This is a genomic window from Cellulomonas endophytica, assembly GCF_004123805.1.
GTDB lineage: Bacteria > Actinomycetota > Actinomycetes > Actinomycetales > Cellulomonadaceae > Cellulomonas > Cellulomonas endophytica.
The window spans coordinates 1-49,110 of the sequence record NZ_RWJX01000029.1 but is presented as its reverse complement, the minus strand read 5'-3'; the positions used below and the strand labels follow the sequence as shown (position 1 = coordinate 49,110).

General features: G+C 77.8%; 37 protein-coding genes. 14 read left to right on the top strand and 23 right to left on the bottom strand.

What is annotated here, in order from left to right; translation table 11 throughout:
• The coding region (locus tag EJA20_RS10425; RefSeq protein WP_276319530.1) for a methyl-accepting chemotaxis protein at positions 1-248 on the top strand (248 nt) is incomplete at its 5' end.
• An 11-nt stretch (positions 249-259) separates the two neighbouring features.
• Here EJA20_RS10425 and EJA20_RS19115 read toward each other — a convergent pair.
• From EJA20_RS19115 to serS, 5 genes are all read right to left on the bottom strand, one after another.
• A complete protein-coding gene (locus EJA20_RS19115; RefSeq protein WP_205687450.1) occupies positions 260-1,006 on the bottom strand; it encodes a class F sortase in 747 nt (248 codons plus the stop codon).
• Complete coding sequence (locus EJA20_RS19110; protein WP_205687449.1) at positions 1,003-1,770, bottom strand: CHRD domain-containing protein; 768 nt, start codon at positions 1,768-1,770, stop codon at positions 1,003-1,005. Before EJA20_RS19110 ends, EJA20_RS19115 begins: the two co-directional genes overlap by 4 nt.
• Before the next feature lie 109 nt (positions 1,771-1,879).
• Positions 1,880-2,794 carry an EamA family transporter gene (locus tag EJA20_RS10415; protein ID WP_129338089.1) on the bottom strand — a complete coding sequence of 305 codons (915 nt, stop codon included), beginning with the start codon at positions 2,792-2,794 and terminating at the stop codon, positions 1,880-1,882.
• A 34-nt stretch (positions 2,795-2,828) separates the two neighbouring features.
• Positions 2,829-3,623, bottom strand: coding sequence for an HAD family hydrolase (locus EJA20_RS10410; protein WP_129338088.1), 795 nt, complete (start codon positions 3,621-3,623; stop codon positions 2,829-2,831).
• The gene (serS, locus tag EJA20_RS10405) at positions 3,620-4,945 is read right to left on the bottom strand and encodes a serine--tRNA ligase (RefSeq protein ID WP_129338087.1); all 1,326 of its coding nucleotides are present in this window, start codon (positions 4,943-4,945) and stop codon (positions 3,620-3,622) included. The genes EJA20_RS10410 and serS overlap by 4 nt, the downstream gene beginning before the upstream one ends.
• 112 nt (positions 4,946-5,057) lie before the next feature.
• Here serS and EJA20_RS10400 point away from each other — a divergent pair, with 112 nt between their 5' ends.
• From EJA20_RS10400 to EJA20_RS10385, 4 genes are all read left to right on the top strand, one after another.
• Positions 5,058-7,190 (top strand): putative bifunctional diguanylate cyclase/phosphodiesterase, encoded by a 2,133-nt coding sequence (locus EJA20_RS10400; protein WP_129338086.1) that lies wholly within the window; start codon positions 5,058-5,060, stop codon positions 7,188-7,190.
• Between the two features lie 61 nt (positions 7,191-7,251).
• Entirely contained in the window at positions 7,252-8,562 is a 1,311-nt protein-coding gene (locus EJA20_RS10395; protein ID WP_129338085.1) for a diacylglycerol/lipid kinase family protein, read from the top strand.
• Positions 8,563-8,648: 86 nt separating this feature from the next.
• The gene (locus tag EJA20_RS10390) at positions 8,649-9,413 is read left to right on the top strand and encodes a phosphatase PAP2 family protein (RefSeq protein WP_240675338.1); all 765 of its coding nucleotides are present in this window, start codon (positions 8,649-8,651) and stop codon (positions 9,411-9,413) included.
• Positions 9,414-9,475: 62 nt separating this feature from the next.
• Positions 9,476-9,910 (top strand): helix-turn-helix domain-containing protein, encoded by a 435-nt coding sequence (locus tag EJA20_RS10385; RefSeq protein ID WP_129338084.1) that lies wholly within the window; start codon positions 9,476-9,478, stop codon positions 9,908-9,910.
• A gap of 52 nt (positions 9,911-9,962) precedes the next feature.
• On the opposite strand, the gene EJA20_RS10380 is transcribed toward EJA20_RS10385, so the two are convergent.
• The 3 genes from EJA20_RS10380 to EJA20_RS10370 all read right to left on the bottom strand — a co-directional run bounded on the left by EJA20_RS10380 (position 9,963) and on the right by EJA20_RS10370 (position 20,699).
• Positions 9,963-10,580 (bottom strand): ClpP family protease, encoded by a 618-nt coding sequence (locus tag EJA20_RS10380; protein WP_129338083.1) that lies wholly within the window; start codon positions 10,578-10,580, stop codon positions 9,963-9,965.
• Positions 10,577-11,212 (bottom strand): ClpP family protease, encoded by a 636-nt coding sequence (locus EJA20_RS10375; protein WP_129338082.1) that lies wholly within the window; start codon positions 11,210-11,212, stop codon positions 10,577-10,579. Before EJA20_RS10375 ends, EJA20_RS10380 begins: the two co-directional genes overlap by 4 nt.
• A 205-nt stretch (positions 11,213-11,417) precedes the next feature.
• A complete protein-coding gene (locus EJA20_RS10370; RefSeq protein WP_164983931.1) occupies positions 11,418-20,699 on the bottom strand; it encodes a pectinesterase family protein in 9,282 nt (3,093 codons plus the stop codon).
• Positions 20,700-21,035: 336 nt separating this feature from the next.
• On the opposite strand from EJA20_RS10370, the gene EJA20_RS10365 reads away from it, so the two are divergent.
• Complete coding sequence (locus EJA20_RS10365) at positions 21,036-21,551, top strand: GNAT family N-acetyltransferase (protein WP_129338080.1); 516 nt, start codon at positions 21,036-21,038, stop codon at positions 21,549-21,551.
• On the opposite strand, the gene gdhA is transcribed toward EJA20_RS10365, so the two are convergent.
• Positions 21,544-22,881, bottom strand: coding sequence for an NADP-specific glutamate dehydrogenase (gene gdhA, locus EJA20_RS10360; protein WP_129338079.1), 1,338 nt, complete (start codon positions 22,879-22,881; stop codon positions 21,544-21,546). The two genes, EJA20_RS10365 and gdhA, sit on opposite strands and share 8 nt — an antisense overlap.
• A gap of 102 nt (positions 22,882-22,983) precedes the next feature.
• On the bottom strand, positions 22,984-23,370 hold the full coding sequence (locus EJA20_RS10355; RefSeq protein WP_129338078.1) for a hypothetical protein: 387 nt from the start codon (positions 23,368-23,370) through the stop codon (positions 22,984-22,986).
• A 250-nt stretch (positions 23,371-23,620) separates the two neighbouring features.
• Here EJA20_RS10355 and EJA20_RS10350 point away from each other — a divergent pair, with 250 nt between their 5' ends.
• Complete coding sequence (locus EJA20_RS10350; RefSeq protein WP_129338077.1) at positions 23,621-25,912, top strand: putative bifunctional diguanylate cyclase/phosphodiesterase; 2,292 nt, start codon at positions 23,621-23,623, stop codon at positions 25,910-25,912.
• Between the two features lie 22 nt (positions 25,913-25,934).
• Here EJA20_RS10350 and EJA20_RS10345 read toward each other — a convergent pair whose 3' ends face one another.
• Positions 25,935-27,179 carry a hypothetical protein gene (locus tag EJA20_RS10345; RefSeq protein ID WP_129338076.1) on the bottom strand — a complete coding sequence of 415 codons (1,245 nt, stop codon included), beginning with the start codon at positions 27,177-27,179 and terminating at the stop codon, positions 25,935-25,937.
• A 137-nt stretch (positions 27,180-27,316) separates the two neighbouring features.
• A complete protein-coding gene (pheA, locus tag EJA20_RS10340) occupies positions 27,317-28,288 on the bottom strand; it encodes a prephenate dehydratase (RefSeq protein WP_129338075.1) in 972 nt (323 codons plus the stop codon).
• A 300-nt stretch (positions 28,289-28,588) separates the two neighbouring features.
• On the opposite strand from pheA, the gene EJA20_RS10335 reads away from it, so the two are divergent.
• A complete protein-coding gene (locus tag EJA20_RS10335) occupies positions 28,589-31,027 on the top strand; it encodes a hypothetical protein (RefSeq protein ID WP_129338074.1) in 2,439 nt (812 codons plus the stop codon).
• Positions 31,028-31,035: 8 nt separating this feature from the next.
• Here the strand turns inward: EJA20_RS10335 and EJA20_RS10330 are convergent, their stop codons facing one another.
• Together EJA20_RS10330 and EJA20_RS10325 are read right to left on the bottom strand one after the other, a co-directional pair.
• On the bottom strand, positions 31,036-31,833 hold the full coding sequence (locus EJA20_RS10330) for a glycosyltransferase family 2 protein (RefSeq protein WP_240675340.1): 798 nt from the start codon (positions 31,831-31,833) through the stop codon (positions 31,036-31,038).
• A 218-nt stretch (positions 31,834-32,051) separates the two neighbouring features.
• Entirely contained in the window at positions 32,052-32,876 is an 825-nt protein-coding gene (locus tag EJA20_RS10325) for a DUF5926 family protein (RefSeq protein ID WP_129338073.1), read from the bottom strand.
• Positions 32,877-32,928: 52 nt separating this feature from the next.
• Between EJA20_RS10325 and pgm the strand changes: the two genes are divergently transcribed.
• Complete coding sequence (gene pgm / locus EJA20_RS10320; protein WP_129338072.1) at positions 32,929-34,608, top strand: phosphoglucomutase (alpha-D-glucose-1,6-bisphosphate-dependent); 1,680 nt, start codon at positions 32,929-32,931, stop codon at positions 34,606-34,608.
• Between the two features lie 45 nt (positions 34,609-34,653).
• Positions 34,654-35,892, top strand: a complete 1,239-nt coding sequence (locus tag EJA20_RS10315) for an MFS transporter (RefSeq protein ID WP_420836424.1) — start codon at positions 34,654-34,656, stop codon at positions 35,890-35,892.
• A gap of 20 nt (positions 35,893-35,912) precedes the next feature.
• On the opposite strand, the gene EJA20_RS10310 is transcribed toward EJA20_RS10315, so the two are convergent.
• The 6 genes from EJA20_RS10310 to EJA20_RS10285 all read right to left on the bottom strand — a co-directional run bounded on the left by EJA20_RS10310 (position 35,913) and on the right by EJA20_RS10285 (position 41,699).
• Positions 35,913-36,704 carry a hypothetical protein gene (locus EJA20_RS10310; RefSeq protein WP_129338070.1) on the bottom strand — a complete coding sequence of 264 codons (792 nt, stop codon included), beginning with the start codon at positions 36,702-36,704 and terminating at the stop codon, positions 35,913-35,915.
• A complete protein-coding gene (locus EJA20_RS10305; RefSeq protein WP_164983930.1) occupies positions 36,701-38,179 on the bottom strand; it encodes a hypothetical protein in 1,479 nt (492 codons plus the stop codon). The genes EJA20_RS10310 and EJA20_RS10305 overlap by 4 nt, the downstream gene beginning before the upstream one ends.
• Positions 38,176-38,472, bottom strand: coding sequence for a hypothetical protein (locus EJA20_RS10300; protein WP_129338068.1), 297 nt, complete (start codon positions 38,470-38,472; stop codon positions 38,176-38,178). Before EJA20_RS10300 ends, EJA20_RS10305 begins: the two co-directional genes overlap by 4 nt.
• A 288-nt stretch (positions 38,473-38,760) precedes the next feature.
• The gene (locus EJA20_RS10295) at positions 38,761-39,168 is read right to left on the bottom strand and encodes a YtxH domain-containing protein (RefSeq protein ID WP_129338067.1); all 408 of its coding nucleotides are present in this window, start codon (positions 39,166-39,168) and stop codon (positions 38,761-38,763) included.
• A 110-nt stretch (positions 39,169-39,278) separates the two neighbouring features.
• A complete protein-coding gene (locus EJA20_RS10290; protein WP_129338091.1) occupies positions 39,279-40,487 on the bottom strand; it encodes a VIT1/CCC1 transporter family protein in 1,209 nt (402 codons plus the stop codon).
• 225 nt (positions 40,488-40,712) lie between these two features.
• On the bottom strand, positions 40,713-41,699 hold the full coding sequence (locus EJA20_RS10285) for a TIGR03557 family F420-dependent LLM class oxidoreductase (protein WP_129338066.1): 987 nt from the start codon (positions 41,697-41,699) through the stop codon (positions 40,713-40,715).
• Positions 41,700-41,802: 103 nt separating this feature from the next.
• Between EJA20_RS10285 and EJA20_RS10280 the strand changes: the two genes are divergently transcribed.
• Positions 41,803-43,713 (top strand): diguanylate cyclase domain-containing protein, encoded by a 1,911-nt coding sequence (locus EJA20_RS10280; protein ID WP_129338065.1) that lies wholly within the window; start codon positions 41,803-41,805, stop codon positions 43,711-43,713.
• Positions 43,714-43,814: 101 nt separating this feature from the next.
• The gene (locus tag EJA20_RS10275) at positions 43,815-44,828 is read left to right on the top strand and encodes an LLM class flavin-dependent oxidoreductase (RefSeq protein WP_240675335.1); all 1,014 of its coding nucleotides are present in this window, start codon (positions 43,815-43,817) and stop codon (positions 44,826-44,828) included.
• Here the strand turns inward: EJA20_RS10275 and EJA20_RS10270 are convergent.
• Together EJA20_RS10270 and EJA20_RS10265 are read right to left on the bottom strand one after the other, a co-directional pair.
• The gene (locus tag EJA20_RS10270; protein ID WP_129338063.1) at positions 44,825-45,166 is read right to left on the bottom strand and encodes a hypothetical protein; all 342 of its coding nucleotides are present in this window, start codon (positions 45,164-45,166) and stop codon (positions 44,825-44,827) included. The two genes, EJA20_RS10275 and EJA20_RS10270, sit on opposite strands and share 4 nt — an antisense overlap.
• A gap of 123 nt (positions 45,167-45,289) precedes the next feature.
• A complete protein-coding gene (locus EJA20_RS10265; protein WP_129338062.1) occupies positions 45,290-45,859 on the bottom strand; it encodes a CGNR zinc finger domain-containing protein in 570 nt (189 codons plus the stop codon).
• A 149-nt stretch (positions 45,860-46,008) separates the two neighbouring features.
• Here EJA20_RS10265 and EJA20_RS10260 point away from each other — a divergent pair, with 149 nt between their 5' ends.
• On the top strand, positions 46,009-46,914 hold the full coding sequence (locus EJA20_RS10260; protein WP_164983929.1) for an alpha/beta fold hydrolase: 906 nt from the start codon (positions 46,009-46,011) through the stop codon (positions 46,912-46,914).
• A gap of 79 nt (positions 46,915-46,993) precedes the next feature.
• On the opposite strand, the gene EJA20_RS10255 is transcribed toward EJA20_RS10260, so the two are convergent.
• The gene (locus EJA20_RS10255; RefSeq protein WP_129338060.1) at positions 46,994-48,100 is read right to left on the bottom strand and encodes a Gfo/Idh/MocA family protein; all 1,107 of its coding nucleotides are present in this window, start codon (positions 48,098-48,100) and stop codon (positions 46,994-46,996) included.
• Between the two features lie 98 nt (positions 48,101-48,198).
• Between EJA20_RS10255 and EJA20_RS10250 the strand changes: the two genes are divergently transcribed.
• A partial coding sequence (locus EJA20_RS10250) for a PP2C family protein-serine/threonine phosphatase (RefSeq protein ID WP_240675333.1) occupies positions 48,199-49,110 on the top strand: 912 nt, incomplete at its 3' end.

The window sequence follows — 49,110 nt, the reverse complement described above, 5'->3', positions numbered from 1 at the left end:
CGCGCGCCGGCGAGGTGGGCCGGGGCTTCGCCGTCGTCGCGAACGAGGTCAAGGAGCTGGCCGGGGAGACGGCCGCCGCCACGCAGCGCGTCGCCGACCAGATCGCCGGCATCCAGTCCAGCAGCAGGTCGGTGGCCGCGGGGATCCACGCGACGAGCGAGATCGTCGGGCAGCTCGACGCCGTGCAGCAGCGCATCGGCGACGTGCTGGAGCAGCAGGCCGCGATGGCGGCGCGCTTCGAGGGCTGACGGGCCGCCGGCTACACGAGGTGCGCGAAGACGACGATGTTGTCGACGTAGTGGCCCGTCGTGCGGTCGAACGCGCCGCCGCAGGTGATGAGGCGCAGCTCCGCGCGGTCCGTGGTGTTGCCGTAGACCCTCGAGGTGGGGAAGTCGGCCTTCGCGTAGCGCTCGACGGCGTCGACGACGAAGGTCGCGACCGTGCCGTCGTCGCGGGGGACCTCCACGACCGCCCCCGGCTCGAGCTCGCCGAGGCGGTAGAAGACGGCGGGGCCGTCGGGGCCGTCGACGTGCCCGGCGATCACCGACGGGCCGAGGCCCCCGGGGTGCGGCCCCCCGGTGTACCAGCCGGGCAGGTCGTACCGCTCGGGCGCCGGCAGGACGCCCTGCGCGTCGAGCGCCAGCGGGACGAGCTCGCCGGCGTCGACGCCGATGGACGGGATGCGCAGGGCCACGGGTGCGGCGGCCGGCAGGACGGGCCCGAGGTCGACGGCCGGGGCCGCCGGGACGGGGACGGCCGCCGGGCCGTCGGCGGGGAGGGCCGAGGCGTCCGACGACGGGACGGCCGACGGCAGGGCCGCCTCCCCCGCCGCCCCCGGCTGGGGCTCGGCGGAGGTGGCGACGGACGTGCGCGGGGGCGCCGAGGGGGCGGCCCCGGACAGGCTCGCCCCCAGCACGCCGGCCCCGGCCGTGGCCAGCACGGCGCCGACGGCCACCAGGGGCCACCGCCCCCCGCCGAGCCGGCCCGGCCGGGACGGGGTGCTCACGCGCGGGCGCGTGCCCGGCGGGCGGTCAGGGCGACCGCGCCGACGCCGGCGGCCAGGAGGCCCGTGCCGAGCGCGACGAGGCCGGGCTGGGCCTGGGTCGTCGCGGTGCCGCCGGCACCGGCGGCGACGCTGCCCGAGGGGGCCGACGCGAGGACGCCGCAGAGCGCGGGGTCGGTCGCCTCGGCGGGCAGGGACGGGTCGAGGTCGCTCTTGGCCTCGCCGCCGTACGTGCCGTCGCCGTCGTGGTCCACGCCGTGGATGACGACGACGGACTTGCCGGCGACGATGGCGTCGGCCACCTCGGGGGCGATCTCGATGGAGCCGCGCTGGTAGGCGATCTTCCCGCCGGGCGCGGTGTCGAAGCGGTCGACGGCGAGGCCGCTGGCGGGGCTGGTGTCGCCCGTCTTCGTCAGCGAGACGACGATGCCGCCGTAGGCGGGGACGCCCTCGGAGGTGATGAGGGTGCCGTTGCCGTCCGTGTCGTCGGAGGCTGCGGGGCACTCGTTGCGGGCCTCGGCGCCGAAGTGGATGTGCGCGGCGTGCGGGACGTCGGCCAGGAGGCCGTCGGCCGCCATCGTCACGGTGAGCGTGGTGCCGCGGACGCTCGCCATCGCGGTGCCGCTGGCCTCCACGCCGTTGAGGACGACGGGGCGCAGGTTCGCGTTGGTGTCCCCGTCGGCGGCGGAGGCGCCGGCGGCGCCGATCGGGAGCAGGAGCCCTGCGGCGCATCCGGCCAGGGCGATCCGACGTGCGGTGGTGCGCATGGTGTCTCCGGTCCGGGCGCCTCTGCGCGCCCCGGTCGAGCGGTTGCGGACACCCGGGGTTCGGCGCGGGCCGGGAGCCGGATGGGTCCGGATCCCGACGGGTCCGCGATCAGCCCGCCGCGACCTCGGGGCCGGCCGTCCGCGGCCGTCCGGCCAGCAGGATCGCGCCGGAGACGAGCGCGAGGCCGACGAGCTCGGGCAGGGCCGGAGCCTGGCGCAGCCCCACCGCCCCCACGACCGTCGCCGTGGCCGGGAGCAGCGCGAGCAGCACGGCGAACGTCGCCGCGCTCACGCGCCGCAGGACGAGCTGCTCCAGCCCGTAGGGCACGAGCGAGGAGCACACCGCGACGACGACGACGAGGCCGAGCAGCCGCCCGTCGGCCAGCAGCGGCGCCGCTCCCGGCGCCAGCACGGGTGCCAGGACGAGGCCGCCCGCGGCCATGGCGACCGCGAGGCCGGCGAGCGCGTCGGAGCCCGGGCCGCCGGCGAGCGCGACCCGGCGGCCGAGCAGGATGTACGCCGCCCACGCGGCGGCCGAGCCGAGCGCCGCGAGGAGCCCGACGCCCGCGCTCGGACCCGCGCCGAGCTGCACCCCGGCCAGCAGGGCCACGCCGCCGGCCGCGACGACGACCGCGCCCCGCTCCCGCCACCCGCGCCCCGTCAGCGCCGCCACGGCCACCGGGCCGAGGAACTCCACGGCGACCGCCGTGCCGAGGGGCAGGTGGTCGATGGCGACGTAGAACGCGACGTTCATGACCGCCAGCGCGACGCCGAACGCGACGGCGACGCCGAGCCGCCGGCCGCGCCAGACCGGCCGACCCGACGCGGGCCCGTGCCCGCCGCCGGGCTCCCGCTCGCGCCACGGCCGCCGCCACGCGACGAGGAGCAGCGCCGAGACCGCGACCCGCAGCCACGCCACGGTCGGGGCGGGCAGCACCGCGAAGAGCCCGACCGCGACCGCCGCGCCGACGTACTGCGTGAGCCCCGAGACGACGAAGAGCGCCGGCGCCGGGACCCGCGTCACGCGCCCGGCACCGGGCGGCGGGCTGCCGCAGCCGTCACAGGACGGAGAGCAGCACGGGCACGAGCCCGTCGTCCTCCACGGTGCCGGTGACCTCGTCGGCGACGGCGCGCACGTGCTCGGGCGCCTGGCCCATCGCCACCCCGCGCGCCGCCCACTCGATCATCGTGCAGTCGTTGGCGCCGTCGCCGACCGCCATCGTGCCGAAGGGCTCCACGTCGAGGTCCTGCCGGACGGTCTCGAGCGCGCTCGCCTTCGAGATGCCGCCCGGCGTGAGGTCGAGCCAGGCCGACCAGCCGACGGCGTACTCCACCTCGTGGAGGCCGACCCGCTCGACGAGGGCGCGGAACTCGTCGGGCTCCGCCTGCGGCTCCCGGATGACGACGCGGGTGGCGGGCTGCCCGAGCAGCTCCTCGAAGTCGACGACCTGCACCCTGCCCGACAGCTCGCCGGCGGGGAACTCGCCCGTCACCCGGAAGCCGTGGCCCAGGTCCTCCACGGCGAAGAGCGCGTCGGGCATCTCCAGCGCGAGCGCCCGCAGCGCGGGGCCGGGGTCGAAGGTGACGGCCTGGACGACCTCGAAGCCGTCGTCGCTCAGGGGGGCGACGCGGGCCGTGACGGCACCGTTGGAGCACACCACCCAGCCGTCGTCGAGCCCCAGGTCCCGCGCCACCGGCACCGCGGAGTGCGGTCCCCGGCCCGTCGCGAGGACCACGTGCACCCCGGCCTCCCGCAGCCGGGACACCGCGTCCCGCACGCCGGCCGAGATGACGCCGTCGTAGGACATCACCGTCCCGTCGACGTCCAGCGCCACCAGCCGCGTCCGCCTCATGACCGCACCTCCGCACTCGTCGCCCCCACCGGGCCCCGCGCCGCCGTCGGCTCGAGCACCTCCAGGCCCCCCAGGTACGGCCGGAGCCCGGCCGGCACCCGCACGGACCCGTCGGGGAGCTGGTGGTTCTCCAGGATCGCGACGATCCACCGCGTGGTCGCCAGCGTGCCGTTGAGCGTGGCGACGGGCCGCAGGGCGCCGTCGGCCGTCCGCTCGCGCACGCCGAGGCGCCGGGCCTGGAAGGTGGTGCAGTTGGAGGTGGACGTGAGCTCGAGGTAGCGCCCCTGGCTGGGCAGCCACGCCTCGCAGTCGAACTTGCGGGCGGCGCTCGAGCCCAGGTCGCCGGCGGCCGTGTCGATGACGCGGTAGGGCAGCTCGACGAGGTCGAGCATCTGCCGCTCCCAGCCGAGGATCCGGCGGTGCTCGTCGGCCGCGTCCTCGACCGTCGTCCAGGAGAACGCCTCGACCTTGTGGAACTGGTGGACCCGGATGATGCCGCGGGTGTCCTTGCCGTAGGAGCCCGCCTCGCGCCGGTAGCACGCCGACCACCCCGCGTACCGCAGCGGCCCGGCGGACAGGTCGAGGACCTCGCCGGAGTGGTAGCCCGCGAGCGCGACCTCGCTCGTCCCGACGAGGTACAGGTCGTCCGCCTCGAGCCGGTAGACCTCGTCGGCGTGGGCGCCGAGGAAGCCCGTGCCCGCCATGACCTCCGGCTTCACGAGCGTCGGCGTGATCATGGGCGTGAAGCCCGCCGCGAGCGCGGTGTCCATCGCGGCGGTGAGCAGCGCGAGCTCCAGCCGGGCCCCGATGCCGGTGAGGAAGTAGAAGCGCGCCCCGGAGACCTTCGCGCCGCGCTCGGTGTCGATGGCGCCGAGGCCCTCGCCGAGCTCGAGGTGGTCGCGGACGGTGAAGCCGTCCCCGTACTCGGCCGCCCAGTCCCGCGGGGTGCCCACGTGCTCGAGGACCACGTAGTCGTCCTCGCCCCCGGGCGGGACGCCGTCCTCGACGACGTTGCCGATGCGGCGGGCCAGCGCCGTCGCGGTCGCCTCCGCCTCGTCGGCCTCCGCGCCGAGGGCCTTCACGCGCTCCGCCAGGCCCTTCACCTCCGCCAGGAGCGCGGCCTTCTCCTCGCCCCGGGCGGCGGCGACGCGCTTGCCGAACGCCTTCTGCTCCGCCCGCAGGCCCTCGAACTCCGTGAGCGCGGACCGGCGGTGGGCGTCGGCGGAGAGCACCTCGTCGACGAGGCCCGGGTCGTCACCGCGGAGGGTCTGGCTCGCGCGGACCCGGTCCGGGTCCTCGCGCAGGAGTCGCAGGTCGATCACGGGGCGAGCCTATCGACGGACCGGCGACCGGGCGCGCGGCCCCGGGGGGCGCGGTCTAGCATCCGAGCACGACGGCAGGGGGTGCGAGGTCCCGATGTGGAGGCTCCCGGCCGTGCCGCGGCGCAGCCTGACGATCCCGGACCGGGTGCGGCTCCTGGAGCCCGTCACGTGCGCGGCCCTCGCGGCGCACACCGTCGTCCTCCAGCTCGAGGTCGAGCGGACCTGGTGGGAGGCGCTGGCGGTGGGCGCGCTGCTCGCCGCCCTCGGCGTGTCCGGCGTGCTCGGCCGCCGCAGCGTGCTCGACAGCACGGTCCGCGGCGCCGTGGTCGTCGTCGCCGGCACGCTGCTGCTGTCGCAGAGGGTGCCGGGCAGCTCCTCGCTCCTGCTCTGGTACTTCGTCGTGGCGTCGGTCCACCCGCTGATCCTGCCGCGGCGCATCGGGCGGGTCGTGCCCGTCGTCGTGCCGCTGGCCTACCTGACCCTCCTGCCGCAGGAGGCCGCGGACGGCGGCGTCGTCGTCGCGCTCGTCCGGGCGTTCTTCCTGGCCGCGCTGGGCGTCATCACCGGGACGGCCGCCGCCGCGTACCGCCAGGCCGCCCGCGAGCGCGGCGAGAGCCTGGCGCTCCTGGACACCTACCTCGACGCCACGACGGTCGGCCTCGGCTTCTGGGACCCCGCCCTGCGTCTCGTGCGCGTCAACCGCGGGCTCGCGGACGTCCTCGGGCTCACCCTGCCCGCGGCACTCGGGCGGCGGCCCCACGACGAGGCCGCGCTCGACCCGGTCGTGCGCGCGAGCCTGGAGCGGGTGCTCGCCTCCGGCGAGCCGCTGCCGGACGTCGAGCTGCTCGCGAACGGGCGGGTCCACGTGGCCGGCTGGTTCCCCGTCCGCACCGCGAGCCGGGTGCTGGGCGTCGGCGCGGTCGTCGTCGACGTCACGGAGCAGCGCCGCGACGCCGCCGCGCTCGCGCACTCGGCCACCCACGACGCCCTCACCGGCCTGCCCAACCGCACCCTCTTCCACGACCGGGTGGAGGTGGCCCTCGCGCAGTCGGGCCGGGACGGCCGCGCCACCGCCGTGCTGTTCTGCGACGTCGACCGCTTCAAGCTCGTCAACGACTCCCTGGGGCACGCCGTCGGCGACGAGCTGCTGCGCGTCGTCGCCGACCGGCTGCAGGAGGTCGTGCGCCCCGGCGACACCGTCGCACGCCTGGGCGGCGACGAGTTCGCCGTCCTGTGCCCGGGGCTCTCGACCCCCGACGAGGCGCGCGCCCTCGCCGAGCGCGTGCGCGCGGCCGCCCGGGTCGACCTGCCCGGGGCCGGCGGCGTCGCGTCGGCCTCCCTGTCCGTGGGCCTCGCGCTGGCCGGCCCCGGCGAGCGCGACGTGGCCGGGCTCCTGCGCGACGCGGACGTGGCGATGTACGGCGCCAAGGGCGCGGGCCGGGACCGGGTGGCGGTCCTCGACCCCGCCATGCGCGAGCGCGCGACGACGACGCTGACCCTGCACGCGGACCTGCGGCGGGCCGTGCGCGAGGGCGAGCTCGCCCTCGCCTACCAGCCCATCCACCGCCTCGACGCGCCCGGCCCGGCGCCCGTGGGGTGGGAGGCGCTCGCGCGGTGGGACCGGCCGGGGCACGGGCCCGTGCCGCCGTCGGAGTTCGTGGCGGTGGCCGAGGAGCTGCGGCTCATGGACGCCCTCACCGACCACGTGCTGCGGCGCGCCCTCGCCGACGTGCGCACCTGGCGGGAGCGCACGGGGCGCGAGCTCACCGTGGCCGTCAACACCTCCTCGTGCCAGCTCACCTCCCCCGACGGCGTCGACCGCGTGGCCGCCGCCCTGGAGCGTGCGGGGCTGCCCGGCTCGGCACTCCAGCTGGAGATCACCGAGACCGTGCTCATGGAGGACGTCGCCGCCGCGGTCCCCGCGCTGCAGCGGCTGCGGCGCCTGGGGGTGCGGATGGCGGTCGACGACTTCGGCACGGGGTACAGCTCGCTGGCGTACCTGCGCGACCTGCCCATCGACGTGCTCAAGGTCGACCGTTCCTTCACGGCCCGGCTCCCCGACGACGAGTCGATCTTCTCCATGGTGGTGGACCTGGCCGGCGCCATCGGGGCCGCCACGGTCGTCGAGGGCGTCGAGACGCCGGGCCAGCTCGCGCGCGTCCGCCGCCTCGGCTGCCCCTACGCGCAGGGCTACCTGCTCGGTCGCCCCGTCCCCGCCGACGCCGTCACCGCCGCGCTGGGGTGACGTGCGCCCGGTCGGGGCGCACCGGGGGGCCGGGCGCCCGTGCCCGGCGTAGGTTGCGCGCATGACCTGGGGAGAGTGGCTGGCCGTCGTCGCGACGGTCCTGGCCGTCGTCGCGATCGTGCTGGTGGTCCGCACCTCGGGCCGCGTGGCCCGCGCCGACAAGGAGATCGACCGGCTGTCGCGGCCCGCGCCCGAGCTGCCGCCGCCCGTCGCCGCGCCGGCGCCGACGACCGCGGTGCACGGCGGGCCCGGGCCGACGGGGCCCCTCGTCGCCTTCGTGGCGAACCCGACGAAGCCCAACGTGCCGGGCCTGCGCCGGGCGGTGCGCCGCGTGTGCTCGCAGCAGTACCTGCCCGAGCCCCTGTGGTTCGACACGTCGGCCGAGGACCCCGGCGTCGGCCAGGCGAAGAAGGCGCTCGAGCAGGGCGCGCAGCTCGTCGTCGCCGTGGGCGGGGACGGCACCGTGCGCGCCGTCGCCGAGGCGCTCGCGGGGACGGGCGTCGCGATGGGCCTCATGCCGCTGGGCACGGGCAACCTGCTCGCCCGCAACCTCGACATCCCCCTGAACGACCCGCTCGACGCGCTGGACATCGCCCTCGACGGCGTCAACCACACGATCGACGTCGGCCGGCTGCGCGTCGACCGCTGGGAGTCGCAGGTGAGCGACGACGTCGCCGAGGCCTCCGACGACCTCCCCGACGACACCGACCGGCCGCGCGACCACATCTTCCTCGTCATCGCGGGCCTCGGGTTCGACGCCGCGGTGGTCGGGGACGCCGACGAGGACCTCAAGGCCAAGGTCGGCTGGATGGCCTACTTCGTCTCCGGCGCCCGCCACCTGCACGGCCGGCGCATCCGCGCCGAGGTGGCGATCGACGACGGGCAGGCCGCGCCCGTGCGCCTGCGCTCGCTCCTCGTCGGGAACTGCGGGCGGCTGCCGGGCGGCATCACCCTGCTCCCCGACGCCGAGCTCGACGACGGCGTGCTCGACCTCGCGGCGCTCGACGCCCGCGGGGGCGTCGCCGGCTGGGCGCAGCTGTTCGGGGAGGTCGCGCTCCAGGGCGTCGGCATCCGCAGCGACCTGCCCAACAAGATCGGCCGCATCGACCACGCCCGCGCGCGCCGCGTGAAGGTGGTGCTGCCCGACGCCGAGACCGTCCAGGTCGACGGCGACGTCGTCGGCGAGGCGACGGAGCTGACGTTCCACGTCGACCCGGGTGCGCTCGTCATGCGCGTGCCCGAGGACAGCGCCGCCGGCCAGCGGGCGAAGGCCCAGCGAGACCGCGCCGAGGGCGACGTGGCGGCGGAGGCCGAGGGTGCGCCGCCGGAGGGCGAGAAGTCGATCGGCCGGCCCCTGGCCGCCCGCCGGTGAGCACGGGCGGGTCCGGCAGGGGCGCGTCCGGCACGGGCGGGTCCGGCGCGAGCGCGACCGGGCCGCGCGCGCCGCTCCCCCGCCGGGTGCTCGCGACGGCCGTGGACGTGGCCGGGCGCACGTGGGCCCGGCGCGGCGAGCTGCGGGAGCCCGAGTCGCGGGGGGCCGTGCTCCTCGGCCTCGTGCTCGTCGTCGCCGGCGTGGTCGCGTTCGGGTCGGTGCTCGACGTCGTCGGCGAGGGCGACGGCCTCGCCGAGGCCGACCGGCCGGTGCTGGGGTGGCTCGTCGCGGCCCGCGGCGGCCCCGTGACCGCGTTCCTCACCGCCGTCTCCGCCGTGACGGGGCCCACCGTGCTGCCCGTCGTCGTGCTCGTGGCGACCCTCGCCTGGGGGGTGCGCACCCGCCGCTGGTGGGAGCCGGCGCTGCTCGCCGGCGCGATGGTGCTGTCCACGCTGGTGTCCGTGACGGTCAAGGCGGTCGTCGCCCGGCCCCGGCCGCCCCTGTCGACGATGTCCGTGCCCGGCTCGGAGTCCACCTACTCCTTCCCGTCGGGGCACACGGTCGGCACGGCGACGTTCCTGCTCGTCCTGGGCTACCTCGTGTGGATCCGGCGGCCGCACGTGCGCCCGCTGCTGCTGTGGGTCGCGACGACGGGCGCCGGCATCCTGCTCGTCGCCGGCAGCCGGCTCTACCTGGGCTACCACTTCCTCACGGACGTCACGGCGGGCCTCGCGCTGGCCGTCGCGGTGCTCGGCGTGGTCGTCGTCGTCGACCGGCGCCGCGCCCTGCGGGCCGCGCGGATGACCGCGGGTGCCCCCGGGCACGACGCCGGCTCCGAGCCCGCCGGCTGACCGCCGTTCTGCCCTGGGCAGAGCGGCCCCTGCGTCCGCGCCCGCGTGGCTAGCGTCGGGCCATGACCGCGACCGTCACCCCGCTCGCCCCCCTCGCCGCCCGTCCGGGCACGGTCCGCGCCGCCCGGCGCACCCCCCGCGCCACGCCGGTCGGCCCGCCCCGGCGCGCCGGGTTCGCGGTCCCCGGCGGCACCGCCCCCGGGCCTGCCCCGGCGCCCGCCCCGGCGCCCGACGGGCGGGCCTGGCGCCGGGCGATCGGGCAGCGGCTGCGCGACGCCCGTCGAGACGCGGGGCTGCGGCTCGTCGACGTGGCCGCACGCGCCGGCGTCTCCCCGCAGTACCTGTCGGAGGTGGAGCGCGGCCGCAAGGAGGCCTCCTCCGACGTGCTCGCCGCCCTCACCGGCGCCCTCGGCCTCACCCTCGTCGACCTCGCGGGCGGCGTGGCGCACACGCTCTCCGGCCCCACGGCCGGGGCGCCCGTCCTCCTCGCGGGCTGACGCGGGCCCCGCCGACGGCCCCCTCGTCGGCGCCCCCGGCCGGTGCGGCCGGTCAGCGCCCCGCGAGCGCCGGGCGCCGCGGGCGGCTCTCGAGGACGTGGTCGACGACCCCGTACGCGACGGCCGTCTCGGCCGTGAGCACGCGGTCCCGGTCCGTGTCCCGGCGGATCGTCGCGGGGCTCCTGCCCGTGTGCTGCGCGAGGACGGCCTCGAGCGCGTCGCGGACCCGCGCCACCTCGTCGGCGGCGAGGATGAGGTCGGGCACCGTGCCGCGCCCCTGCGCCGAGGGCTGGTGCAGCACCACGGTCGCGTGCCGCAGGATGCTGCGCCGCCCGGGCTCCCCGCCGGCGACGAGGAGCGCCGCCGGCCCCGCCGCCTGCCCGACGCACGTCGTCGCGACCGGGGGCCGGACGTACTGCAGGGCGTCGTACACGGCCAGGGCGGCGCTGGAGGAGCCGCCCGGGGAGTTCACGTAGAGGTCGATGGGGGCGTCGGGGTCCTCGGACTCCAGGTGCAGGAGCTGGGCGACGAGGACGTTGGCCACGCCGTCGTCGATCGGGGTGCCGAGGTAGACGATGCGGTCGGTGAGGAGCCGGCTGAAGACGTCGACGACGCGCTCGCCGCCTCCGGGCCGCCTCTCGACGACGGACGGGATCGTGTAGGTGCTCACCGGCCACCGGCCAGGGTGAGCGGCCCCGCCGCGAAGCCGGCGCGGTCGTCGGGCCGGACGCTGGCGAGGTCCGTGACGACGCGGTCGACGAAGCCGTAGGCCCGCGCCTCCTCCGCGCTGAACCAGCGGTCGCGCAGCGAGTCCTCCGTCACCCGGGCCAGCGGCTGGCCCGTGTGCTCCGCGATGAGGCCGAGGACCGTGTCGCGGGTGTGCCGCAGGTCCTCCGCCTGCAGCTCGATGTCGACGGCCGAGCCGCCGATGCCCGACGAGCCCTGGTGCAGCAGGACCCGGGAGTGCTCGAGGGCGAACCGCTTGCCGGGGGTGCCCGCCGACAGCAGGAACTGCCCGGCGCTGGCGGCCCAGCCCATCGCCAGGGTGCTCACGTCGTTGGGGATCAGGCGCATGACGTCGTGGATGGCGAGCATCGCCGGCACGGAGCCGCCGGGCGAGTTGATCCACAGGGAGATGTCGTGCCGCGGGTCCTCCGCGGACAGCAGGAGCAGCTGGGCGCACAGGCGGTTGCCGGCGGCCTCGTCGAGCTCCGTGCCCAGCACGATGATGCGCTGGTGCAGCAGACGGGCGGCCAGCTCGTCGTCCAGGCCGCGGGCGGGGGGTCGGGGTGCGTCGCTCATGGGCCCACCCTCGGCGCGGCGGCGCCGCGGCGGGCCCCCGCGCTGCCGAGGGCGGATCCGCCGTGGGCGGACGGCGGGAGGCCCGCCGGGACGACCGGGCCCCCGTCGCGGCGGTGCTGCGACGGGGGCCTCCGCGGTGCGCGGCCGGCGGTGCGCCCGACAGCGGTGCGACGGCGGTCGGTGCGACGTCCGGCGGGGACGGGCGTCAGACCGGGCGGCTCGCCGGCCAGACCACCGCGGTGAGCGGGTCGATCGTCGTGTCCGACAGCCGCTGCAGGTACTCGCCACCCACGGGCAGGACGGCCTGGTCGCGCAGCGCGGTCGCCACGATCCGCGCGAGCTCGAGCGCACCCCGGGCCCCGAAGTGCGTGTTGTCCGTGACTCCGTTGGGGTAGTTCGGCGACGCGCCCGCGGCGAGGTGGAGGAACCACCCCTGGGTACCGGTGACGCCCAGCCCCTCGAACGCCGCGAGGCTGAGGGCCTGCAGGTCGATCATCGCGACCCCCTGCTGCTGCGCCAGCGCCCGCACCGCCGCCGGGTACTCCCCGTGCGTCGGCACGGCGTGCCCGCCGCTGAACTGTCGGCGCTCCACCGGCGTGAGCAGCACCGGCGTCGCACCCTTGAGCCGCGCGCCGTCGACGAACCGCTGGAGGTTCTGCTGGTACGTCGACCAGGCGAGCGTCCCCCGGTTGGGGTCGTCGGTCTTCTCGTCGTTGTGCCCGAAGGACACCAGCAGGTAGTCCCCGGGCCTGATCTCCCGCAGGATGCGGTCGAGCAGGCCGGCGGCGAGGTAGCTCTTCGTGCTCGCCCCGGACTGCGCGTAGTCGACGACCCGCACGTCGCCCGTCGTGAACGCCGGGAGGGCCTGGGCCCAGCCGGCCCGCGGGGCCTCGTCGGCCGCGTAGACCGACGCGGTGGAGTCGCCGGCGACGAACACCGAGACCGGACGCGTCGTCGCCGGGGGCGTGCTGACCGTGACCGTGGCGGTCGCCGCCACCGACGCGTTGCCCGCGGCGTCCACCGCGGCGACGCGGTAGGTCGTCGCCGTCCCCACCGCCACGGTCGTGTCGGTCCAGACCGAGATGCCCGCCGCCGGCGTGGCCAGGCGTGCCCAGGGGGCCGCCCCCGTGGTGGAGCGCTCCACGGTGTAGGACGCGAGGTCCGCCTCCGTGCCGTCGGCCCAGTCGAGCGTCACCGTGCCGGCTCCCGGCGTCGCCACCAGGCCGGTCACGGCCGCCGGGGCGGTCGTATCCGTCGGGACGACCGGGGCCGCCTCCCCGATCGGGTTCCAGCCGTCGGCACCGGCGAGGTACGTCCACCGCGAGTACCGGTAGGAGTCGAGGTCGCCGAGCTGCGGGCGCTTCGACACGTCGGTCCCCGCGGCCGCTGCCCCGGTGTTCCGGTACTCCGCGAAGCGGGCCTGGTCCCAGGTGAGGGTGGCGCTCCAGTCCTTCCACGGCTGCGTCGCGCTGATCCCCGCCGCGAGCTGCGTGTCCCGGACGACGACCTGCGAGCTCGTCACGTTGTAGGGGCGGGACAGGTGCACGGACCCGGGGGCCCCGTCGGTGAGGACGGTGCTGTCGGTGAGCAGGAAGCCGTAGGGGCTGCCGGCGCCGACCGTGGAGCCGAAGACCGCCGCCCCGCCGCGCGCGAGCACGTGGAACGTCGACCGGTCGAAGACCGCCACGGCACGCCCGAAGACCATGTCCGAGCCGCCCTCGACGTACACGTCCCGGAAGTACGAGCGCGAGTAGGTCGTGGTGTTCGCCGTCGAGAGGTTCAGCGTCCGGTAGTCGCCGAGGAACCGGACGTCCGTGAAGACGTGCTTGTCCCCGCCCGTGACCGAGAGGGCGACCTGGTAGGTGCCCGTGCCGGTCGCGTTGGTGTTGGCCACCGTGAGGTCCGTGAGGGTCCAGCGGTCACCGGCGATCGTGACGGTGCCGGCCTGGCCCGTGCCGCTCGCGGTGAGGACGACGTCGCGCGGGTCGCCCGTCGCGCCCACGAGGTTGACGCCGTACCGGTTGCCCTTCGTCACGCCGTCCGCCGCGAGCGCGGCGCTCACCGTGCCCGTGTAGGTGCCGGGCTGCACGAGGATCGTGCGGCCCGGGGCCGGGAAGCTCGTGTTGTTCGGCAGGCTGTCGATCGCCGCCTGGACGGTGCGGAAGTCGCCCGTCCCGTCGGCAGCCACGACGAGGTCGACCGCCACCGGGGTGGCCGCCACCGCCGCGGACCGGTCGGAGGTGTTGCCCGACCCGTCCACCGCCGTGACCACGTACCGGTACGTCGTGCCGACGACCACGCCGGTGTCCGTGAAGGCCGTGCCCGTCACGGACGAGGGCGTCCGCCTCGTCCACGCCCCGTCGGGGCCCGAGCGCCAGACGTCGTAGCCCGTGACGTCGACGTCGGGGACCGGCGCCCAGGTGAGGGCGACCGCTGCCCTGCCGAGCACGGCCCGGAGGGCGTTCGGCGCCGCGGGCGCCTCCGCGTCACCGGCGACCGGGGTCGCCCCGGCCGCGGCCGACCGCGCCGACTCGTTGCCGAAGACGTCGACGGCGGTGACCTCGTACTCGTAGGCGGTGCCGTCCACCAGGCCCAGCTCCGTCCAGGACGTCGCGGTGACGAGGTCGGCGACGAGCGGGGTCGACCCGCCGGCCCGGTACACCCGGTAGCCGGCGAGGTCGGGCTCGGGCGAGACGGCCCAGGCGACCGTCACCCGGCCGGAGGCCCCCGTGGCGCGGAGGTCGGCCGGTGCTGCCGGCGCGACGCGGTCCGCGGGCGTGGCGGTCACGGTGGCCGGCGCCGACGCGTTGCCCGCGGCGTCGACCGCGACGACGGCGTACGTGTAGGCCGTGCCGTCGACCAGGCCGGTGTCCGTGAAGCGGGGAACCGCCGGCGTGCCGACGCGGGTGGCCGCCGTGAGCGGCACGCCCGCGCCCGCGCCGGTGACGCGGTGCAGGCGGTAGCCGGCCAGGTCGGGCTCGGCGCCCGCGTCCCAGGTGAGGGTGAGCGTGCCACCGGTGCCGGAGGCCGCCACGCCCGTCGGGGTGGCGGGCGCGACGACGTCGGCCGGGGTGGCCGGCGTCGGCACCGCGGGGTACCACGTGCCCTCGCCGAGCCAGGCCGTCACGGTCGCGCCGAGCGACTCCGCCGGGCTCAGCTGCGGCCGGTTGTCGTTCACCGCCGCACCGGCGCCCGTGGTGGCGAACTCGGCGAACCGGCCGAGGGTCCAGGGCTCGCCCGCGGGACCGGTGCCCCACGGGGCGGCCGCGCGGACACCCGCACCGATCGTCGTCTCGCGCACGACGGCCTGGCCGACCGACCGCGGCGTGTAGGTGTCCGCCCAGGCCCGGTAGGGGCGGCCGAGGGAGGCACCCGAGACGCCGGGCGCCGTGGTGACCGTGCTGGCGACCAGGAGGAAGCCCTTCTGGTCCGCGGCCGTGCTGGGCGTCAGCACGGAGCCGTTCGCGGCACCGACGGTGATGGTGCTCGAGCTGATCACCAGCGTGGCGCGACCGAGCACGAGGTCGGCGTTGCCCGCGAGCTCCACGTGGTCGAGCACCTGACGGGCGCTCGCGGTGTAGGTCGGGGTGTCGGCGAAGACCGTGCGGTTGCGGGCCCGCAGGACCGCGTCGTGGACCACGACCTTGTCACCGGTCATCGACAGGGCGGGGGCCGCCCCGCTGGTAGCCGTGTTCTCGAGCGTGAGGCCGGAGGCGGTGAAGCCCGAAGCGGCCACGGTGAGGGTCGGCGTCGCGGTCCCGTTGGTGAGGACCACGTCCGCGGGGTCGCCGGTGGCGCCGACCACGGTGACGAGCTTGCCCGCCGGCACCGTCGTCGTGCCGACGTACGTGCCCGGCTCGACCGCGATGACGCGGGGTGCGGCCGCGCCCGCCGGCACGGCGTCGATCGCCGCCTGCAGGGTGGTGTGGTCCCCGGCCCCGTCCGCCGCCACGGTGGCGTCGACGTGCAGCGCGGGGGTGACGGTCACCGCCGCCGAGGCCGGCGACTCCTGGCCGGCGGCGTCGAGCGCGGTGACGACGTAGGTGTACGTCGTGCCGTTGGTCAGCCCGGCCTGCGCGAAACCCTGCCGGGTCAGCGTGGCGGTGCTGACGCGGTGCTCGGCGTCGACCGGCACGGTCGCACCGGCGCCCGTGGCCCGGTAGACCCGGTAGCCCACGACGTCGGCCTGCGGGCTCTCGGCCCAGACGAGCGAGGCGGTCCCGTCGCCGGTGCCGCCGCTCACGCCGGTGGGCGCCGCCGGGGCGCTGTCGGCCGCGACGGGCAGGACCGGGTCCCAGCCGTCCGTGCCGGCCAGCCAGGACCGCGCCGTCGCCGCGGCGCCCTGGGCGTCGGTCAGCTGCGGGCGGTTCGCGTTCACGGTCGCCCCGGGCCCGGTGTTCCCGTGCTCGGCGAACCGGCCGGCGGTCCAGGCCAGGCCGCCCGTGAAGTCGATCCACGGCTGGGCGGTGGCGAGGCCGTCGCCGAGCCACGTCCGCACGATCGTCGTGGCGCCGCGCGAGTCGTCGCCCTGGCTGCCGTCCGCCCAGCCGCGCCACGGCCGGCCCAGGTGGTAGGTGCCGGGTTCGTTGTCGCTGACGAGGCGGCTGTCGACGACGAGGTACCCGCGCGGGTTCTGCGAGGCGGTGCTCGGCGCGAAGACCGTGCCGCCGCGGTGCGCGAGCGCGTGGATGGTCGTGCGGTCGAAGACGGCGGTCGCCCGGCCGAAGACGAAGTCGATGTCGCCCTCGACGTAGCTGCGCACGAAGTACTGGCGGACGTAGGCACCCGTGACGGAGCCGGCGGCGTCGGCCAGGAGCGTGTCCTGGTGGCCGAGCACCCGCACGCCGTCGTAGACCTGGCGGTCCCCGGTGGCCCGCAGCGCGACGGCCTGGGGCGAGACCCCGGGGTGCGCGTCGGCGTCGAAGGTGTTGCTGATCGTCAGGTCCTGGACGCGCACGTTGCTCGCGCTCACCCACACGCTCGCGCTGCCGCCCGTGCCGCAGGTGGCGGTGGCGACCGCCGGGCAGGTGGTGGCGGAGCGGGGCGTGCCGTTGGCGTTGTCGAACGTCAGCACGACGTCCTCCGCCCGCCCGGTGGCACCGACGATCGTCGTCCACGGCTTGGACACCTGCACGACCTCGCGGTACGTGCCGGGGCGGACGAGGACGACCGTCGGGTCGGACGCGGTGCCGGCCGGGGCCGCGGCGAGCGCAGCGACGAGCGACGTGGCGTCGCCCGAGCCGTCCGCGGCCACGACGACGTCCGGCACCAGCGGCTTCGCGCCGGGGACCACCGTGACGGCGCCCGAGGCCCGGGCGACGTGGCCGGCGGCGTCCACCGCGACGACGACGTAGGCGTAGGAGGTGCCGTTGGTCAGCCCCGTGTCGGTGAAGGCCGCCTTCTCGACGGTCCCGACGAGGTTGTGCTCGTCGACGGGCACCTCGAGGGATGAGGCGCCGGCCGCGCGGTAGACGCGGTAGGCGACGACGTCGACCTCGGGTGCGTCCTCCCACGTGAGGATGGCGCGGGCGTCGTCGCCGGACACGGCGAGGCCGGTGACGGCGGCGGGCGCGACGTCGGCGGCCGCGGGGGCCACCGGGTCCCACCCGTCGGTGCCGGCGAGGAAGTCGCGGGCCGTGAGGCGGGTGGCGTCCGCGTCGCTCAGCTGCGGCCGCTCGCCACCCGCGGCGGCACCGGGGCCGCTGTTGCGGTACTCCGCGAAGCGGGCGCTGCGCCAGTCCGTGACGGTGCCGCTGTTGGTCATGTTCGTCCACGTCGCGGTGGTGCTGACCACGGGGCCGAGCCAGGAGTCGCGGACCACGACGTGGCCGAGCGCGTTCGCGTCGGCGACCGAGGTGTCGTCGTCCTGCTTCAGGCCCGGCTGCCACGGGCGGCCGAGGTTCTGCGATCCGTCCGGCGCCGACCCGATGATGCGGCTGCCGGTGATGAGGAACCCGTACGCCTGCGCCTTCTGCGTGCTCGCCGCGGTGACCGAGCCGTTCGGCGTCGTGCCGTGGTCGAGGACCTCGAGCGTGCAGCCGTCGAGGACGGCCGTCGCGCGCCCGAAGAGGAAGTCGACGTCGCCCGCGACCCAGCAGTCGTGGAAGTAGACGCGCGAGCGCGTCGCCGCGCTGGGGCTGTTGGCGTACAGCGTGTCCTGGTTGCCGAGCAGCCGGACGCCGTCGAAGACGAGCCGGTCGCCGGTGGTGCGCAGCGCGACCGCCTGGCCGTTGGCGTAGGTGCCCTCGCGGTACGTGTTCTCGATGGTGAGGTCGCGGACCTCCACGTCGTCGCCGGACACGAGCACCGTGGCGCTGCCGGAGGTGCCGTAGGTGGCGGGGGTGCCGTCGGGGTTCAGGCCCCCCGTGGGGGTGCCGGCGGCCCGGCTCCCGGTGATGACGACGTCCTGGGCGCGGCCGGTGGTGCCGACGAGGACCACGTCGCTGTGCGCGATCGTGAGGTGCTCGGCGTAGGTGCCGGGCTCGACGAACACGACGGTGCGCGCCGTGCGGCCCGCCGGGATGGAGGCGACGGCGGCGGCGATCGTCGTGAAGTCGCCCGAGCCGTCCGCGGCCACGGTGAGGTCGGCGCGTGCGGGGTCGGTCGTGCCGGTGGCGGGGGCGCCGGCGGTCTCGTGACCGGTGAAGTCCACCGCCGTGACGAGGTAGGAGTACGTGACGCCGTCGAGGGCCGTCGTGTCGGTGAAGGAGGTGCCGAGCAGCGGTGCGGTCCCGCTGACGAGCGCCTGCGGGGTCGCGGCGACGGCGGTGCCGGCCGCGCGGTACACGCGGTAGCCGGCGAGGTCGGTGTCGCCGACGCCCGTCCAGGTCAGCGCGACCTGCTCGAAGCCGCCCGTGAGGGTCAGGCCCGTCGGGGCGTCGGGCGCGGTGTCGGGGGTGACGACCACGGGCGCCCAGCCGTCGCTGCCGGCGAGGTACCTGGCGACCGTGGCGTTGGCCGCGGCGCTGTCCGTGAGCTGCGGCCGGTCGGCGGTGGCGGGTCCGGCGAGGGCGCCGGGGCCGGAGTTGCGGTACTCGGAGAAGCGCGCGTCCCGCCAGGAGAAGAGCGTGCCGGCGGTCGTCATGTCGGTCCACGGCGTGGCCCGCACGGCCGCGGGCAGGACGGTGTCGCGCACGACGACGGAGCCGAGGGCGGCCGGGTCGCCGTCCGGGTGCCACGGGCGACCCAGGCTCACGGTGCCGGCCGCCGCGTCGCTGACCACGCGGCTGCCCGTGATGAGGAACCCGTACTTGCTGCCCGAGTTCGTGCTCGCGGCGGTGATGTAGCCGTTGTTGGAGCGCGAGCCCCGGTCGAGCGAGCGGAAGGTCGTCCGCTCGAACACGGCGGTGGCGCCGCCGAAGACGTAGTCGACGTCGCCCTCGACGTAGCTGTCCACGTAGTACTGGCGCGAGCGCGCCGTGGTGCGGACCGTGTCGGCGAGCAGCGTGTCCTGGTTGCCGAGCAGCCGCACGTGCGCGCCGACGAAGCGGTCGCCGGTCACCGAGAGCGCGACGGCCTGCTTGCTGGAGATCTCCGGGTGGGCGGCCTCGTCGAAGGCGTTCGCGACCGTCAGGTCCTGGAGGGTGACGTCCGCCGCCGTGACCGTGACGGTGGCGCTGCCGGCGGTGCCGTAGGTCTTCGGCAGGCCCGTGTCGGCGTCGGTGCTGCCGCCCGGCACGGGGGTGCCGGAGGCGCGGTCGTCGGTGATGACGACGTCGGAGGGGTCGCCCGTGGCGCCGGCGAGGACGACGTTCGGCTGGTCGACGCGGAACGACTCCCGGTAGGTGCCGGGGGCGATGGTGATCTTCGTCGGGGTGAGGTTCGTCGAGGGGATCGTCGCGAGCGCGGCCGAGATCGTCGGGAAGGCGCCGTTGGCGCCGTCCGGCGCGACGAACAGCAGCGTGTACGTCACGGGGAGCGGCACGGGGGCGGTGGTCGACGTGCCGCTCACCGCGCCGGACTGGGCCGAGACGTTCCCGACGAGGTCGACGGCCTGCACCCTGTAGTACTGGGCGACGCCGGTCGCGGCGCTGGTGTCCGTGAACGAGGGCGCCGTGCCGGCGGCCGCCGCGGTCACCGTGGTCAGGCGGACGTACGTGCCGCCGCTCGAGGCGGACCGGTAGACCACGTACCCCGCGAGGTCCGCGTCCTTGTTCGCCGTCCATGCCAGGCGCACGCCCTGGACCGTGCCGCCCGCGGTGGCCCTGAGCCCGGCGGGCGTGCCCGGCTTCACCATGGGGTTGTTCGCGGTGACGGCGAGGTACGACGAGGCGTTGCCGGCGCGGTCGACCGCGACCACGCGGTAGTAGCCGACGGTGCCCTCCGTCGCGGCGGGGTCGGTGAAGGTCACGGTGCCTGCGGGCAGCGTCAGCCAGTCCTGGTAGGTGCGCGTGCCGTCCTTGTCCCCCACGCGCTTCTGCACGCGATAGGACGCGGTGTCCGTGCTGGTGGAGGCCTTGAAGGTGACCTGGGCGACGCCGGCGACGACCTTCACGACCGGGGAGGTCGGCGCGTTCGGGGCGGCCGTGTCCGCCGGGACGGCGACGGAGACGACCGCGCTCGCACCGGACGAGCGGCCGGCCGCGTCGACCGCGGTGACGCGGTAGGAGGACGTGGCCGCGAGCGGAGGGGCGGTGTCCGTCCACGACGTGCCGGTGACCGCCGCCCCCGTGACGACGGCGAACGGCCCGGTCGCGCTCGTGGCGCGCTCGACGAGGTAGCCCTTCGTCGTCGTGCCGGCGTTCGCCGTCCAGGACACCACCACCGAGGCCTTGTCGGAGGAGAGCGCGGCGCGCACGCCCGAGGGCGTGGGGATGCTGCCGTCAGCGGGGCGCGTGGCGTTCGCCGTCGCGGCGCCCGAGGTGTTGCCCGTGCGGTCCACGGCGGTGACCCGGTAGTACGTGCGCACGCCGGGTGCGGCGGCCGTGTCGGTGAACGTCGGGGCGGTGCCCGCGGGGACGGTGCGGGCGGCCCCCCACGGCCCGGACGACGAGGTCGCCGACTGGACGGAGAAGCCCGCGAGGTCGGCCTCCGTGCCCGCCTTCCAGGTGAGCACGACGCCCGCCGCGCCGGCCTTCGCGGCCAGGCTCGAGGGTGCGGCCGGGGCGGTCCGGTCCGTCGTCGTGACGGTGCGGGTGCTCGACGGCTTCGACACGAGGGCGCCGGCCAGGGCATCCACGGCGTAGTAGACCTTCGAGCCGGCGGGTGCCGTGGCCGTCGAGCCGTCGGTCCAGCTCGTGGTGCCCTTGCCCAGCGTGGCCACGCGGGTGGCGGCGCTGGGCACGGCCGTCGCGGTGGGCAGCCGGTGGACGCCGTACCCCGTCAGGCCCGAGGACCCGACCTTCGACCAGCTCAGGACGGTGCCGACGTGACCCATCCACACCGCCGTCACGCTGCTCGGCGTGGACGGCGCGCTCGCCGCCGCCGCCGGCGTGGCGCCGAGGGCGAGCGTCGTGAGGAGCACGACGGGCGCGAGCAGGAGGGCCACGACCCGACGGAGGACCGGGGCGGCGGGGGAGGGCAGGGGGCGAGAGGGCACGACGGCTCCAGGGCACGACGGGAGAGGGGAGCCGGCGCCGGGGGAGCTCGGGCCAGGGGGCGCGAGCGCAGGGGACGGACGATTCGGCGGAACCGGACACTAGGTGCTCCACCGACCGGGGAAGGGCGCTTCCCGACTTGATAGCCGGTTTTCACCCCCGCGCTCACACCTGGGGGTGACAGAGGGCTGGGAGCGTGCACGGCCGCGCCCGGCGCGGTCCCGCGCGCCGCGTCCGCGCCGGGCGGTGGGGAACGTGGTCGGCTCCCCGCGGGCTACCGTCGCGCGGTGACCGTCGCCCTGCACCGCTCCGCCCTCGCCGACCTGCCGCCCGCCACCCTGTACGCGCTGCTGCGGCTGCGCGTCGACGTCTTCGTCGTCGAGCAGGCGTGCGCCTACCCCGAGCTCGACGGGCGCGACCTCGAGCCCGGCGCGGAGCTGCTCTGGGCGGAGGAGGACGGCGCCGTCCTCGGGACCCTGCGCGTCCTCCACGACCCGGACGGCGCCCTGCGCATCGGGCGGGTCGCCACGGCGGCCGCCGCCCGGTCGCGCGGGGTCGCCGCCGCCCTCATGGCCGCCGCGCTCGAGCGGTGCGCCGACCTGGACCCCGGCGCGGACGTCGTGCTCGGGGCCCAGGCGCACCTGTCGGGCTGGTACGGCCGGTTCGGGTTCGTCGAGAGCGGCCCGCGCTACGACGAGGACGGCATCCCGCACGTCCCGATGCGCCGGGCGGCGCCGGCGCCCACGGCGGGTGCCGAGGCCGCTGGGGCCGCGGGGGCCGCCGGGGCCGCGGCGGTCAGGTGAGCCCCTGCGCGAGCATCGCGTCGGCGACCCGCCGGAAGCCGGCGACGTTGGCGCCGAGCACGTAGTCCCCGGGGCGGCCGTACTCCTCCGCCGTGGCCGCGCAGCGGTCGTGGATCGCCGTCATGATCTCGGACAGCCGGGACTCCGTGTGCTCGAAGGTCCACGAGTCGCGCGAGGCGTTCTGCTGCATCTCGAGCGCGGAGGTGGCGACACCGCCCGCGTTCGCCGCCTTGCCGGGGCCGAAGAGGACGCCGGCCTCCCGCAGCACCGCGACCGCCCCGGGGGTGCACGGCATGTTGGCGCCCTCCGCGACGGCCCGGACCCCGTGCGCCACCAGCCGCCGGGCGGCCGCCTCGTCCAGCTCGTTCTGCGTGGCGCAGGGCAGCGCCACGTCCGCCGGCACGTCCCAGACGGAGCCGCCGGCGACGAACCGCGCTCCGGGCCGCCGCGCGGCGTAGTCCTCCGCCCGGCCGCGGTGCTCGACCTTGACGTCGCGCAGCAGCTCGAGGTCGACGCCGGCGGGGTCGACGACGTAGCCCGAGGAGTCGGAGAACGTCACCACCCGTGCCCCGAGCGCCTGGGCCTTCTCCACGGCGTGGACCGCCACGTTCCCCGCGCCCGAGACGCCCACGGTGCGGCCGTCGAGGCCCTCGCCGCGCGTGCCCAGCATCCGCTCGGCGAACAGGACGGTCCCGTAGCCCGTGGCCTCCGTCCGCACGAGCGACCCGCCCCAGGTCAGGCCCTTGCCGGTGAGCACCCCCGACTCGTACCGGTTCGTCATGCGCTTGTACTGGCCGAACAGGTAGCCGATCTCGCGCCCGCCGACGCCGATGTCCCCGGCCGGCACGTCCGTGTGCTCCCCGATGTGCCGGTGCAGCTCGGTCATGAACGACTGGCAGAACCGCATGACCTCGCCGTCGGACCGGCCGCGGGGGTCGAAGTCGGACCCGCCCTTCCCGCCGCCGATCGGCATGCCGGTGAGCGCGTTCTTGAAGATCTGCTCGAAGCCGAGGAACTTCACGATGCCGAGGTACACGGAGGGGTGGAAGCGCAGGCCGCCCTTGTAGGGGCCGAGCGCGGAGCTGTACTGCACCCGGAAGCCCCGGTGGATCTGCACCTGCCCGCGGTCGTCCACCCACGGCACCCGGAAGATGATCTGGCGCTCGGGCTCGCAGAGCCGCTGCAGCACCGCCGCCTCCGTGTAGTGCGGGTGCTTGCGCACCACCGGCCCGAGCGAGTCGAACACCTCGCGCACGGCCTGGTGGAACTCGAGCTCGCCCGGGTTGCGCCGGAGCACCTGCTCGTAGATGGGGGTCAGCGTCTCGTCCATGCCCGTCCTCGTCCGTGGGTCGACCCCGCATCGCACCAGGTCCGCGGGGACGGTGCAGGGGCGTCCGCGACGCGAACGGGGACGGTGGGACCGGGGCCGCCCCTAGGCGGGCACGGCGTCGGCGCGCACGGGTGCCCGGGGCGCGGGGACGGCGTCGAGCCGCGGGGCACCCGCGACCGCCGCCGGGACCGCGAACCCGCCGACGGCCCGGACCGCACGGCGGCGCGACCGGGCCATGACGACGATCGTCAGCAGGGCGACGGGTCCGTTCACGACGGTCGGCGCGCCGACCCAGAACGAGCCGATGCCCAGGGCGTAGGTCGCCCAGAAGAGCTGCCCCGACAGGTTGATCCACTGCGACGTGACGGAGATGCCGGAGAGCTTCACGGGGTCGTGGCGGTTGCGCCAGACGTTGCGGGCGTGCGGCAGACCGCCGACGAAGCCCGTGAGGGAGGCGAGGAGCCCGGCGATCTCGACGACGTGGTGCACGGTGACCTGTCCTTGCGCGGGGGCACGGTGGTGCCCGGAGGGGTGGTGGGAGGGCCCGGTGGGACCACCCCGCCCATCGGGCGGCACCGCGCCCGGCCTTGACCCCCTTCACAGGACGCGCACACGCGGGCGACCCGCACCGTGCGGTCCGGGCGCGGCCCGGGTGACGTGCGGGTGGCGTCCGGGTGGACCCGGGGCCCGCGACGGCCCGTCCCCTCACCCCGGGCCCGGAGCGGCCGAAGGGTCGCAGGTGCCCCACCGACCCCACCTGCTCCCGGCCGCGCTCGTCGCCGCCGTGCTGTGGGCCGCCGCGCCCCCGGGGCCGGCGGGGACGGCGCTCTTCGCGGTGACGGGCCTGCTGCTGGCCGCCACCGTCGTGGTCGCCACGGCCGGGCGCGCCACGCAGGCGGCCCGGGCCTGGTACCTCGCCGCCGCCGGCCTGGCGCTGCTCGTCGTGGGCCACGCGCTCGGGCTGGCGCAGCGGCTCGGGCCGGGCGGGCCGCCCGCGGGCCCCACGACCGCCGACGCGTTCTGCCTCGCCACGTACGCCGCCATGGCGGCCGCCGCGGCGGTCATCCTGCGGTCCCGGCGCGCGCTGCGGGACTGGGCCGGCTGGGTCGACGGGGCCGTCGTCGCGGTCGCCGTCGGCCTGCTGTCCTGGGTGGTCGTCGTCGAGCCGGCGCTGGACGGGGCCGCCGCCGCGGTGCGCCTCCTCGCGGGCGCCTACACGGCCGGCGACGCGGTGCTGCTCGGGGTGCTCGCCGCCTTCTCCGGCAGCGCCGGGCCCCGGGGGGCGGCGTCCCGCTGGCTCGTGTCGGGCGCGGGTCTGCTGCTCGTGGCGCACCTGATGGAGACCCTGCACCGGCTCGCGCCCGGCGGCCCGCCGCGGTGGGTCACGGCCCTGTGGCTCCTGGCCGGGCTGCTCGTCGCCGGGGCCGCCACGCTGCCGTCCGCCGCCCTGCTCGGCGCACCGGGCCCCGGGCGGGCGCCGTTCACCGGGCGGCGTGCCCTCGGGGTCGCGGTCGCGGTGCTCACCGTCCCGGTCGTCGAGCTCGTCCGGGGCGCCACCCCGGTGCCCGCCGCCGACCACCGGCTCCTCCAGGTCGCCTCCGTCGTGCTCGTCGGCCTGGCCCTCACGCGGATGTCCCTGGCCGTGGGGGACGCGCAGGCCTCCGCCCGCGCCCGGACCGCCCTCCAGGACGACCTCGCCCACCAGGCCAGCCACGACCACCTCACCGGGGCGGCCACCCGGGCCCGCACCCTGCAGACCGTGGAGGCGGCCCTGCACCGCGCCCGCCGGTCCGGGTCCCTCGTCGGCCTGCTGCTCGTCGACCTCGACCACTTCAAGGCGGTGAACGACGCGCACGGGCACGCCGTCGGCGACCTCGTCCTCGCCGCGACCGCCGAGCGCCTGCGCGCCGCCGTGCGCACGGGCGACACGGTGGGACGGGTCGGCGGGGACGTGCTCGTCGTCCTGCTCGAGGCCCCCGGGTCCGAGGCGGCGGTGCTCGAGGTCGCCCACCGGGTGCTGGCGGCCGTGCGCACCCCCGTCGCGGTCGGCGGCGCCCCGCTCGTCGTCAGCGCCTCCGTGGGCGTCGCCCTGTCCCGCGACGGCGACCTCGACGCCGACCGCCTGCTCCGCGAGGCCGACGCGGCGGCGCAGCGCGCGAAGGCCGACGGCCGCGGGCGGCTGGAGGTCTTCGACGACGCGCTGCGCGCCACCCTGGCCGAGCGCGCCGACCTCGAGGCCGCCATCCGCGCCGGCCTGCGGCGGGGGGAGTTCGCGCTCCACTACCAGCCCGTGGTGGACCTGCGCACCGGGGTGACGGTGAGCTACGAGGCGCTCGCGCGCTGGGACCGGCCCGGCGTCGGGTCCGTGCCGCCGGGCGTCTTCATCACGGCCGCCGAGCGGGGCGACCTCGTGTGCGACCTCGGCCGGTGGGTGCTGCGCACCGCCGCCCGGCAGCTGGCGGCCTGGCGCGCGGCCGGCGAGGCGCCGCCGCACGGCGTGGCGGTGAACATCTCCGCCCGGCACCTCATGTCCGACACCGTCGTGGCGGACGTGGTCGGCGCCCTGGCCGCCGAGGACGTGCCGCCGGCGCTGCTCACGCTCGAGATCACCGAGACCGTGCTCCTCGACCACCCCGTCGCGCACGAGCACCTGCGGGCGCTGCGGCACCTCGGCGTCCCCGTGAGCATCGACGACTTCGGCACGGGGTACACCTCGATCGGGCAGCTCCAGCACCTGCCCGCCACGACCCTGAAGATCGACCGCAGCCTCGTCGCGCCCGCGGCGGAGCCGGCCGCGGGGGCGCTCGTCGCGCTCGTCGTGCACGCCGCCCATGCGTTCGGGCTGGCCGTCGTCGCCGAGGGCGTGGAGACGCCGGAGCAGCTCGTCGCGCTCCGCGAGGCCGGGTGCGACCTGGCGCAGGGGTTCCTCCTCGCCCGCCCGCTGCCCGCACGGTCCCTGCCGCCGGTGCGCACGCCGCTGGTCCCGGGGCCCCTCCCGGCCGCGCGCCTCGTCGAGCCGCGGACGCGCTGAGGGTCCGCGACCGCACCGCGCGTCACGGCGGGACGACCACCCACAGCCCCAGCACCAGGGCCGGCTGGAGCAGGACGCAGCCCGCGAGGACGAGCCGGCACCGCCGGCGCGTGCGGTGCAGCCAGGGCTCCCCCAGGAGCGGGGCGAGCGGCAGCAGCAGGCGCAGCGTGCTCTGCTGCGGCAGGAAGACCGCGACGAGGTAGGCCAGGTACGCCGCGGTCCACACCGACGTCTCGCGGTCCTGCTCGCGGGCCCGGCGCACGAGCGCGACGGCCAGCACCGCCAGGAGCGCCGCCACGACGAGGGGGCCCGGCACGGGCCCGAGGAACGCGCCGGCCATCCGGAACCAGGGGGTGAAGGGCACGAAGCCCGCCTCGCCGGTGTACTCCTTCCACCAGGCCGTCTCCGTCGCGAAGTAGGCCTCCGGCACCCCCGTCACGGCGGTCACGACGAGGGGCCACGCCGCCCCGGCGACCCCGACGACGAGCACCGTCGCGACGACCGCCCGGTGCTCGCGGGCGGGGGGCCGCTCCCCGCGCCGCAGCCGCAGGAGGTGCAGGAGGGCGACGGCCGCCGGCAGGGCGAGGGCCCCGGGGCGCGTGAACGCCGCGACGACGCCGAGCAGCGCGACGAGCCCGAGGCGACCCCGCAGCAGCGCGCGCAGGGCCAGCAGGAGCAGCAGCAGGAACAGGCTCTCGGCGTACGCGACGCCGAGGAGGAACGACATCGGGCCCCAGGCGAGCAGCACCGCCGCGCCGAAGGCCGCGCGCTCGTCGCCGCGCTCCAGCACGAGGCGGTGCAGCGCGACCGTGGCACCGGCCCCGGCGACGAGGGCCACCGCCACCCCGAGGACGTCGACCCCGAGCCCCGTCACCGCCGCGAGCCCGCGCAGCAGCAGCGGGAAGACCGGCATGAACGCCCAGGCGTTCTTCGCGACCTCGCCGTCGCCGTCGCGGGGGAGCTCGCGCGGGTAGCCCTCCGCGGCGATCTGCGCGTAGTACTGCCCGTCCCACGAGGTGAGGAAGCCCACGAGCCCGGGGCCGCCGTCGACGCCGGTCGTGGGCAGCGCGCCCCGCTCGACGAGCCGGTGGCCGATCGCGAGCAGCGTCGTGCTCCACACCCGCGCCGCCACGTAGAGCGCGAGCAGGACGAGGGTCGTGCGGCGCAGGTCGCGGCGCGACGGGGGCGCGCCGACGGCCCGGGCGGGGCGCGCGGCGACCGCGGTGGCCGGTGACGCCCGCACGGACGGGCTGGTCAGCGCGGTCACGCGAGGACGCTAGGCAGAGGGTCGGCGCCCCCGCGCGGCGAGGGCGGCCGTCGCGGCCCACCCGCCCTCAGCGGGCTGACAGGCGTAGGGCGCGCTCCGGCCCCCGCACGCGGCGGTGCGAGCTCCGGGCGGGGGGCTCAGGCCGGCGGCGTGCCGCCCGCGCGCAGGAGGCGGAGCCAGGCGCGTGCGGTGACGAAGTCCTCGTCGGAGGTGCCGGTGTGCACCGTGGGCGCGAGCGCGTCGGCGCGCGGGTAGGAGCCCAGGAAGCGCACGTAGGGGCAGCGGCGGTGCAGCCCCATGAGGGCCTCGCCCACGCGCTCGTCCGTCAGGTGCCCCTCCGCGTCGATCGAGAAGGAGTACCGGCCGAGGGCGTCGCCGATGGGCCGCGACTCGATCCGCGAGAGGTTCACGCCGCGCACCGCGAACTGCTCGAGCATCGCCAGCAGCGCGCCGGCCTCGTTGTCCGGCAGGTGCACGACGAGGGTCGTCTTGTCCGCGCCCGTCGGCGGCGGCACCGCCCCCGGCGGCCCGACGAGCACGAACCGGGTCACCGCGGACGGGTTGTCGGCGACGTCCCCCGCCAGCGGGACGAGCCCGTAGGTCTCGACCGCCGCCGGGGGGACGAGCGCGGCGTCGAAGGCCAGGCGCGTCGCCTCCGGGGCGCGTGCCTCCTCGGCGAGCAGGGCGGCGGGCGCGGTGTTCGAGGTGGCGGGGACGTGCTGGGCGCCGGGCAGGTGGGTGGCGAGCCACCGCCGGCACTGGACCCAGGCGTGGGGGTGGGCGCTGACGCGGCGGACGTCGCCGAGGGCGGTGCCCGCGCGGGCCGCGAGCGTGAACTGCACCGGGACGAGCATCTCGCGCAGGATGACGAGCGGGTCGCCGGCGGCGAGCGCGTCGAGGGTCGCGGTGACCCCGCCCTCGGCGGTCGACTCGATGGCCACGACCGCGCGGTCGGCCCCGCCCGCGCGGACCGCGGCGATCGCGCTGCCGACGTCCGTCTGGGGCAGCAGCACCGCACCGGGCTCGGCGACCTGCTGCAGCGCCGCCTCCGTGAACGTCCCCGCCGGCCCCAGGTAGGCGTAGCGGAGCGCGGGGGCGGCGGGCGGCATGGGGGCTCCGGTCGGCGAGGGGCGGTGAGGGGCGGCGAGGGGCGGTGAGGGCGACGGGCCGTGCGGCGCGGGCGGCGCGGCGGCCCCGCGAGCGTACCGACCGGGGCGGACACCGGGGCGGGTCGGGTCCGGGAGGCGTGACGTCGAGCGGGGGCGACGTCGGGTGGGGGCGCGGTGGCACGGCAGGGTTGTGCACGACCCGTGAGGGCGGCGCGCGGGCGGCGCGGAGACGCCGGGGAGGGGCCGGGGGCCCCGCGCGCGGTCCCGGCCCGCGTCGGGGGCGCCCCGTAACCTGGCCGCGTGCGCTCCGTCCCGACCCCCCGGCGTCCTCCCGGCGCCGCCCGCGGGGCGGTCGCCGCGCTCGGGCTGGCCGCCCTCACCGCGCTCGCGGTGCTGCTCCCCGCCCTGGTGCCCGGCCCGCCCCCCGGGGCGGCGTGGGGTGCCGCGCTCCGCACGACGACGGGCACGACGACGGGCACGACGACGGGTCCTGCACCCGCCGCGGTCGACCCCGGCGCGGCGCCCGTGCTCCTCGTCGGGATCACCGGCGTGCGGTGGGAGGACGTCACCCCGGGCACGACCCCGGGCCTCCACCTCCTCGGCCGCACGGCGCGCCTCGCCGACGTCGCCGCCCGCGGGGTGAGCACCACGTCGTGCCCCGCCGACGGGTGGCTCGCGGTCTCCGCCGGGGCCCGCGCCGGCGACGCCGCACCCGACGAGCGCACGGGCGACGCCCACGTGCCCGAGGAGGTCCTGGCCACGCCCGCGCCCGACGGCACCGTCCCCGACCGCTGCCGGGTGCTCCAGGGCCCCGAGGTGCTCGACGCCCCCGCGGGCGCCCCGGGCACGGCCGGGCCCGTCCCCGGGTGGTCGGACTACCTCGCGGCGGTCGCCGACCAGCCCTACGACGCACGGCCCGGGCTCCTCGGCGAGGCCCTGCGCGCGGGCGGAGCGGTCGTCACCGGCTTCGGGCCGGGTGCGGCGGTCGCCCTGGCGGACGCCCCGGGCGAGCCCGTCGGCGCCTGGGGGCCGCTGCCGGGGAGCGCCTCGGGCCTGGCCGCAGCGGTCGAGGGGGCGCTGACGACCTCGGACCTCGTCGTGCTCGACGCCGGCGGCGTGCGGGACCGGGAGGGCACGGTGTTCGCCCCGCGCGAGCAGCAGCTGGCGGCCGTCGACGAGCGGGTCCGGGCCGCGGTGACGGCGGCGCAGGCGGCCGGCGCGCAGCTCCTCGTCGTGTCCCTCGCCGACTCGGGCCGCGCGGAGCTGCAGCTCGCGGCCGCCACGGGCCCGGCCGGCACGCCCTGGGCGGGGCCGGGGCTGCTCACGACGGGCTCGACGCAGCAGCGCGGGCTCGTGCAGACGGTCGACGTCGCCCCCAGCGTGCTCGCCGCCCTCGGCCTGCCGGCGGACGACGCCGCCCTCACCGGCGCGCCGGTCCGCGCCGCCCCGGGACCGGCCGACGCGGACGCCCGGGTGGCGCGCCTCGTCGACGTGGCCGCCGAGGCCGACGGCGTTAGGCGCGTCAGCGGGGGCTTCTCCACCGTGCTCGTGCTGCTGCAGGTGGCGCTCTTCGTCGCCGCGGCGCTCGTCCTCACCCAGCCCCGTGAACGGCAGGAGGGGCCCCTGCGGCGCGTCCTGCACGTCCTGCGGGTCGCCGGCGTCGTCCTGGCCGCCTGGCCCGTCGCCGGGTTCCTCGCCGGCCTCGTGCCGTGGTGGCGGGCCGACGCGGTCGGCGCGGCGTTCTGGGGGACGGTGCTCGCCCTGTCGACGCTCGTCGCCGCCGTGGCGCTGCTCGGTCCCTGGCGGCGGCACGTCCTCGGCCCGGCCGCGGTCGTCGCCGGCGTCACCGTGCTCACGCTCGTCGTCGACGCGTGCACGGGCTCCTGGCTCGTCATCGACTCGCCCATGGGCGCGCACCGCATCCTCGCGGCCCGGTTCTACGGCATGAGCAACCAGTCCTTCGCCCTGCTCCTGGCCGGCGGCCTCGTGCTCGCCACGGTCGCCGCCGACGCCCTCCTGCGCCGCGGCCGGCGGCGGGCCGCGCTGCTGGCCGTCGCCGGGCTGGGGGTCGTGCTCGTCGTCGTCGACGGCACGCCCGGGCTCGGCAGCGACTTCGGCGGCCCGCCCGCGCTCCTGCTGTCCTTCGCCTACCTCGCCCTGGCGACGACCGGCCGGCGCGTGCGCTGGGGCGTCGTCGCGCTCGTCGTGGCGGTCGGCGGCGCGGTCGCGACCGGCCTGGCGGTCCTCGACTGGCTGCGTCCCGCCGGCGAGCGCACCCACCTCGGGCGCTTCGTCGCGACCGTGCTCGACGGCGGCCTGGGACCGGTCCTCGTGCGCAAGCTCGACGCGAACCTCGGCATCCTCACGACCTGGCGCTACCTCGTGCCCGCGGTCGCCGGCGTCGCGCTGCTGTGGGTGCTCGCCCGCGCCGCACGCCGGCACGCCGGCGACCGCGCGCGGGAAGCGGCCGACCTCGAGCACGAGGTGCCCCTCGTGCGCGCCGGGCTCGTGGCGGGCGGGCTCGGCCTGGCCGTCGGCTTCCTCGTGAACGACTCCGGGATCATCGTGCCCGCCACGGGCATCGCGCTCGCCGTCCCGGCGCTGGTCAGCGCGACGGCGCAGCTCCACCTGCCGGGCACGTCCCGCGGCGCGGGGCTCGCGCCCGCCGGGGGTGTCGGCCGGGACGCCGACGGCGGCCCCCCGGCGGTCCCGACGACGCGGCCGGCGGCGACGACCTAGCGGCCGCCTCAGGCCTCGTCGGCCTCCGTGCGCTGGGCCGGCCGACCGGAGCGACGCGCGGGCAGACCCGCCGCCGAGCGCAGGCGCCGGGCCGCCACGGCGATCTGGACGTCGCGGTACTGGGCCGCGCGGTGGAGCTGGCCCTTGAGGTCGTTGCCCGAGGGGCGGTGCCGCAGCTCGCAGGGGACCTCGAGGACCCGGAAGCCCTGGCGCAGCAGGTCGATGGTCATGCCGACCTCGACGCCCCAGCCGCGGGCGAGCGGCGTGGCGGCCTCGAACGCCTCGCGGGTGAGGCAGCGCATGCCCGACAGGGGCTGGCTCGGCGTCCAGCCCGTGAGCGCGACGATCGCCCGGCGCGCGGCGCCGACGACGAACCCGCGGCCCCCCGCACCGGCCTGCCGCGGCAGCACGGCGATCGTCACGTCGGCCTCGCCGGCGAGCACCGGGCCGACGAGCGGCGCCGTGGCGACCGCCGTGTCGGCGAGGTCGCCGTCGATGAAGAGCAGGTCGCGCGGGGGGCGGTCGGGCAGGTCGCGCATCGCCACGACCGCGGCACCGGTCTCCATCGCGGCGGCCTTGCCGCGGTTGTGCGAGTGCCGCACGACGACGGCCCCCGCCTCGCGGGCCACGTGCTGGGTGTCGTCGACGGAGCCGTCGTCGACGACGAGCACGAGGTCGACGTTCGGGATCGCGCGGGCCGAGCGGACGGTGGCGGCGATGCGGCGCGCCTCGTCCTTGGCGGGGACCACCACGGCGACGCGGCGGCGGCGCAGGTGCTCGCGGTGCGCGACGGGCCGGTGCCGCACGTCCGCGGCCGCCGTCCCGGCGACCGCCTCGGCCGTCGCGGCGGGGTCCGCGGGCGCACCTGCGGGCCCGGGGGCCGCGACCACGTCCTCGGGGCCGTCGTCGGTGTGCACGACGCCCACCCTAGGCCCCGGACCGGCGCGGACGCCGTCCGGGACGACGGGGGTCACCCGTCCGGAGGGACCGGACGGCGGCGCCTCGACGCCCCGGCGTCACCGCGTCAGCGCAGGGTCACCTGCCGGGCGACGAGCCCGGCCCGCGCACGCCGGGCGTTCGCGTCCAGGGGCGCCGTGTCCTCCAGGGCGGCGGCGAAGCGCGGCCCGAAGGCGGCGAAGGGCGCCTCGACGTCCTCGGCCTCGGACCCGCGCGCCAGCTCCCAGACGGGGACGACGAGGCCGGCGGCCCGGAAGTACCCGATGAACTTCGAGCCCTCGAAGCCCGACTCGCGGCGCGCGTGCAGCCGGGCGAGGCCGTCGAGCACCGTCTGCTCGTCCTGCGGCTGCACCCACCGCAGGAACTCCTTGGCGCCCATGCGGACCCAGTACGCCGACTCCGCGGCGACGAGGCGCTCCGTGGGCAGGATGCCGGCGTCGGCCTCCTCGAGCGCCTTCTCCAGGTCGGGCGTGCGCTCCGCGGCGGGGTCGAGCCAGTAGGCGAAGGACGTCTCGACCTGCGCCTCGAACGGCACCGCGAGGTCGAGCACGTCCTGCAGCCGGGGGCCGGGGCCGACGAGCGTCCCGGCCGTCACCGGCGTGCCCGGCTCCACCTGCAGCGCCTGCAGCAGGGCCGCGGCGGCGTCCCGGCTGGCGTCCCCGGAGCCGGCGCCGAGGGTCTGCAGCGCGAGCAGCACGACGCCGTCGGCGCGGTGGAGGGCGCGCCACCCCTCGGGCAGGACCGTCGTGACGACGACGTCGCGGGACCCGTGCTCGGCCGTGGTCCGGGCGCGTCCCGTGCCGGCCGGCACGAGCTCCTTGAACGCGACCCAGTCGGTCTCGGACGGCAGGCCCTCGAAGGGGCGCAGGACGAGGTCGGTGTTCGCAGGCACCCGCGCAGGCTACCGGCTGCGCGCAGGGGTGCCGGTGGGCCAGGATCGACCCATGGACCCGCGCGCCGGCACGCCCGCACAGCCCTCCGACCTCATCGACGTCGACGCGCTCGTCGCGGCGTACTACGACGAGGAGCCGGACGTCGACGACCCGGGCCAGAAGGTGGTGTTCGGGACCAGCGGGCACCGCGGCTCCGCCTTCGACCGCGCGTTCAACGAGGCGCACATCGCGGCGACGACGCAGGCGATCGTCGAGTACCGGCGCGCGCAGGGCACGGACGGGCCGCTGTTCATCGGCCGGGACACGCACGGGCTGTCCGGGCCGGCGTTCCGCACGGCCCTGGAGGTGCTCGCCGCGCACGACGTCGAGGTCCACGTCGACGCCCGCGACTCCTGGACGCCGACCCCGGCCGTCTCGCACGCGATCCTGCGGCACAACGGCGCCGGGTCCTCCGAGGGCGTCCGGACGCAGGGGCCGGGCCTCGCGGACGGCATCGTCGTCACGCCGTCGCACAACCCCCCGCGGGACGGCGGCTTCAAGTACAACCCGCCGGACGGCGGCCCCGCCGGCTCCGAGGCGACGGGCTGGATCGCCGACCGCGCCAACGCGATCCTCCGCGAGGGCTGGCGCGGGGTGCGGCGGATCCCCTTCGAGCGGGCCGTCGCCGCCGACACCACCCTGAAGCACGACTACCTGTCGTCCTACGTCGACGACCTGGCCAACGTGCTCGACCTCGAGGCCGTCCGCGCCGCCGGCGTGCGCATCGGCGCCGACCCCCTCGGCGGGGCGTCCGTGGAGTACTGGGGCGCCATCGGCGAGCGCTACGGGCTGGACCTCACCGTCGTGAACCCCGAGGTCGACCCGCGCTGGGCGTTCATGACCCTGGACTGGGACGCCAAGATCCGCATGGACTGCTCCTCCCCCTACGCGATGGCGTCCCTCGTCGCGCGGATGACCGGCGGGGACGGCCCGGCGCCCTACGACATCGCCACGGGCAACGACGCGGACTCCGACCGGCACGGCATCGTCACCGCCGACGGCCTGATGAACCCCAACCACTACCTGGCCGTCGCCATCTCCTACCTCTTCGGCGGCGCGCGCCCGGGCTGGGGCGAGGGCACGGCCGTGGGCAAGACGCTCGTCTCCTCGAGCCTCGTCGACCGGGTCGTCGCCTCCCTCGGGCGACGGCTCGTCGAGGTGCCCGTCGGCTTCAAGTGGTTCGTGCCCGGTCTCGTCGACGGGTCCGTCGGGTTCGGCGGCGAGGAGTCCGCCGGTGCCTCGTTCCTGCGCACGGACGGCACCGTCTGGACGACGGACAAGGACGGCATCCTCCTGGCGCTGCTGGCCTCGGAGATCACGGCCCGCACCGGCCGGACCCCCTCGCAGCACCACGCCGACCTCGTCGCGCAGCACGGGCGCTCCTGGTACGCGCGCGTCGACGCGGCCGCCAGCCGCGAGGAGAAGGCCACCCTCGCGGCGCTGTCCCCGGAGCAGGTCACGGCGACGAGCCTGGCGGGCCAGGACATCACCGCGAAGCTGACCCGGGCGCCGGGCAACGACGCGTCGATCGGGGGGCTCAAGGTGACGACGGCCGACGCCTGGTTCGCCGCCCGGCCGTCGGGCACGGAGGACGTCTACAAGATCTACGCGGAGAGCTTCCTGTCCGCCGAGCACCTGGCCCAGGTCCAGGAGGCGGCCAAGGGCGTGGTCTCGGACGCGCTCGCGGGCTAGGCCCTCCGGGCCGGGCGGGGGAAAGCCCTCGACCCGGGTGGGAGGATGAGGCACGTGCTGCAGCCCTACCGCGACGTCCTCGCCCGCCCCGGAGCCCCGGCGTTCGTCGCGACCAGCACGCTCGCCCGACTGCCGATGTCCACCGCGGGCATCGGCATGGTGCTCGCGGTGGCCCAGCTCACCGGCTCCTACGCGCTCGCGGGGCAGGTCTCGGCGGTCTTCGTCATCACGCAGGCCGTCTGCTCCCCGCAGCTGGCCCGGATGGTCGACCGGTACGGGCAACGCAGGGTCATGCGGCCGGCGCTGGCCGTGGCGGTGCTCGGGCTCGCGCTCGTGGCCCTCGCCGCGGCCCTGGGCTGGCCGGCGGCCGCCCTCTTCGCGCCGGCGGTGCTCGCGGGCGCGACGATCGGCTCCTACGGCTCGCTCTCGCGCGCCCGGTGGAGCGCCCTCCTCCGCGACGACGCCCGGGGCCTGCACTCCGCCTACTCCCTGGAGTCCGTGCTCGACGAGGCGGTCTTCGTCGTCGGCCCGGTGCTGGCCACCGTGCTGGCCACCACCGTGCACCCCGTGGCCGGTCTCGTCGTGGCGCTGCTGTCCCTGGCCGTCGGCGGCTGGACGTTCCTCGCGCTGCGGGCCTCGGAGCCGGCGCCGCACGCCGCCGGGCCGGGCGGCACCGGGACCGCTCGCCACGCCTCCGTCCTGCGGGTGCCGGCCGTCGCGGTCACCGTCGCCGTGTTCGTCGCCATGGGCGCGATCTTCGGGGCGATCGACGTCGCGACGGTGGCCTTCGCGGAGGAGGAGGGCGCCCCGTGGGCCGCGGGCGTGGTGCTCGCCGTCTTCGCCGGGGGGTCGCTCGTCGCCGGGCTCGTGTACGGGACGCGGCAGTGGACGCGCCCCGTCGGCCAGCGCTTCGCCACCGGCATGGTCGTCCTGGGCCTGGCGGTGTGCCCGCTGGCCGTCGTCGGCTCCCTCCCGCTGCTGGCCGTCGTCCTCTTCCTCGCCGGGCTGTCGATCGCGCCGACGCTCATCAACGGCAACACGCTCGTGCAGGCCGCGGTGCCGCCCGGGCAGCTCACGGAGGGGCTCGCCTGGATCAGCACCGCGCTCGGCGCGGGCGTGGCGCTGGGGTCGGCGGTCGCCGGTGCCCGGATCGACGCCGTCGGCGCGCACGGCGGCTTCCTCGTGGTGGTCGTCGCGGGTGTCCTGGCGGTGGCCGCCGCGCTCGGCGCCGGCCCCGTGCTGCGCCGTGCCGGCACGACGACCCGCGTGGTCGACCCCGTCTGACCCGGACGCCGCGGGGAGGCTCACGGCGCCGCTCCCGCGCGGTGCCCCGACCGGAGGTCGGACCCGCGCTCGGACCTGTGCTCGGACCCGTGCTCCGCCAGCCCGGCGCGCAGGTCGTCCGGCACGAGCTCGGCCGCGTCGACGACCGCCTCCGCGAGCGCCACGAGCGCCGGCCGCAGCTCCGTGTGGACGCTCTCGAGCGCGACGAGCACGGGCCCGCCCGCCCCGTCGTCGAGCCACTGCCGCACGACGAGCACCGGGCCCGGGTCGTACCCGTCAGGACCGCACGCCGGGCCGGGCAGGTGCCCGGCGCCCGGACCGGCGACGGGAGCGAGCGCGCCGACGCGCCCGGGGTCGGCGGGGTCGGGATCGCACCCGGTGGGGGCGCCCGCGCCGCGCGACGGGCGGACGTCGACGGTCGTCCAGACCTCCCCGGCAGGACCGGGGCGCCGCGCCGCGGACGGCCCGCCCGCCCGGGCGAGCGCCTCGACCACGCCCGGGCCGCCGGGGCCGGGCAGGCGGTGGGCGGTGAGCACCGCGGACACCGTGCCGGCGCGGGCTCCCGCCCGTCGGTCCGCACGCGCGGCCGCGGGCACCGGGACCGCCACGAGCGCCAGCAGCCAGCCCCCGTGCGCGGCGACCTCCTCCGCCGTGGCGGCGAGCAGACGCGCGTGCTCGCGCCGGACCGACGGCGCCGGCCGCCCGCCGCGCCAGGTCCGCTCGACGGCCCGGGCCACCCCCGCGCGCCGCTCCCGCGGGTCCGTCAGGGGCACCACCGCCCAGTCGGCGGGCAGCCGCAGCGCGAGGCTCATCGTCCGGCCCCCCCGGCGCCGGCCGGCAGCAGCGGGTTCACGGGCGCGAGCGGGTGCGGCACCCCCGGCGTCGGCGGCGGCGCGAGCGGCGGGGCGCCGGCGGGGGCGGTCGGGGCCGGGTCGGGGGCGGCGAGCCCGGCCACCGCCCGGACCGTCTGCACCGCCTCCGTCACCTGGGCGCCGGTCCAGACGGTGCTCGCACCCGCGGCCAGCGCGCGCGAGGGCGTGAGGAGCTCGCCCGCCGCCGCAGCGGCGCCCGCGGGGTCCCGGGCGACCGCCCCCAGGGCCCGCAGGTGCTGCACCTCGTCGGGCGTGGCCCCGAGCACCCGCGCGGCGAAGGACAGCGGCGACCGGCCCGCCTCCGCGAGGGCGGCGCCGGCCCTCGGCAGGGTCTGCGGGTCCACGAGCGCGCGCAGGCCGGCGGCGGTGTCCGCCCGCCACTCCCGCACGAGCCCGGCGGGCGACAGCGCGGCCCGGACCGCGGCCCCTCCGCCGCGCAGGCCACCCGTGCCGGCGCTCACGCGCACGACCGCACCGGCCGCCCGGGCCGTCCCGAAGGTCACCACCCCGAGGACGTCCGACGCCAGGATGCCGGCACCCTGCTCACCGCGGGCGACCTGCACGAGGTGCTTCACGAGGACCACCACCGCCAGGACCGTGGCGAGGGCCCCCAGCGCCGGGCCGATGCTCGGCACCCACGCGAGCAGCAGCGCCAGGAACCCCACGACGTCCGCGATCTGCTCGAGGTGCTCCCACAACCACGAGAGGGCCTCGGCCACCGCGTCGACCACCGGCGCGACGGCCGCCCCGAGGGCGTCCAGCCCGGCGGCCAGGAGCGGCGCCAGGTGGGCCCACGCGAGCGAGGCCGCCGCGGCCCCGAGCACGACGGCGCCGAGGACCGCGCCGCGCCCGTCCGCCCCCGGGTCCAGGACCGCGAGAGCGGCCTCGGCCGCCGCGTCCCGCCGCGCGGTGACGGCACGGAGCCCGGCGCGGGCGGCGACCAGGCGGTCCTCCGCGGCGGCGGCCTCGAACCCGGCGGCGGTCGCCCGCTCCTCGTGGGCGAGCGCCGCGGGGTCGCCGCCGTCCGCCGCGGCCGCGGCGCGCGCCCACCAGAAGGACGCGTCGTCGGAGGCGCCGTCGAGGGCGTGCGCCGCCGCCCGGGCGTCCTCCAGCAGCGTCGCGGCCGCGTCCTGCGCGGCGGACAGGCCCTCGGCGTAGGTGACGAGGGCCTGCCCCGCCGCCCGGGCCCGGCCGCCGACGCCCTCCAGAGCGGTCGCGAGCGCCAGGGTCCTCGCGTCCAGGGCCTCGAGGCTGCGGGCGCGGCCCGTGGCGGCCACCGTCCGCAGGGCCCCCACGACCTCGAGGAGAGCGTCCGCCGCTGCCGCGACGGCGCGCGCCCCCTCCGCCACCTCCGCGGGGCGGCCGGGCACCGGGTCCTCCAGCGCGAGCGGGGCCCAGGAGGCCGCCGGCCTCACAGCGCCACCGGGCCGGCGAGCGCCGTGGCGAGGTGGGCGTCGGTCGAGGCGAAGGCGTCCGCGACCCGCCGGAATGCCGCTGCCAGGCCGGCGAGGTCCTCGCCCGCGCCCCGCGCCGCCACGGCGTGCGCCCCCAGGAACGTCACCGCACCCCGGGCGAGCGCCGCGTGCCCCACCGCCGACGGCAGGTCGGAGGCCGGCGTGGCCACGGGGAGGCCGGCGAGGCGCTCGAGCAGCGCCGCCGTCGCCTCGAGCGCCGCCGTGTCCACCCGCAGCCCGTCCGCACCGCCCATGACGACGCCCGCCCCTCGCTCCCTCGCCCGGCGCCGCCGCGGCGTCCGGGGCCGGGTCCGCCCCGGCGAGCGCCGACCGTAGGGCGGCCGGGCCGGTGCGCGTCGGACGCCCTGTGGACGACGGACCCGGGACGCCGGGCAGGGGCGCGCCGCACGGGGCGGATCACGGCGGCGGATCACGGCGGCGGATCACGGCGGCGGATCACGGGGGCGCAGCACGGGCACGCAGCACGACGACGCCCCCGCCGGGGGACGGGGGCGTCGTGGTCGTGCGGGGGGTGCCGGGGGCTACGGCCGGTTCGAGGCGGGGCCCGCGGGGCCGCTCGTGCCGCTGCCGGCGCCGTACGCGGGGCCGTCGTCCGTGCTCGTGGGGACGGCGGTCGACGGGGTCGTCGTCGCGGACGTCGGCGGCACGGCGGTGACCGGCGGGACCGGTCCGTCGGGCAGGTCGGAGCCCTTCTCGCCCTGGAGCGCCTGCTTGGCGACGCCGACGGCCTTGTCCTTCAGGGCGGTGCCCCGGTCCTTCGCGAACGACTGCACCTGGCTCTCGGCGTCGTGCACGACGCCCTGGACCTTCGGGTGGTTCCAGACCCCCGTGGCGCCGTGCTTGATGCGGTCGAACTGCTGGCGTCCGGCGCGCGTGCCGAGCACGTAGCCGACCCCGGCACCGAGCACGAACCCGATCCTGCCCTTCATGGAGCCCTCCTCCGGCGCGGTGGGGCGCCGGGCCGCGGGGCCCGGCGTCGTGGTGTGGCGCCCTGCGAGCCTAGGCAGCGGCGGCCCGGCCCGCGCGACGAGGGGGCCCCTCAGATCCCGCTCGCCCCGAACGCCGCGCCGAGCACGTAGGTGACGGCGGCGGCGCCGAAGCCGATGGCCAGCTGGCGCAGCGCGCGGCGCAGGGGCGGCCCGCCCGACAGCAGCCCGACGACGGCGCCCGTGCCGAGCAGCGCCACCCCGACGAGCGCCGCGGCCCACACCACGGCCGCGAGCCCCTCGGCGCCGAGGAGGTAGGGCAGCACGGGGATCGCCGCGCCCGAGGCGAAGAAGGCGAAGCTCGCGACCGCGGCGTGCAGCGCGGTGCCGACGGTCTCGTGCTGGCCGTCGTCCGACGAGGGGCTCAGGCCGGAGGCGGGCCGGCGCGGGTCGCCGACGGCGAGCGCCCCGAGCACGCGCCGGGCGCGCTCGTCCGCCTCGTCGGCGCCCATGCCGCGCGCCCGGTAGACGAGGGCGAGCTCGTTCGCGTCGACGTCGAGGTGGTCGAGGGCGGCACGGGCGTGGGGGCCCGGCTGCGAGGCGTCGAGGAGCTCGCGCTGCGAGCGCACGGACACGTACTCCCCCGCCGCCATGGACAGGGCGCCGGCGAGCAGGCCGGCCAGCCCCGTGAGGAGGACCACGGACGGCGCGACGCCGCTCGCGCCGACACCGAGCACGAGGGCGAGGTTGCTCACGAGGCCGTCGTTGGCGCCGAAGACGGCGGCCCGGAACGTGCCGGACATCCGGTTGCGGCCGCGCTCGGCCAGGCCGCGCACGACCTCCTCGTGGATGCGCTCGTCGGCCGCCATCCGCGGGGTCGCGTCCTCGTCCTGGGCGTAGCCCGAGCGGGCCTCGGCCCGCTGGGCCAGGGCGAGCACGAAGACGCCGCCGAAGCGACGGGCCAGCACGCCGAGGAGGCGGCTGCGCAGGTCGCCGGGCAGGGGGCGGCCGACGTCCGCGCCGAGCAGGTCGAGCCAGTGCTGCTCGTGGCGCCCCTCGGCCTCGGCGAGGGCGAGGAGGATGTCCCGCTCCTCGCCCGTCCGGCGGGCGGCCAGGTCGCGGTAGACGGCGGCCTCGGCGCGCTCGTCGGCCAGGCTCCGGCGCCAGCGGCGCACCTGGGCGGCCGTGGGCGCCCGGCGGGCCTCGTCGACACGCCGGGAGGACGGGACCGAGGACGGGGCCGAGGACGAGGCCGGGGCCGGGGCCGGTCCGGACGACGCCGGGAGGGTCGGCGGCGGCGCCGCGGGGGCGCCCGCGGGCATGCGGCTGCCGGCCGGAGGGGTGGTCATGCGTCGATCGTGGCACGCGTCGCGGCGCCGGGTCACGCCCATGGGATGAATTCGGGCACCCGAAACCACGCCTGCGGCGACCCGTACGCCGTGCCCCCGTCCGTCTGCGGCGACCGGGACGCCCCCGGGGCCCCTCGTCGGGCGACGGGAGACCCCGGCCGGCGCCTGGTGCGCCGCGCGCGGGCGGCCGGGGGCCCCTCAGGACGTGGGCGCCGCCGCGCGCAGCTTCTCCAGCAGCGGCCCCGCCGCCGTCTCGAGGAACTGCGACTGACCCTCGTCGCCGACCTGGACGAGGGCGATGTCGGTGAACCCGGCCTCCCAGTAGGGCTGGACGGCCTCCACGATCGCGTCGAGGTCCGGGCCGCACGGGATGGTCTCCGCGACGTCCTCGGGGCGCACGTACTGGCTGGCGGCGTCGAAGGCCTCCGTCGTCGGCAGGTCGGCGTTGACCTTCCAGCCGCCCGCGAACCAGCGGAACTGCTCGTGCGCCTTCGCCAGGGCGGCCTCCGCGTCGGGCCCCCAGCAGATGGGGATCTGCCCGATGGCCCGCGACGGGCCCGTCCCCGCCGGCCGCTCGGACTGCCACCGCTCGATGAGCTCGCTCTCGGGGTCCGTGGCGATGAGGTGGTCGGCCAGGGGCGCGAACCGGGAGACGGACTGCGGCCCGGAGACCGCCATGCCGATCTCGACGCGCTCCTCCGGCAGGTCCCACAGCTTCGCGGAGTCGACGCGGAAGTGGTCGCCCTCGTACGTGAGGCGCTCGCCGGACAGGAGCTCGCGGATGATGTGGGCCGCCTCCTCGAACATGTCGTGCCGCTCGCCCACGGCCGGCCAGCGCTCGCCGACGACGTGCTCGTTGAGGTTCTCGCCGGCGCCGAGGCCGAGCGTGAAGCGGTTGTCGCTCAGCAGGCCGAGGGTGGCGGCCTTCTGGGCCACCACCGCGGGGTGGTACCGCAGGATCGGGCAGGTCACGTACGTCATGAGGTCGACCCGGGAGGTGACCTGCGCGACCGCCCCGAGCATGGTCCAGGCGTACGACGCATGGCCCTGGACGTCGAGCCAGGGGAAGTAGTGGTCGGAGGAGACCTCGAAGTCGAAGCCCACCTCCTCCGCCGCGACCGCGTAGCGGACGAGCTCGCGCGGGCCGGACTGCTCGGTCATGAGGGTGTAGCCGAATCGAGTCATGGCACCACGGTCGCCCGGCGGCCCCGCCCGCGCATCCGGGCGTCCGGGGGAACCTGGCAGCCGGGGGGTCACGGCGCGGCCGGGCACGGCCGATGGGGACGCCGTGGACCTCCTCGACCCGGCGGCCGCGGCCGGCGCCGCGCACGACGACGACCCCGACGCGCCCCTGCGCGCGGTCGTCCGCGTCGCCGCGGCGGTCGCCGGCGCGCCCACCGCGACGGTCAACCTGTTCGACCACGCCGGGGGCCGGCAGTGCCAGCCCTTCACGCACGGCTTCGTCGGTGCGGACAGCCCGCTCGACGAGTCCATGTGCGTGGTGACGGCCCACGGGGTCGGTGCCGTGAGCGTCCCCGACGCCTCGCTCGACGAGCGCTGGAGCACCAACCCCTGGGTCGACGGCCGCCGCGCCCGCGTCCGGCGGTACGCGTCCTTCCCGCTGCACGGGGTCGACGGGCAGGTCGTCGGCACGCTCTGCGTCTTCGACGAGCGGCCGGGCGACCTCGACGGGGCGTGCCGCGCCGCCCTCGCCGACCTCGCCACGACCACCGCCGCCCTCCTGCGCCACCGCGAGCGCGCCGCGCACTGGAGGCGGGCCGCGCAGGAGGCCGACGAGCGCCGCGCGCTCCTCGAGGGCGTGCTCGACAGCGTGGAGGTCGGCATCGTCGCGGCGGACCGCGAGGGCCGGGTGACCCTGTTCAACCGCACGGCCCGGCGCTGGCACGGCGTGGAGGCCGACGGCACGGTCGCCCCCGGGGCGCTGGCCGGCCACTACGGCCTCTTCGCCGAGGACGGCACGACGCCCCTGCCCGAGGACGGCGTCCCGCTGCTGCGCGCGCTCCGCGAGGGTCACGTCGAGCGGGCCGCCCTCGTCCTGGCGCACCCCGACGGCAGGCGCCGGACGGTCGAGACCACCGGCCGCGCCCTGCGCGGACCGGAAGGGACGCCGCGCGGCGCCGTCGTCGCGATGACGGACGTCACGGAGCAGCGCCGCGCCGCCGCCCGGGACGCCCGCACCATCGGGCGCCAGCGCGCCCTCGTCCGGGCCCAGACGCGGGTGGCCGAGGCCGACCTCGTGCCGGCGGTCGTCATGGACCGCATCTGCCGCGGCGCGCAGGACGTCACGGGCGGCACCGGCGCGCTCCTCGTCGAGCGCCGCGGCGCCGAGCTGCTCGTCCAGGCGGCGACCGGCACCCTCGACGGCCTGCGCTCCGCCACGCTGGAGCCCCTGCGCTCGCTGGCCGGGCTCGCGCTGCTGAGCGACACCACGGCCCGGGCGGGGGCGGGCGGCCTCGACCCCCGCGACCTCGTGGAGACGACGGCCACCGGGGCGCCCGCGATGCTCGCCGTCCCGCTGCACCACCGCGGGGACGTCATCGGCGCCGCGCTCGTGGCCGGGGCGGGGCCCGAGGACCTCGACCGCGACGACGCCGGGGCCCTGAGGCTGCTCGCCGCGCCGTTCAGCGCCGCCCTCGCGCACGCGTGGGCGATGGAGCAGGCCGTCCGCGAGGCGGCCACGGACGCGCTGACGGGGCTGCCCAACCGGTCGGCCGCGATCCTCGGGCTCGAGCACGCCCTCGCGCGGCAGGACCGCCACGGCGGCCACGTGGCGCTGCTGTTCCTCGACCTCAACGGCTTCAAGCGGGTCAACGACGCGCAGGGGCACGGCGCCGGCGACGCGCTCCTCGTGCAGGTCGCCGAGCGCATCCGCCGCGCCGTCCGCGCGGTCGACACCCCCGCCCGCTACGGCGGCGACGAGTTCGTGGTCGTCGCGGAGGGGCTCGCGCGCCCCGAGGACGGCCACGTGCTCGCCGCGCGGCTGCGGGAGGCCGTCACGGGCTGGTACGACCTGCCCGGCGGGCCGCCGGCGCGGGTCGGGACCGCCGTCGGCGTCGCCCTGGCCCACCCCGAGGAGGCGCCGCGGCCCCTCGTCGAGCGGGCCACCGCGCTGCTCGTCGCGGCGGACGCCGCGATGTACGCCGACAAGTCCGGGGCACGGGTGCGGGCCGCCCGCTGACCCGGGCCGCCGGGCCGACCCCAGCCCCCGGCCCGCGGCGGTCCGCCGCGCCCGGCCGTCGATCGCGCCCGCAGGGCCCGGCAGCGGCCAGGATGGGCGACGTGAACCTCCCGACCCCTGCCGCCCGCCCCGCCGTCGGGGTGCTGCTGCCCCGTGACCTGCCCGCCGCCGCCGTGCTGCCCTACGCCCGCCGCGCCGAGCGGCTCGGCTTCGACGAGCTGTGGGTCGTGGAGGACCTCGGCTTCCGCGGCGGCGTGGCGCAGGCCGCGGCCGTGCTCGCCGCGACGGAGCGGATCCGGGTGGGCATCGGCATCCTGCCCGCCGCCGCCCGCAACCCCGCGTTCGCCGCGATGGAGGTCGCCACGCTCGAGGCGCTCTTCCCGGGGCGGACGGACGTGGGCGTCGGGCACGGCATGCCGGGGTGGATGCGGTCCGTCGGCGCGTGGCCGGCGCGGCCGCTGGCCCTGCTCGAGGCCTGGACGGCCGCCCTGCGCGACCTGCTCGAGGGCCGCACGGTGACCACCGCCCCGGACTCGCCCGTGCGTCTGGACGGCGTCGCGCTGGACCCCTCGGCGCTGCCCGCCGCCCGGCCGCGGCTGCTCGCCGGCGTGCGGGGACCGCGGTCGCTCGCGGCCGCCGGCCGCGTCTTCGACGGGACGGTGCTCGCCGAGCCCGTCACCCCCGAGTACGCGCGGGCGGCGCGCGAGCAGATCGCCGCCGCCGGACCCCACCGCCTCGTCGCGTACAACGCCGCGAGCGTGCACGACGACGAGGCCGCCGCCCTCGACGCCGTGCGCCCCGGCCTGGCGTGGATCGGCGAGCCGGACTGGGCACCGCACCTGGCGCCGCTGCCGTTCGGGGAGGACGTCGCCCGGCTGCGCGCGGACTGCGCGTCCCGCGAGGAGTTCGCGCTCCGGCTGCCCGACACGTGGGTGCGCCAGCTCGCCGTCGCGGGGACGCCGGAGGGTGCCCGCGAGCGGGTCGCCGGGCTCGCGGCGGCCGGCGTCGACGTGTCCGTCCTCATCCCGTCCGACCCCGACCCCGTCGCGGCGCTCGAGGGCCTGGCCCGGGTGCTCGAGGACGAGGGCGGGGACGACGGCGCGGCGTCCCGCTAGCCGGTGCCCCCGCCGCTGCCGACCACGGGGTGGCTCACCACGACGGCCGCGAGGACGACGACGGTCGCGACGACGAGCAGGGTCTCGGTCAGGACCGGACGCCGGCCCCGGGACAGCCCCCGGCCGAGGAGGACGGCGGCGGCCCCGCCGACGAGGACGGCCCACACGACGAGCACCCAGCCGACGACCCACAGGCCCGTGAAGACCGTCTCGGCCGCCGGCGAGGCGGACCCGACCAGGTCGCCGGCGACGAGCGCCACGGCGGCACCGCCGGCCAGGGCGAGCGCGGCCCCGCCCGCGACCTGGGCGACGGGGGCGCGACCACGCGGGGTGTCCACGGCCGTCACGCTAGGGCAGCCGCCCGGGGGTGACAACGGCCGGGGCGGACCACGGCCGGAGGTGCGGTCGGCGGGGCGCGACCACGGCCGAGCCGTGCGACGGCCCGGTCGGGCGAGGGCCGGTCAGCCCTCGTCGGCGCCGACGTGGCGGCGCCGCTCGCGGTAGGCCCGCGCCTTCATGACGTCGCCGCACTCCCCCATCGCGCACCACCGCCCCGAGCGGTTGCGCGAGGCGTCGTAGAACACCCACCGGCACCCGGGGTTGCCGCACGTCTTCAGGCGCCTCCAGGTGCCGTCGGCGTGCGCCACGTGCACGACCGCGAGGGCCTCGGCGACGGCGGCCGCGGTGTCGCCGGTGCCGGAGGTGACGGCGGCCGCCGCGTCGCCGGCCTCGTCCCCCGGCACCCGGGCAGGCCCGAGCCGGGTGGTCGCGGCGCCGTGCTCGTCCCCGCCGAACCGCACGACCAGCGGGTGCGCGGCCGCGAGCGCGTCCAGCGCCCCGGAGCCGCCCCCGGTGAGGTACGCGCGCAGCGCGTCCCGGACGGCGACGAGCGGCGGCGGACCCCCGGCGAGGTGGTCGACCCCGTGGAAGCGGTCGTCCGTGTTGAGCAGCGCGCGGACGGCCTCGAGCGGGGCCGGCGCCACGCCGGGCTCCTCCCCCTCGCTCACCCAGGCCGCCAGCGCCCCCGCCATCCCCGCCCCTCCGCCGCGGGGCCGGACGCCCGTCCCCCTTGTCCTGCGACCTCACCACCCACCATAGTCGTCACCAGCGTCACGCGATGACCGGTGACGCAGCGACCGGCCGGCGACGCCGCCACCGGACCACCGACCGAGGGGGCACCATGACCACCACCGGAGCACCGGGCGCCGGGCCGCGCAGCACCGGGCCGCACGTCGCCGCGCCGGCGAGCTCTCCGACGGCCCCGGGCGTCCTGACGCACCGGGTGCCGACGCCCCTCGGCACGGTCGCGGTCCACGACCACCCCGCCGACGACCCCGCCGCGCCCGTGGCCCTGCTGTGGCACAGCATGTTCGCGGACTCCTCGTCGTGGGCCGCCGTCGTCCCGGCGCTGACGCCGCACCGCCGGCTGCTCGTCGTCGACGGGCCCGGCTACGGGGCCAGCGCACCGCTCACCCGGCGCAGCACCATCGCCGAGAGCGCCCGCGTGGGCGAGGCCGTGCTCGACCACCTCGGCGTGGACGCCGTCGACTGGGTGGGCAACGCCTGGGGCGGCCACGCCGGCCTGCACCTCGCCGCCACGCGCCCGTCCCGGGTGCGCACCCTCGTGGCCGTCAGCGCGCCGGTGAACGCCCTGATGCGGCAGCAGCTCGCCCTCGTCCGCGTCCTCACCGCCGCGCTGGCGGTCGTCGGCCCGGTGCGACCCCTGCGCGACCGGATCGCGGAGGTGCAGCTCGCGCAGCCGCAGGGCCCGCGCCGCCCCGTGCTCGACGCCGCCCTGCGGCGGCCGTCCCGCCGCAGCCTGGCCATGACGGTCCGCTCGTTCATCATCGCGCGCACGGACCTGTCGTGGGCGCTGCCGCGCATCGCGGTGCCCACGCTCGTGGTGGCCACCGACGACCGCTACGACTGGACGCCCGAGCTCGCGGAGGCGGCCGCCCGGGCCCTGCCGAGGGGCACGTTCGCCACCGTGCACGGGGCGAACGTCGTCGCCCCGCTCGAGCAGCCGGCCGCCACGGCCGAGCTCGTCCTCGCCTTCTGGGCCGAGCACGGTGCGCGCCCCGTGTGACCGCGCCCCCACCGCCGGGAGGGGCGGGCAGGGCTCCGGCGAGGGACAGGCTCCAGGGGTCGGCGTCAGGGGTGCCGCGTCAGGCCCAGGCCTCCCGCGCGGTCCGGACCGGCTGCCCCGTGCGCGCGGCCTCGCCGATCGCCAGCCCGAGGAGGTGGTCCTGGAGCCCCTCCGCCAGGGGGTAGGGCGCGGGCCCCTCGCCGCGCACCCAGGCGCCGCAGCCCAGGAGCAGCCCGGCGACGGCGAGGTCGTCGTCCGCCAGCCGCCCGCCGACGAGCGCGTTGCGCCAGCGGACCTGCCCGTCGAGGCTCACGTGCAGCAGGTCGAAGCCGTCGAGGTCCTGCTCGACCCCGGCCTGGCGCCGCACGAGCACGGAGTCGACGACCGTCTCCGGGTCCACCCAGCGCGTGAGCCGGTCGTCGACGAGCTCGCCGTGGCTGCCCCGCACCACGACGCGGTTGCCGCGCAGCGGGTTGTGCCACTGGTTGTCCGTGAAGTCGTAGAGGCCGAGCCGCCCGTCGCCGAGGTCGAGGGTGGCCAGGGTCGTCGTCGCCGGGGCCGGCTCCGTCGCACCGGTGAGGCCGTCGCGGGTCTGCGGGTCGACGAGGGGCGCCGTCGAGGTCACCGCCCGCACCTCGACCTCGCCCCGACCGGCGCCGAGGAACGCCCGCAGCAGCGCCACCGCGTGGTACAGGTGCGTCGAGCTGACCTGCGCGGACGTCACCGTGCCGAGGAGCCCCGCCCGGGCGAGCGCGAGCCGCGCGGCGTGCTGGGGCATGAACGGGCTGTGCTCGGCGACCTGGACGAGGTCGGTGGCTCCGACGTCGGCCCACAGCGCGCGCATCCCGTCGACGTCCGGCGCCGGCGGCGTCTCCGCGAGCACGGGCACGCCGGCCGCGACGACCTCCCGGACGACCTCCGGCGTCACGGGCCAGGGCGTCGAGGTGACGACGAGCTCGGGCCGGTCGGCGCGCGCACCGGCGCCGGGCACGTCCCCCGTCACGAGCTCCTCCACCGTGCGCACGGTGGGCACGCCCCACGCGCGCTCGACCTCGGCGCCGCGCTCCGCGGAGCGGGTCACCACGGCCGTCACGGCGAAGCGCTCGGGGAAGGCGCGCGCCACCCGCAGGTAGAACCCCGCCCGCCACCCGCTGCCCACGACCCCGAACCGCACCGGCTGCCCCATCGCACCCCTCCCCCGCGCCGCCGCCCGCCGGCCGCGCCCCGCGACCCTAGCCGTGCACCCCGGGCGCGAGCCGCGCGAGCCGGGCCTAGCGTGACCGCATGCCGTCCGACGACCACGTCGCGCTCGCCTCGCTGCGGACGTTCCTCGACGAGGTGCACCTCGCGCCCCCCGGCGAGGTCGCCGAGGTGACGGCCCGCGCGGCCGCACGGCTGGGGTGGACCGCACGGCTGTGGGTGACGGACTACGAGCAGCGCCTGCTCGTGCCGCTGCCCGCGCCCTCCGTGCCGGACGCCGACCCGGTCGCCATCGACGGCACCCTCGCCGGACGCGCGTTCCGCCGGGTGCAGCCCGTCCACGTGCCGGGCGACCCGGCCGTCCTGTGGGTGCCCCTCGTCGACGGCGTCCACCGGTTCGGCGTCGTGCAGTTCGGCCTGCCCGCCGGGACGGACCCGGCCGACCCGGCCGTGGAGGACCGCTACCGGCTGCTCAGCCACCTGGCCGGGCACCTCGTCGCGGCGAAGTCCCCCTACGGCGACCCCGTGCAGGAGGCGGGGCGGCGCCGGCACCGGAGCATCGCCACCGAGCTGCTGAACGACCTGCTGCCGCCCCTCACCTTCGGCTGCCCGGGGCTCGTCGTGTCCGGCATCCTCGAGCCGTGCTACGAGGTCGCCGCCGACGCCTTCGACTACGGCGTCACGGGCGGGACGGCGCAGCTGGCGGTGCTGGACGCGATGGGCCACGACCTCGGCGGGACGCTCGTCGTCGCGGTCGCCCTCGCCGCGCTGCGCAACGGCCGGCGCGAGGGCCGGACCCTGTACGAGACCGTGGCCGGGATCGACGAGGCGCTGCGCGCGCAGTGGGGCAGCACGGCGTACGTCACGGGCGTCGTCGCCGAGCTCGAGCTCGCGACGGGGCGCCTGCGGTGGATCAACGCGGGCCATCCCTCCCCCCTGCTCGTGCGCCGGGGGAAGGTCGTCAAGAGCCTCGACCGCGGGCGCCGGATCGTCCTC

What these genes read in the sequence shown, in the direction of transcription:
- EJA20_RS10395 (WP_129338085.1), top strand. Translation starts at nt 7,252, where the DNA reads ATGACCTGGGGAGAGTGGCTGGCCGTCGTCGCGACGGTCCTGGCCGTC.
- pgm (WP_129338072.1), top strand. Translation starts at nt 32,929, where the DNA reads ATGGACCCGCGCGCCGGCACGCCCGCACAGCCCTCCGACCTCATCGAC.
- EJA20_RS10300 (WP_129338068.1), bottom strand. Translation starts at nt 38,472, where the DNA reads ATGGGCGGTGCGGACGGGCTGCGGGTGGACACGGCGGCGCTCGAGGCG.
- EJA20_RS10410 (WP_129338088.1), bottom strand. Translation starts at nt 3,623, where the DNA reads ATGAGGCGGACGCGGCTGGTGGCGCTGGACGTCGACGGGACGGTGATG.
- EJA20_RS10295 (WP_129338067.1), bottom strand. Translation starts at nt 39,168, where the DNA reads ATGAAGGGCAGGATCGGGTTCGTGCTCGGTGCCGGGGTCGGCTACGTG.
- pheA (WP_129338075.1), bottom strand. Translation starts at nt 28,288, where the DNA reads ATGCCGCCCGCCGCCCCCGCGCTCCGCTACGCCTACCTGGGGCCGGCG.
- EJA20_RS10315 (WP_420836424.1), top strand. Translation starts at nt 34,654, where the DNA reads ATGAGGCACGTGCTGCAGCCCTACCGCGACGTCCTCGCCCGCCCCGGA.
- EJA20_RS10375 (WP_129338082.1), bottom strand. Translation starts at nt 11,212, where the DNA reads ATGAGCGACGCACCCCGACCCCCCGCCCGCGGCCTGGACGACGAGCTG.
- EJA20_RS10260 (WP_164983929.1), top strand. Translation starts at nt 46,009, where the DNA reads ATGACCACCACCGGAGCACCGGGCGCCGGGCCGCGCAGCACCGGGCCG.
- EJA20_RS10290 (WP_129338091.1), bottom strand. Translation starts at nt 40,487, where the DNA reads ATGCCCGCGGGCGCCCCCGCGGCGCCGCCGCCGACCCTCCCGGCGTCG.
- EJA20_RS10385 (WP_129338084.1), top strand. Translation starts at nt 9,476, where the DNA reads ATGACCGCGACCGTCACCCCGCTCGCCCCCCTCGCCGCCCGTCCGGGC.
- EJA20_RS10265 (WP_129338062.1), bottom strand. Translation starts at nt 45,859, where the DNA reads ATGGCGGGGGCGCTGGCGGCCTGGGTGAGCGAGGGGGAGGAGCCCGGC.
- EJA20_RS10255 (WP_129338060.1), bottom strand. Translation starts at nt 48,100, where the DNA reads ATGGGGCAGCCGGTGCGGTTCGGGGTCGTGGGCAGCGGGTGGCGGGCG.
- EJA20_RS10285 (WP_129338066.1), bottom strand. Translation starts at nt 41,699, where the DNA reads ATGACTCGATTCGGCTACACCCTCATGACCGAGCAGTCCGGCCCGCGC.
- EJA20_RS10310 (WP_129338070.1), bottom strand. Translation starts at nt 36,704, where the DNA reads ATGAGCCTCGCGCTGCGGCTGCCCGCCGACTGGGCGGTGGTGCCCCTG.
- EJA20_RS19110 (WP_205687449.1), bottom strand. Translation starts at nt 1,770, where the DNA reads ATGCGCACCACCGCACGTCGGATCGCCCTGGCCGGATGCGCCGCAGGG.
- gdhA (WP_129338079.1), bottom strand. Translation starts at nt 22,881, where the DNA reads ATGGACGAGACGCTGACCCCCATCTACGAGCAGGTGCTCCGGCGCAAC.